We start from the raw sequence: 57,671 nt of genomic DNA, 5'->3' as shown, positions 1-57,671 counted from the left end.
ATAATGCTATTTTTAGTTATGAGTAAACTGTTATTATCGACTATCAATTCGAATGAAGCTCTTTCTACTATTCCATTTTTAGTAATTAATAATTCTCCATTATCTCTAAAAGTATAAATAATATTGTCTGAGGAGTCATTAACTAATAACCAATTATAATTTATAATATATGATTTAATAATACTTTGCTCGGCAATTTTTTTTACTTTGGTTAAATTGTTTCCAATAACACTTTTTGAAGTCTGTACTACTTCATTAAAATTATTATCTATGGAGTCTTTTCTTTTTTTATTAAAAAAAAGATATTTAACTAGTATAAATAACAAAATTAAAATAATGATTTGTGATAAACCTATAACGCCTAAAAAAAATAATTTAATCATATAATTTAGTTTTTGTAATATAGTTATTAAACGTCCATTCAACTTTAAATAGCTGCGGAAATTTTATTACTGTTGTATACAAATATATCAAAAAGATCAAAGAAAAAAATTAAAAGAGAGAAGAAAGTACATGTCCAAAACCATTCTTAAAAGCATTGAACGTGTCTTTATCATTATTTAAAATAATGTTAGAAACAGCTTTTTATTCTATTAGTTTCAATTTCCCTATTTGTGTAATTAGAGTTGTATCATTAATTCCATAATTATAAAATTCAGATTTTAATTTTATTAATGTTCTATTATATTTATTTTTTAGCCAGCCAAATTTCACTTTTATGTCTGGACTTTTATATCTTAATCCATCCGTAATGATTTTTCTTAATTTAGGAAGGTGACGAAATAAATATTCTTCTGAATTCATTATGTTTTTTACTCTAAATATATAATCAATGTAAAGCTTATCATCTAAATCCTCTTCAATAATATTTTCTAAAAAAGGATTTTGATAAAAAAAATCATCTTTTTTAAAATTAAGATTTCCTTCAAGAAGATATGCCAAGCTTTTGTCTAAAATAACTCTTGGATAAAAAGCAGCTTTTGATTCTGTTAAATATGCTTCATTCATAGCAGGACCAAAAACTATGCGATTATTGTGAATTAATTTGCCATAAGAAATTGCACCTCGACATAGTATACCTCTTTTCACGAGCATTGCAATTAAAGCTTGAATGTCTTCAAAAAATGGTGCTACTTCCTTAGAATCTTCAACCAAGAACGATAAAACAATTGAATCAGAAAATTGAGTAATTACACGAGAAGTCATTTTTTTTGAATTAGTCCAACTAACCTCATGATACATTTGATTTAATGTTTCAAATAAAGAACTTATACTTGTTTCATTATCAGTATCATCTTTATTGATTGTTTTATCAATTACAGATTTAAAACCTAAAATATCTAAAAAAAGTACTACTCGATTTTCATATTTCATAGAGTTATTAATAAAATTGTTGCAAAGTAATTAAAATGTTTCTCTTTCAAAAAGCTAATATATAAAAAAATCCTCACAATTTTTCTTGCGAGGATTTCAATATTGAGATAGAAAAGAATTACTCAGCGCTTTCTTGCATCGTATGATAAACGTTCATAACGTCATCATCTTCTTCAATTTTTTCTAATAGTTTTTCAACATCTGCTACTTGGTCTGGTGTTAATTCTTTAGTTACTTGTGGAATTCTTTCAAATCCAGAAGATAAGATTTCTAAACCACGAGATTCTAATTCTTTTTGGATTGCACCAAAGCTTTCAAAAGGAGCGTACATAACAATTCCGTCTTCGTCAGCAAAGATTTCTTCTACTCCAAAATCAATCATTTCTAATTCTAATTCTTCCACATCTTGTCCTTCAGCCGGAATTCTAAAATTACAGGTATGATCAAACATAAATTCAACCGAACCTTGAGTTCCTAATGTTCCATTACATTTGTTAAAGTAACTTCTAATGTTAGCAACGGTTCTGTTGTTGTTATCGGTAGCCGTTTCAATTAAAATGGCAATTCCGTGAGGTGCATATCCTTCAAATAATACTTCTTTATAGTTAGCCGTATCTTTATCAGACGCTTTTTTAATCGCACGCTCTACGTTTTCTTTTGGCATATTAGCTGCCTTAGCATTTTGTATAACCGCTCTCAAACGTGAGTTAGTTTCAGGATTTGGACCGCCTTCTTTAACGGCAATTACAATATCTTTTCCAATTCTTGTAAACGTTTTAGCCATGGCTGACCAACGCTTCATTTTACGGGCTTTTCTAAATTCAAACGCTCTTCCCATTTCTTTTTGGTTTAAAGTTTAAGGTTTCAAGTTTCAGGTTGCAAAAATAAGAAATTCAAGTTCAATTTCAAGAACAAGTTTAAATTTCAATTGTTTGGAACACAGATTAAATAAATTTCTGAAATCTATAAAATCTCAAATAAACTTGTATTTGCAATTTCAATCAACTTGAAAAATTTTATGACTTATATGTTTTAAAAAGTCTCGACTTCGCTAGACTTCACAAATTGTTCTTGTTCTGGAACTTGACTTTGTTCTTGTCCTTGCTCTTGACTATTTTTTATAAAATGGCATTTTAACCACTTTTGCTTTAATATCTTTATTTCTAATTCTGATGTAAATTTCAGAATCTGGTGTTGCTAGAGCCGTTGGAACATATCCCATTCCAATAGCAATTCCCATAGAAGGCGATTGCGTTCCAGAAGTAACAATTCCTACAATATTTCCGTTAGCATCAGCAATTTCGTAATCGTGACGAGGAATTCCTCTTTCAATCATTTCAAAACCAACTAATTTACGAGAAACGCCAACTTCTTTTTGTTTTTTCAAGTTTTCTGAATTGGTAAATTCTTTGTCGAATTTCGTAATCCATCCTAAACCAGCTTCTAATGGAGAAGTAGTGTCGTTGATATCGTTTCCATATAAACAGAATCCCATTTCTAAACGTAAGGTATCACGAGCTGCTAATCCAATTGGTTTGATTCCGAAAGCTGCTCCAGCTTCAAAAACTTTGTTCCAGATGTATTCTGCATCTTCGTTTTTGAAGTAAATTTCAAATCCTCCCGAACCAGTATAACCTGTAGCCGATACAATTACATCGCTTTTTCCAGCGAAATCACCAATTTGGAATGTGTAATATCCCATATTCGTTAAATCGATAGAAGTCAATGATTGCATCGCTTCAGCAGCTTTTGGTCCTTGAATCGCTAATAATGAATAGTCGTCTGAAAGGTTTTGCATATCCACACCTAAATCATTGTGAGATGCAATCCAATTCCAATCTTTTTCAATGTTAGAAGCATTTACAACTAACATATAATGATTGTCAGCGATTTTATAAACGATTAAGTCGTCAACAATTCCTCCTTCGTTATTTGGTAAACAAGAATATTGTGCTTTTCCATCAACTAATTTAGAAGCATCATTTGAAGTTACTTTCTGAATTAAAGCCAACGCATTTTCTCCTTTTAGGAAAAATTCTCCCATGTGAGAAACATCAAAAACACCAACGCCATTTCTAACGGTTTCGTGTTCAACATTTACTCCTTCATATTGTACTGGCATATTGTAACCTGCAAACGGAACCATTTTAGCTCCCAAGCTTTCGTGAATGTGCGTTAACGCTGTATTTTTCATGATTTATTGTTGTATAATTAGAGAGCGCTAATTTATTGAAAATTCTTAAAAAACTTATCTGGTTTGCCTTAAAATTTGTGAAGTATTTATTTTTTGTTAATAATGATAATAAATCTTGCATTTTAACAATTGTTTGCGGAATTTTGGACTTTTAAAATAAATGAAATGGAAACTACACATTATATAAGTTCAGATTTATTGTCTATCGATATGATTAACGAGATTGTTTTTCAAGGAAAGCAATTGGCACTATCAGAGGAAGCTATTGTAAACATTGAGAAATGTAGAAAATACTTAGATGATAAAATGAAATCAAACTCTGATCCAATTTACGGAATTAACACTGGTTTTGGTTCGTTGTGTAATGTGAAGATTTCGAATGAGAATTTATCAAAACTTCAAGAGAATTTAGTAAAATCTCACGCTTGCGGAACTGGAGAAGAAGTACCTCATGACATTGTAAAAATCATGTTGTTATTAAAAATCCAATCTTTAAGTTACGGACATTCAGGTGTTCAATTGGTTACGGTGCAACGCTTGATTGATTTTTACAACAATGATATTTTTCCAGTAATTTATACTCAAGGTTCGTTAGGTGCTTCGGGCGATTTAGCTCCTTTAGCGCATTTATCTTTACCCTTATTAGGAGAAGGCGAAGTATATTTGGATGGTTTCAGACAACCAGCTTCAAAAGTATTAGCGAAATTTGGTTGGGAACCAATCGTTTTACAATCGAAAGAAGGTTTAGCATTATTAAATGGAACCCAATTTATGAGTGCTTACGGTGTTTATTGCTTGATTAAAGCGGAGAAAATTTCGTATTTAGCTGATGTCATCGGAGCAGTTTCATTAGAAGGTTTTGATGGAAGAATTGAACCTTTTACAGATTTGATTCACTTAGTTCGTCCGCATAAAGGCCAAATTCAAACAGCAGAAAGAATGCGCGATTTGTTAGAAGACAGTGAAATCATAGCGCAACCAAAAGTTCATGTACAAGATCCATATTCTTTTAGATGTATTCCACAAGTTCATGGAGCTTCTAAAGATACAATTGAATATGTTAAGAAAGTATTTCGTACCGAAATTAACTCCGTTACCGATAATCCAAATATTTTTGTTGGCGAAGATATGATTATTTCGGGAGGAAATTTCCATGGTCAGCCTTTAGCTTTAGCGTTAGATTTCTTAGGAATAGCATTGTCTGAATTAGGAAGTATTTCAGAAAGAAGAACGTATCAATTAATTTCAGGATTGAGAAATTTACCTGCGTTTTTAGTAAACGATCCAGGATTGAATTCAGGTTTTATGATTCCACAATATACAGCAGCAAGTATAGCAAGTCAGAATAAACAATTAGCAACTCCATCAAGTATTGATAGTATAGTTTCGTCTAACGGACAAGAAGATCATGTGAGTATGGGAGCGAACGCAGCGACTAAAACTTTGCGTATTGTTGAAAATGTAGAACGCATTTTAGCAATCGAATTATTAAATGGTTCACAAGCTTTAGAGTTCAGACGACCATTAAAGTCAAGTGAGTTTATAGAAAGTTTTGTTAAATCTTACAGAGAAGAAGTTTCGTTTGTATCGGAAGATAGAATTTTACATTATGATATTGAAAAATCCGTTTCGTTTTTGAATAGTTTTCAAATTGAAATGGAAGATTAAAAAAAACGCTATTGATTTCAATAGCGTTTTTTTTTAATCAATCTTAACTATTTCCACTTCTTTAGAATAATCATCGATTCCTTTAATTGTGGATCTAGATATATATGATTTTTCTTTGGTTTCAAGTATTTCAACCTTAATAGTATAAGTGAAATCGGGTTTTATTTTCAAAGTTTCTTTTGTTGGCGTAATCAGATAAGTACATTCGTCCAACCATTCCACATTAAAAGTAAGTTTTTGATCGCTTCCTTTTATATGTTCTATTTGCAATTTTCCTTTACGTTCTATGATGTAAGTTGTTCCCGAATTTTCATCGACTAATTTGAAAGTCCCATTTTTAAATTTTTTACAATTATTTTTTTGTGCCAATCCCAATTCAAAAGAAAATAATGAACAGATTAATAAAAGCAGAGTAACGATTTTTTTCATAAGATAAAGATTAAAATGATTGTTATAATTGCTGGTAAAGCTTGTACGTAAAATATTTTTTTTGAAGCGGAATATGCTCCGAAAATTCCTGCAACCGTTACACAGCAAAGAAAAAATAACGCTATGTTTTTACTCCAATTTTCATCGGAAATAGCTAAAGACCAAAGTAATCCTGCAGATAAGAATCCGTTATATAATCCTTGATTTGCTGCTAAAGCTTTTGTTTTTTCAAATAATTCTTCTGGAAAAGTTCGGAATACTTTTTTAGCTGCTGTTGTCCAAGCAAACATTTCAAGCCAAAGAAAATACAAATGGAGTAGTGCAATGACAATAATGAGTATTTTACTGATGATGTGCATAATTTAGTTTTTTTCATTAAAAACACGTTCGATTCTTTTATCGGGAATTAACCAAACTAAAGCGACCAAAATATAAAGCGCTCCCGAAATTTCAACTGAATATTTAGTTAAAAAAACAGCAATTAAATATAAAACTACTGATAATTTTCCTTTGTAATCTTTACCAATAGCTTTTGCTAAAATGGAGTCTTTTCCATGGTCGATTAAAATTATCTTTTGCAAAATAAAATAAGCAATTGCATTCATTAATAATACTATACCATAAAGCATCATAGGAAACGAATTAAAATGATGTTCCCCAATCCATGCAGTAGTAAATGGAATTAACGACAACCAAAACAACAAATGTAAATTGGCCCAAAGAATTTTTCCATTCACTCTTTTAACAGTATGCATCATGTGATGGTGATTGTTCCAATAGATTCCCACATAAATAAAACTCAAAATATAGCTCAAAAACTTGTGTGATAATTTAATTACAGCTTCAAAAGTAGTATCATCTGGAACTTTAAATTCCAAAACCATAATAGTGATAATAATAGCTAAAACACCATCGCTAAAAGCTTCTAATCGGTTTTTGTTCATTTCGTGTTTTTAAGTAAAACTACAATTAGTGTAATAATAGCAGTAGCTTCGGTAAGCATTCCAATTGTAAGTGTAATTCCAGCTCCAGGCCAATGCATAAGTTTGAATAAAGAACCAATAATTGTTATTGCCATACCTAAAAGAAATAAAACCAATGGAATTACATATTGTTTTTTCATATTATTTCCACTTAAAGTTTTTCTCAATCGCTTTAATCATTTCACCTGCAATATCTTTTTGAGTTGCTCCTTCAATTCCTTCTAAACCAGGAGATGAATTTACTTCTAACAATAACGGACCTTTTGAAGAACGAATAATATCCACTCCGGCCACTTTTAAATTCATAGCTTTTGCTGCTTTAATTGCAATTTTCTTTTCTTCCGAAGTAATTTTTACTACTGAAGCTGTTCCTCCCATATGAATGTTGGCTCTGAATTCTCCTGGAGCAGCTTCACGTTGCATAGCTGCAACCACTTTTCCATCTACTACAAAGAGTCTCAAATCTTTACCATTGGCTTCTTTAATGAATTCTTGCACTAAAATATTTGCATTTAAACTTTTGAATGCATTAATAACTGATTCTGCTGCTTTTTTAGTTTCTGCCAAAACGACACCTTTTCCTTGTGTTCCTTCTAATAATTTTACAATTAAAGGCGATCCTCCAACCATTTTAATCAAATCATCTGTATCTAATGGTGAATTTGCAAAACCAGTTGTTGGAATATCAACTCCATTGTTTAATAATAATTGTAATGAAAATAATTTATCTCTTGATTGACTAATAGCCGCTGAGTTATTTAAAGCAAATACCTTTAAAGCTTCAAATTGTCGTGTTAAAGCACAACCATAATACGTCATGCTAGGTCGAATTCTTGGAATTACAGCATCAAAATCGTTTAAAACTTTTCCACCACGATAATGAATTTCGGGTTTTGTAGCGTCTAACTTCATGTAGCAGTATTTCAAGTTTAAGAAATGCATTTCATGGCCTCTTAATTCTCCTGCTTCTAAAATACGTTTGTTACTATACAACTCCGGATTACTCGCTAATAAACCAATTTTTAATCCTTTTTTATTTTCGCTTGATGCGTAATAATATTCCTTTAGTTTTTCTGTTGTAGGTTGCCCTAATAAATAACGTTTTTCAGGATCTACTAAAACTCGTCCCGACATAGCCTCTCGGCCTAATAACATTCGGAAACCCATTGAGTCTCGGTTGGTAAGTGTCACCTCTATTTCCCAAGTTTTTCCACCTATTTCGAGTTTGGTTTTGATTACATAACGTTGCTCTCTAAAGCCACTTGAGCTTTTTACAACTCTTTTATCAATTAATGGTGCTTCGCAATGAATTACCGCTTTTGCATTATTTTGAATGGGATTAATATCGAATTTAACCCAACTCTCACTGTTTTTTTCAAATGTAACAATATTAATAGCATGTAATGCTGATGTTTTGGCACCAGAATCAACACGGGCTTTTATTGTTGGAATTCCTAAAGTAGGGAAGGAACACCATTCTTCGCTACCTACGATAACTTTGTCTTGCATAAATGAATTGAAATTTAGAACTAATGTAATATTTTTTTTAATATAATTCTAAATTCAATAAATAAAAAAAACCAAGCTTAAGAGCTTGGTTCTTCTAATTTTTTAATTTCAATTTTGAGTTCTTGATTGGTTTCATCTAAATCCATAAAGATTTGGTCGCCTTCATGAATTTTGTGCGTAATGATTTCCTCTGCAAGAGCATCTTCAACATATTTTTGAATGGCTCTTTTTAAAGGACGCGCTCCAAATTGCTTATCAAAACCTTTTTCAGCAATAAAATCTTTTGCTTTTTCTGAAAGTATAAGTGTGTAGCCTAAATCTTTCACTCGAGCATACAATTTGTCCATTTCGATATCAATAATTTTATCAATATCATGTTTTTCTAATGCATTGAACACAATTACATCATCAATACGATTTAAGAATTCAGGAGCAAAAGCTTTTTTCAAGGCATTTTCTATAATTCCTTTCGAATGTTCTTCGGTTTGTGCTTGTTTAGCTGCAGTACCGAATCCAACTCCTGTTCCAAAATCTTTCAATTGACGTGCACCAACATTAGAAGTCATAATGATAATCGTATTTCTAAAATCGATTTTGCGACCTAAACTATCAGTCAAATGACCATCATCTAAAACTTGAAGCATCATGTTGAACACATCTGGATGCGCTTTTTCAATCTCGTCTAAAAGCACTACACAGTATGGTTTTCTTCTTACTTTTTCTGTTAATTGTCCACCTTCTTCGTAACCAACGTATCCTGGAGGCGCTCCAACTAATCTTGAAATCGCAAATTTTTCCATGTATTCGCTCATATCAATACGAACTAATGCATCTTCAGAATCGAATAATTCTTTCGCAATAACTTTTGCTAATTGTGTTTTTCCAACACCAGTTTGCCCTAAGAAAATAAACGAACCAATTGGCTTGTTTGGATCCTTTAAACCAGCACGATTTCTTTGGATAGATTTTGCAATTTTTAAAACCGCTTCGTCTTGTCCAATAACCTTACCTTTAATTAGTTCAGGCAAATGAGCTAATTTATTACTTTCAGTTTGAGCAATACGATTTACAGGAATTCCAGTCATCATAGAAACTACATCGGCAACGTTGTCTTCTGTAACGGTAACCTTGTTGTTTTTAGAATCTTCTTCCCATTGTTCTTGTGCAATAGCTAAATCTTTTTCGATGCGTTTTTCATCATCACGAAGTTTAGCGGCTTCTTCGTATTTCTGTTTTTTAACAACTGTATTTTTAAGTTCGCGAACTTCTTCTAATTTCTTTTCTAATTCCAAAATTTGTTTTGGAACATCAATATTAATGATATGAACACGAGAACCTGCTTCATCTAAAGCATCAATAGCCTTATCTGGAAGAAAACGATCGGTCATGTATCTATTCGTTAATTTAACACAAGCCTCAATAGCTTCTGGAGTGTAAATTACATTGTGATGGTCTTCATATTTTGGCTTAATGTTGTTCAAAATTGTAATCGTTTCTTCAACCGATGTTGGTTCTACAATTACTTTTTGGAAACGTCTTTCTAAAGCACCATCTTTTTCAATATATTGGCGATATTCATCTAAAGTTGTAGCTCCAACACATTGAATTTCACCTCTAGCTAAAGCTGGTTTGAACATGTTAGAAGCATCTAAAGAGCCCGTTGCACCACCTGCACCAACTATGGTGTGAATTTCGTCAATGAATAAGATGATATCATCATTTTTCTCTAATTCATTCATTACCGCTTTCATTCGTTCTTCAAATTGTCCGCGATATTTTGTTCCGGCTACTAAACTTGCTAAATCAAGCGTAACTACACGTTTGTTGAATAAATTACGTGATACTTTTTTCTTAATGATACGTAAAGCTAATCCTTCAGCAATAGCTGATTTTCCAACTCCAGGTTCACCAATTAAAAGCGGATTGTTTTTCTTTCTACGACTTAAGATTTGAGAAACACGTTCAATTTCTTTTTCGCGTCCTACAACAGGGTCTAATTTTCCTTCTTCAGCCATTTCAGTTAAATCGCGCCCAAAATTATCCAATACAGGAGTTTTTGATTTTTTATTGGTTTTACTTCCTGATGAAGGATTGTTAAATGAGCTTTCCTTTAAACTGTCATCTTGTCCGGAATCGTCATTAAACGACTCAGCTTTTGGCAAGTTTTCTAAATAATCGTCTTCGTTTGTCATCATGGCTGTGTATTGTTCTTTAACTGTTTCGTAATCAATTTTTATTTTATTCAACAACTTAGTTGTAGGGTCATTTTCGTTGCGTAAAATACATAACAATAGGTGAGCCGTACTTATTTCGGAATTGTTAAATAATTTAGCTTCTAAAAAAGTAGTCTTCAAGGCACGTTCAGCTTGACGTGTAAGATGAAGATTTTGCTTTTCAAGATTTTGAATGCCGTTAGGATTGGCAGGACTTAGTATTTCCACTTTTTTTCTTAAGTGTGTTAAGTCAACCGCCAAATTATTCAAGATGTTAATTGCTTTTCCATTGCCATCTCGAAGTATTCCCAGCATTAAGTGTTCGGTACCAATAAAGTCGTGGCCTAAACGTAAAGCTTCTTCTTTACTATAGGTAATTACGTCTTTAACTCGTGGTGAAAAATTATCGTCCATAGCATTTGTAATATAAGTAAAAGTACAAAATTCTATAAGGAAATACAAAAATCATACCTTAGAAATGTACAGTTGGGCTAAATGACAAAAAAAAAATGAAAAATGAAAGTTTATGGGAACTGAATTATAAGCAATTTGTAAACAAAATTGTTAATAAATAGTCGAAATAAGTGTTTTAAAATTTGTGCTAAAAGTTCAAAAAGCCGTATATTGGCACGTTTTAGTACTAATATATAATTTTAATATAAATACTTATGTCAGAAGGAGAAAAGTTAATTCCTATTAACATTGAGGATGAAATGAAATCAGCTTACATCGATTATTCGATGTCTGTTATTGTGTCACGTGCACTTCCTGATGTTAGAGATGGTTTAAAACCTGTACACCGTAGAGTTTTATACGGAATGTATGAATTAGGAGTTCTTTCGAACAGAGCCCACAAAAAGTCGGCAAGAATTGTTGGAGAAGTTTTAGGTAAATATCACCCACATGGTGATAGTTCAGTATATGATGCTATGGTGCGTATGGCTCAAGAATGGAGCTTACGTTATTTAATGGTCGATGGTCAAGGTAACTTTGGTTCAGTAGATGGTGATAGTCCAGCGGCTATGCGTTATACTGAAGCTAGAATGAAAAAAATATCAGAAGATATGTTGGCCGATATCGAAAAAGAAACAGTTGATTTCCAATTGAACTTTGACGATACTCTACAAGAGCCAACCGTTATGCCAACCCGTATTCCAAACTTACTAATTAATGGAGCTTCGGGTATTGCGGTAGGTATGGCTACGAATATGGCACCCCATAACTTAACAGAAGTTATTGATGGAACTTTGGCTTATATTGATAATAACGACATCGAAATAGATGAGTTAATTACACACGTTAAAGCGCCCGATTTCCCTACAGGTGGAATTATTTATGGATATGAAGGAGTAAGAGAAGCTTTTAAAACGGGTAGAGGTCGTATTGTTATTCGCGCTAAAGTAGGTTTTGAAGAAGTAAATGGTAGAGAAGCTATCATTGTAACTGAAATTCCTTACCAAGTGAATAAAGCCGAAATGATTAAGAAAACGGCTGATTTAGTTAACGAGAAAAAAATTGAAGGTATTTCAAACATCCGAGACGAATCGGATAGAAATGGAATGCGTATTGTTTATGAATTAAAACGAGATGCTGTTCCTAATGTTGTTTTAAATACACTTTATAAGTATACCCAATTACAATCTTCTTTCAGTGTAAATAACATTGCATTGGTAAAAGGTCGTCCGCAAATGTTGAATTTAAAAGATTTGATTCACCATTTTGTAGAACACCGTCATGATGTAGTAGTAAGAAGAGCTCAATTTGATTTGAGAAAAGCTGAAGAAAGAGCTCACATTTTGGAAGGTTTAATTATTGCTTCTGATAATATTGATGAAGTTATTGCTTTAATTCGTTCATCGAAAGATGGAGATGAAGCAAGAACGAAATTAATCGAACGTTTTAACTTATCTGAGATTCAAGCTCGTGCCATTGTAGAAATGCGTTTAAGACAATTAACAGGTCTTGAGCAAGATAAATTACGTGCAGAATATGAAGACATCATGAAATTGATTGCTTATTTGAAAGAATTATTAGCAAGCAAAGAAATGAGAATGCAAGTAATTAAAGATGAGTTAATAGAAGTAAAAGAGAAATATGGAGATGAGCGTCGTTCTCAAATTGAATATGCTGGAGGCGATGTAAGTATTGAAGATTTAATTGCAGATGAAAGTGTAGTAGTTACAATTTCACATGCTGGTTATATCAAGCGAACTTCTTTATCAGAATACAAAACGCAAAATAGAGGCGGAGTAGGACAAAAAGGTTCAGCTACCAGAGATCAAGACTTCTTAGAGCACTTATTTGTAGCTACCAACCATCAATATTTGATGTTCTTTACACAAAAAGGAAAATGTTTCTGGATGCGTGTTTACGAAATTCCAGAAGGAACAAAAGCAAGCAAAGGTCGTGCAATTCAGAACTTAATCAACATTGAACAAGACGATAAAGTAAAAGCGTTTATTTGTACTCAAGACTTAAAAGACCAAGATTACATCAACAGTCATTATGTAATTATGGCTACAAAACAAGGTCAGGTTAAGAAAACACCTTTAGAACAATATTCTCGTCCACGTCAAAACGGAATTAATGCTATCACAATTAAAGAAGATGATGAATTAATTGGAGCAAAATTAACTACTGGAAACAGTCAAGTATTAATTGCTGTGAAATCTGGTAAGTTAGTTCGTTTCGAAGAAGAGAAAACACGTCCAATGGGAAGAACAGCATCCGGAGTTAGAGGTATTACTTTAGCTGACGAGAAAGATGAAGTAATTGGATTGGTTTCTATTGACAAAGATCATGTAAACGATTCTCAGCTTTTAGTAGTTACTGAAAATGGTTACGGAAAACGTACTAAGTTAGTGGATGACGACGGAGAAGATGTTTACAGAATCACAAATCGAGGAGGGAAAGGAGTTAAAACCCTTAACATTACTGATAAAACTGGTCAGTTAATTTCTATTAATGATGTTACTGATGAAGATGATTTAATGATTATCAACAAATCAGGATTAACCATTAGAATGAAAATTTCTGATTTACGTGTAATGGGTAGAGCAACTCAAGGAGTTCGATTAATTAATATTAAAGGAAATGATTCAATTGCTGCCGTAACTAAAGTATTACGTGAGGACGAGTCTGAAAACGATGAGTTTGAAGGAGATATTGAAAATGGCACAGATATTGAAACAGAAAATAACGATTCGCAAGAATAATTTATAAGCCCAAATTTATTTTGGGCTTTTGTTTAACCAAGTTTACAAAAAAAATGAAAAAACTAGTTTTAAGTGCAACACTTTTATTGTCTGTTGCCACATTTGCACAAAAAGAAGAGCTAAAAACATTAAAGAAAATTTATGCTAAAGAAACTATTTCAGATAAAGATTTAGAAGCTTATAAAGCAGCAAGTACTGCTTTAGATGGATTAGCAACAGAGGAATCTGACAAAGTATATGCTAAATTTTATAAAACGATGTATCCTACAGTGGTTTTAGCATCTAAAGGAGCAAAAGCTACAATGCAGGATCAAATGAGTTTATACAAGCCAGAGTTTATAAAAGAATATGGTGAAGTTATAAATGAAACAATCGAGTTTGAAAAAAAATCAGGTAAAAAGATTTATACAGATGAATTGATAGAAGAAAAAAATCAGTTCAAACAAACGTTAACTACTTTAGCTTTAAACTTAAATAATGCTTCAAAGTTTAAAGAAGCTTCAGCTTTCTTTTATGGTATTTATCAATTTGATCCAAAATCTGAAGGGAAATCATTGAAAAATGCAGCTATTTTAGCGGTTCAAAGTCAAGATTATAAATTAGCTGAAAAAATGTATGAAGAATATGCAAAAAGCGATTATTTAAATAATGGAAGTACATTTTTTGCAATTAATAAAGCTAATGGAGCTGAAGAAGAATTTAATTCTAAAGAAGAAAGATCTAAGTTTATTGCTTTAGGTACTCATGAAAAACCTAAAGACATTAAAAACAATACTACAAAACCAGAAGTATACAAATTGTTAGCCATTTTATACACTCAAAACGGAGAAATGGATAAAGCAAAAGCTACTTATGCTGAAGCTAGAAAATTATCTCCTGATGATGAAGAAATAAAAAAGGGAGAATTTGATATTTATTTCAATGCAGGATATGCAGCTTTAGCAGAAGATGATAAGATAGTTACAGAAATTAACAATTCGAGAGCTGATAAAAAGAAATATGATGCATTAATGTTGAAGAGAAAAGAAATGTTTGCTAAATCATTACCAGATTTTGAAAAAGCTTACTCTATTAATCCTAATGATGCCAATACTAAAAGTATTTTAAAAATGACTTATGAAATTATAGGTCAACCTGAAAAAGCAAAAGCAATCAATTAAAAAAAAGAGTCCCGATATAATCGGGACTTTTTTATATTACTTTTTTTATAACTCTAAGTTTGTGCGTATGACGATTGGTTTCAGCATTGTAAATTCCTAAATGATCTAAACGATCAATACGAACTTTTCCAGAAGCATGAATAATATAGTTATTCTCCATCATAATTCCTACATGAATAATATTACCTTCTTCGTTATCAAAGAAAGCTAAATCTCCAGGTTCGCTTTCCTCAATAAAACTTAAAGCATCCCCTTGAGTAGCTTGTTGCGATGCATCTCTTAAAAGTTTATATCCATTTAATTTATAAACCATTTGTGTAAATCCTGAACAATCAATTCCGAATGGTGTTTTTCCTCCCCATAAATAGGGGGCATTTAAATACATGAAAGCGGTTTTAATTAATTCTGATTTTGGTTTTTTACCGCATACTTTAATGCCTTCAAAACTATATTTGCTTGTATTTATTTCTTCGTTATCCAAAAATGATAAAGAAGCACCTAAAGTGATAGAAGTCAATAGATTATTTGGAGTGGTAATATATTCCACTAAATCTGCATTTAAGACAATTGGAGTGTTGTTTAAAATATCATAATATTCTTCTGTGATGGGTTGATATTGTTTTACATCAATCCAACCAATATAGTTGTCATATGCCAATTCCACCTGCGCCCATTTGGCAGTCATTTCAATAATTTTAAAGTGCTCACCAAAAAGCAGTTGCGTTACTTGTTCGCTACGATCACTGGCTTCTGCTCTTACGGGTACTATGGCTAAATTACAAATTCCAAACATGTTGGTTCAAAATAAGAAATGATGAATTAAGAATTTAATTACAAATGTAACTAAATTTCAAAATTCACCATTCATAAAATTATAAATTATGCTTTTTCAATAACAATTGCAGAAGCACCACCACCACCATTACAGATAGCAGCCGCACCAATTTTAGCATTATTTTGGTTTAAAACATTGATTAATGTAACGATAATTCTAGCTCCAGAACATCCTAGAGGGTGGCCTAAAGAAACAGCTCCACCGTTAACATTTACTTTATTGTTATCTAATCCTAAGATTTTTGCGTTAGCTAATCCAACCACAGAGAAAGCTTCATTAAACTCAAAGAAATCAACATCAGAAATAGAAATTCCAGCTTTGTCCAATGCTTTTGGTAATGCTTTTGCTGGTGCAGTTGTAAACCATTTTGGTTCTTGGGCAGCATCAGCGTATGATTTGATATATGCTAACGGTTTTAAACCTAATGATTGTGCTTTTTCTTCACTCATTAATACTAAAGCTGCGGCACCGTCATTAATAGTTGAAGCATTAGCAGCTGTAACAGTTCCTTCTTTTGTGAAAACTGGTGCTAAAGATGGTATTTTATCTAATTTTACATTAGTATATTCTTCGTCTTTAGAAACAATAATAGCATCACCTCTTCTCTGAGGAACTTCAACTGGAACAATCTCTGCGTCAAACTTCCCAGCTTCCCATGCAGCAGCAGAACGCTCATACGATTGAATAGCGAAGTTATCTTGCTCTTCTCTTGTAATGTTGTATTCAGTAGCGCATAAGTCAGCACAAACTCCCATAGCATTGTTGTCGTATGCGTCAGTTAAACCATCTTTTTGCATTCCGTCAACTAAAGAAGTTGGTCCGAATTTTACACCATTTCTCAAATGTACGTAGTGTGGAATCAAGCTCATGTTTTCCATTCCACCCGCAACTACGATTTCAGCATCACCAGCCATAATAGCTTGAGCACCTTGCATAACGGCTTTCATACCACTAGCACAAACTTTATTTACAGTAGTGCAAGCTACACTTTCTGATAATCCAGCATATAAAGCGGCTTGTCTTGCAGGAGCTTGGCCGTTTCCAGCTTGAACTACGTTACCCATTAAAACTTCGTCAACTAATTTAGGGTCTAAATTGATTTTATTTAAAGCGCCTTTGATGGCAGCAGCACCTAATTTTGTAGCAGGTACACTAGATAAAGCTCCCATGAAACTTCCAATTGGAGTTCTTACGGCAGAAACAATAACTACTTTTTTAGTCATGATAGAAAGGTTTTTTATTTGAATTGCGAATTTACTATTTTTATTCGAAATGAGGCAAGGTTTTTATTGATATTCTAAGTTGAAATAGAATTTTATTTTGATATTACGAATTTGTTTTCATTTTTATTGTAAAGCTATTGTATTGATTGTAAGCGTTTTTTTAGGAATAAGAAAAATATATTGAAAAAAACTCCCTAAAATGTTGTATAATTAAGAATGAAAATATACATTTGCAACCGCAAAAAAGATAAGTTCTTACAACAATAATAGGAGAGGTGCCGGAGTGGTAACGGAGCAGATTGCTAATCTGTCGACGGGTAACCGTCGCCAGGGTTCGAGTCCCTGTCTCTCCGCTTTTTTGTTTTTTTGCGGGGTGTAGCGTAGCCCGGTTATCGCGCCTGCTTTGGGAGCAGGAGGCCGCAGGTTCGAATCCTGCCACCCCGACGATAACAATTTTAGGTCTCGTAGCTCAGCTGGATAGAGCAACTGCCTTCTAAGCAGTAGGTCTCAGGTTCGAATCCTGACGAGATCACAAAAAGCCTTGCAAATGCAAGGCTTTTTTGTTTTTATATCTTTTTTGTTTTTTCTTTTACAGCTACATTTTACCACTTTTTAAAACATTTTTGCGGATTTTTTACGGATTATAGAAATTATTAATTTTACATACAATAGCCGTGTAAAATTCCTACTCCACACACTTCAAAAATTCCATTAAATAACGATCTGGATTTGATTTAGTTTTTAAAGTTTCGGAGTTTAATACGCTTTTTAATACATAATCTATAGTTTCTCCTGCAAATTGAATTCGCATTAAACTAATTGGACTGTTTTTTAATTCTTCGTAATTGGTTTTGGTGAAGTAAAAATAGCCGGTTAAAATTCTAATGTTATTTTTTTCTTTAGCATCGTAGGTTAAAACACTACAAGCTTCTTCATCGGAACTTAAAAGCGTGATAATTTTTCCATTTAATAATTGGATGACTATTTTTGAATTTTTAGCAATACAATTGGTCTTAATGAAATCTTTACTTTTTTGCAATTGTTGGATACTTAACATAGGAGTTCCATCATTATTTAACAATGCAAAGAACAAGTATTCACTAGTGTTTCCAAATATTTTTTCGTGCATTAATACATTGGGTAAGACTTTTAACGAGGTAGAATCGGTTTTTTCTTCGACGTCGTAAATGCAGTCTTTCTTTTGTGCGTTTACACTTAACGTTAGTAATAATAACAGCGATAAAAGGTTTTTCATTTGGATTATAATTTGGTGCAAAGTAAAACTATTTTTTCATTATTTATATTTGTGGTGAAAAAAGCAAAAACCGTTCCACCATCGGAAATTTTGTATTTTTTCTTAATTTCTTCAGGTTTTATAGGGAAATTTCTTGTAGAAACATTCATTTTTTTGCCTTGAATATGTTGTGAAATTTCTTTTTTCTGAAACGGAACAATCGCATCAATTTGAAATTTTCTACCAGGAAAATCAATAAGTTCATCCGAAGTGTATAAATGTGAATGTTGGTGCAATTTTCCAACAGCAAACAATTCAGAAACAGCATCAAATCCGCCTGATTTCATTAAAGAAGCATTAGGTTCGTACAGATATTTTTTTGGCAAACAATACGAAGCAAAATACGATTTTGAACTTTCAATTTTGGTAATCGTTTGTCTGTCTTTTTCAATATTAACCGCAATAATTTCCGGTGATTCATTAAAATTTTTCTCAATTTTCCATAACAATTCTTTTACTTCGTTATCCACTGCAACTATATGAATTTCGGAAACATTTTTTAATTCCAATAATCCAGCATGTAAATCTAGGATTGGAGCTGTTTTGATTAAAATGGTATTCGTAAATTGATAATAAAAATCTTGTAAATCAACTACATTTGGCAAACAATCAGCCAGCATAAACACTTTACCTTTAGCGTCATTTCTTCTAGAAGGATCAATGTAAATGCAATCGAATTTTCGATTCAATCGTTCTAAAATTTCTGTACTATCACCATGAATACATTCGATATTTTTAACTTTTAATACTTCGAAATTATGTTTTACGATGTGAGATAAATCAGCATTCAATTCGCAATGAATAATAGATTTAAATTGTTTTGAAAAGTAATAATCGTCAATCCCAAATCCACCTGTACAATCGATTAACTTTTCACCTGAAACTAAGGAAGCTTTATATTTTGCTGTAGTTTCAGAAGACGTTTGCTCAATTGAAATTTTCTCAGGATAAATGATTTCTTCGGATGAAAACCAAGTAGGCAATTTATCTTTAGCTTTCTTTTTTGCAATAATTTGATTGATGATAATCGAATAATTCACTTCGGGAAACGGATTTTTCTTCAAAGCTAATTTTGTGCTATCTTCATTCAGATTTTGGTTAATAAAATCTTGTATTTCAGGTTGTAAAAGCGATTCTAAATTCAAAACTATAAGTTTTTAGTAAGGGCTTTGATAATTTTGTTTTCGGGTAAAAATTCTTTTCCAATTACCTTTAATGAAGTGTAAAATGGAACAGCGATAATCATTCCAGTTATACCAAATAAAATACCAGCAATTAATATTACTAAAAAGATTTCTAACGGATGTGAATTAGTACTTTTTGAAAAAATTAAAGGCGAACTTATATTATTATCAATCAATTGTACTACAAACATTCCTATCAAAACATAAAGGGTCGTAGGTAAGGTTTCTGTAGCAAAATCGGCACCAGTTCCAATGCTGCTAATCATAATTAGAATACTGGCTACAAAAGTGGCGATAATTGGACCAACATAAGGTACAATATTAAAAACAGCACATAATAGCGCAATGATTACTGCATTTTGAACTCCAAAGATTAGAAATACAATTAGATATAGAATGAAAATAATGAATAATTGTAATAATAACCCCAAGAAGTACTTGGAAAGCATTTCATTAATTTTTTCAACCGAATTTAGAACTTTTTCTTTTTGCTCAAGAGGCAAAATCTTTTTAAAAGCTGTTGCAAAAGCTATTCTTTCTTTGAGTAAGAAAAAGGAAATAAATAATACTGAGGCAAATCCCATTCCAATGTTTCCAATAGTACTTACGATATTATTTAAAAAATTAGGTATAAATTCAAAATTGGAAAAAGAAGTTAGATTTGAATTTTTTGCTATTTGCTGTAAATCAATGTTATGCGAACTCAAATAAAGAGTTACGTCATTTAATAATCGGTTATAATTGTTTTCGAGAGATTTAATATCTAAAAGCGATAAGTTTTCTCCTTGTGAAATAATCAACGGAACAAAAAGTAAAATGATTCCTGTGATTAAAAGAATTACCAATATTAATGTAGTAACAACAGCTAATGTATTTCTGAATTTTAGTTTTCTTTTTAAAAATAAAACGAATGGATATAATAAAAGGGTAAAAACAATAGAGACAATACAATAGACTATTACAGTTGAAATTTTATAAAAGAAAAATAACAAAAGTAAAATAGCAGTAATAATCCCTACAGCTCTTACAATTCCTAAACTTAATTCTTTTGAAGTCATTTGTTTTTCTTTTTGCTAAAATAAAAAAAACTCACCACATAATGGTGAGTTTTAGAAATTAACTCAAATGTTTCATTTGATTATGGCTGGGCAAATGAAAATCTAGCGCCACCAGAAGCAAAAATGGCTAACATTCTGCTTTTTTGACCGTTTGAGAACATGTACATTCCTGCATCGTCTGTATAGTCCATGTAATTCATTGTCATTTCTATTGGTGTTCCTGTACAAGTAGAGTAGTGTGGGAATACAGGCATTCCGTAATTAGCTGTATTGTGAGTAGGAGTATCGCTTACTAAATCGCTTCCGCAAGTAGTATCACCCCAAATATGTCTTAAGTTCATCCAATGTCCCACTTCATGAGTTGCTGTTCTTCCTTTATTAAAAGGAGCTGTAGCAGTACCAGTTGTTCCTAAATATCTAGAATCAATAACAACTCCATCAGTAGCAGATGAACCACCTGGAAATTGTGCATAACCTAAAATTCCACCACCTATAGTACAAACCCATAAGTTTAATTTAGTTGTTGGAGAAGTAGGGTTAATTCCACCTTGAGTTGATTTTTTCATGGCATCACGAGTTCCCCAAGATGTTTTAGTTGTTGATTTTCTGTAAACAGCATCTAACACAAAGGAAATTCCTACATTAGCTTTTACTCCTGAGAAAATAGTTGGAACTTGATTAAAATCACTATTTAATGCGTTAAAATCTTTGTTTAACACATCAATTTGAGATTGAATTTGTGTAAGTGAAATATTCTCAGCAGCTGTTCTGTACAGTACATTTACCACTACAGGAATTTCAATTTTTCCATTTACTAATCTTCCGTTTGTAATTGCATTTTGGGTAAATCTCTCAATTTCTTGCATTTTAGATGCTAATTCTGGATTTTCTCGAAGTTGTTGTTCAAGAACTTCATGAGAAGCACAACCTCTGTGATGTTTATGTGCTGTTGTTGCTGAATTTGTAGGTGTACTTGTTTCATCATTACTACATGAAACCAATAACAGTAAAGAAACTGCTGACAAAAGGATTTTTTTCATAATTAATACATTTTAGTTAGTTGATTTGGTTAAAAATGAAACGAAAAACTAAATGATTTAGTATAATGCTATTATTTCCTTACAGTAAATCAAAGTTTCTGTAAAAAGTGTTTAACATCTTTTATCGTTTCGAATGTGAACAAATCAAAATTAAAGCGTATGAAAAAATAAATTGCTGTAGATTTTCTGCAGTTTATGTTAAAATTTGAAAAAAAATCGAAAAAAATTAATGTTTAAAAGCGTAATTTAGAATATTAGCTCCCATTTTTAGCGCTTTTTCACGAACTGGAAAAGGATTGTTGTGAACTTCAGCATCTTCCCAACCATCACCTAAGTCGGTTTCATAAGTGTAAAGTAATACAATTCTACCTTCAATAAAAATTCCGAAAGCTTGAGGTTTTTGATTGTCGTGCTCGTGAATTTTAGGTAATCCGTTTGGGAAATTATAAGGTTCTTGGAATATAATATGATTAGAAGGTATTTCGGTTAACGGATTGTTTGGAAATATTTTTTTTATTTCTTTTCGAATGAATTCGTCCATTCCATAGTTGTCATCAATATGCAAAAAACCGCCAGAGGTAAGGTAGTTGCGAAGATTGATAACGTCATTTGGGCTAAAAACAACGTTTCCATGTCCAGTCATGTGTACAAACGGGTAGTTGAATATTTCGCTACTTCCTACATCAACCGTTGCTATTTTGGTATTGATTTTAGTGTTGATGTTTTGATTGCAAAATTTAGCCAAATTAGGTAAAGAAGTCGGATTTGCATACCAATCGCCACCGCCAGAATATTTGGCAACAGCAATTTCTTGGGTAAATCCCAAATTCCAAACAAATAATATAAAGACTAAAAATTTATTCATTTATTAATGCAATTGTATGACAAGCTATCAAAGCAGCGGTTTCTGTTCGCAATCTTGTGTTTCCCAAAGTTACAGGAATAAAATGATTTTCAATAGCTAAATTGATTTCTTTTGTAGAAAAATCGCCTTCAGGTCCAATTAAAATTGTGACTTTTTCGTCTTTCTTGACTTCATTTTTAAACGATTTTTTATCAGTTTCTTCGCAATGTGCTATGAATTTTTGCCCGTCAATATTTGATTTTATAAATTGTGAGAACGAAATGGGTTCGTTAATCTTTGGAATATAATAATGAAGCGATTGTTTCATAGCAGCCTGAATAATTTTTTCTGCTCTATCAATCTTATATATTTTTCTTTCAGAATGATCGCAAATGATTGGTGTTATTTCATGAATACCAATTTCAGTCGCTTTTTCTAAAAACCATTCCAATCGGTCGTTCATTTTAGTAGGAGCAATGGCAATATGTGTGTAAAATTTATCAGGTTCTTGAAAGGTTTCTTTTGTGATTTTAACTTCGCATTTTTTTTCAGAAGCTAAAATAATTTCAGATTCAAATAAAAATCCTAATCCATTAGTAATAAATATTTTATCACTTTCTTTTTTACGTAAAACTTTAACTATGTGTTTGCTTTCTTCTTTATCGAAAAAGAAAGTAATATCGCCTTGTTTAATATCGGAATTATAGAATAGTTGCATAAGATTTAAAATTCAATTCGTGCTTTAGAAGTTACACTAGCTTGACTGAAATTTTCTTCTAAGAAATTATAGTAACCTACAATTCCAATCATAGCCGCATTATCAGTTGTGTATTCGAATTTTGGAATGTAAGATTTCCAACCATATTTTTTTTCTGCTTCTTTCAATGTAGTTCGAATTCCAGAATTTGCAGAAACACCACCACCAATTGCAATTTGATTAATTCCAGTTTCAGCAACCGCTAATTTCAGTTTATCCATCAAAATATTAATAATAGTATGTTGGATGGAAGCACAAATATCGGTTTTGTTTTCTTCAATGAAATTTGGATTTTCTGCTACATTTTTTTGGATGAAATATAAAATTTGGGTTTTTAAGCCGCTGAAACTAAAATTCAAGCCATCTACTTTTGGTTTTGTAAATGGAAACGCTTTCGGATTTCCTTCTTGTGCAAATTTATCAATCAAAGGTCCGCCAGGATAGGGAAGTCCTAAAATCTTAGCCGATTTATCAAAAGCTTCGCCTACCGCATCATCAGTAGTTTCGCCAATAATTTCCAAATCAAAAAAACTATTCACTTTCACAATTTGGGTATGTCCGCCAGAAATCGTTAATGCCAAAAATGGGAAAGTTGGTTTATTGTAACCTTCTTCCTCAATAAAATGTGCTAAAATATGCGCTTTCATATGGTTCACTGCAACCAATGGAATATTTAAAGCCATACTCATTGATTTTGCAAAAGAACCACCTACTAAAAGCGAACCCATTAATCCAGGGCCTTGTGTAAAAGCAATGCAATTCAGGTCATTTTTGGTAATTCCTGCTTTTTTAATGGCAACATCAACTACTGGTACTATGTTTTGTTGGTGTGCTCTCGAAGCTAATTCGGGAACAACTCCACCATATTCTTCATGAATAGCTTGACGAGCTACAATATTTGATAAAACAACGTCGTTACAAAGTATGGCAGCCGAGGTATCATCGCATGAACTTTCGATTGCTAAAGTATATATTTTTCTTTCTGACATTTTAGGCATGAAATTTGAAATACGGATATTGTAATTATCTTACAAATTTCCTTATTTTTGTTGGGTTTAACACCAATTAGTTATTTTGAAGCAAATTTAAAACAAAAGAACGTATCAAAAAATTTAAAAAAATACTATTTCGCACCCTACTTGCAATTTTATTGCTATTCCTATTATTGGGGATTCTTTTGTCGTTGCCTTTCGTGCAAACTGCTTTAGGAAAATATGCTACCGATGAGCTCAATAGTTCATACAAAACAAATATTTCAATCGGAAAAATTGCAATTACTCCTTTTGGAAGTGTAAAACTTGGCGATGTTTTAGTTTTAGACCATCATAAAGATACGTTGTTTTATATTAAAAAGTTAAATACATCTATTTTAAGTTTCAAAAAAATTTATGATCCCGGACATCCTTATTTGAAAAATGTTGTGTTACATGGTATGGATGTTCGAATAATAAATTACAAAAATGAAGATTATACTAATTTAGATAAATTCATTGAAGCTTTTGATGATGGTTCGCCATCTTCAGGTAAATTTAGAATGAAAGCAAATAAAATGACGGTTTATAATAGTCGTTTTCGTTACATCGATCATAATTTGCAAACGCCAAAAATGTTAGATTTCACTCAGTTGAATGGTCAAATAGAAGATTTTTTTATAAAAGGAGCAAATGTTACTACTTACATAGACAGGTTATCTTTCAAAGATCACAGAGGATTAAAAGTTGATAATATAACAGCAGATTTTACCTATACCAAAAAGAACATTCTTTTAGAAGGCTTAGCCATGAAAACACCAGAGTCAGAAATGGTTGGAAGGGTTGAACTAAAATATAATCGAAAAGATTTTTCAGATTTTAACAATAAAGTAATTTTTGATGTTCAGTTTGATAAAGCGTCAATTGCGTCAAATGATTTGAATTATTTTTACAATGAGTTTGGTAAAAACAATGTTTTTTATGTAGATACGCATTTGATTGGAACACTTAATAATTTTACTACTCACAATTTAAAATTAGTCGATAAAAATCAATCGGAAATTATTGGATCAATTAATTTTAGAAATCTTTTTGGTAAAAACAATCAGGCTTTTTACATGAAAGGTAATTTCGACAGATTGACTTCTAGCTATCAAAGATTAAATGCTATTTTGCCTCGAATTTTAGGAAAAAACCTACCTTCAACTTTAGATAAATTAGGAACGGTAAATATCGTTGGTGGTGTTGAACTTACTCAAAAATATATCAATGCCGATGTTTATTTAGTTTCACAACTTGGAGAACTTGAAAGTAATCTTTCTATGCAAAATATTGATTTTATTGACAATGCTTTGTATAAAGGAACATTATCATTGAATAATTTTGATTTAGGAGCTTTATTAGGAAAAAAAGAAATAGGAAAAGCAACTGTTAATTTAGATGTTGATGGTAGAGGTTTTACACAAAAGTTATTAAACACTGCAATCAAAGGTAAAATTGATAAATTTTATTATAATGGATATAACTATCAAAACATCACGGTTGATGGTAGTATGAAAATGCCATATTATAAAGGATATTTTAATAGTAATGATCCTAATTTAAAAATGGATTTTGATGGTACAATTGATTTGAGTTTGAAAGCAAAAAATTACGATTTTAAAGCTCAAATTGACTACGCCGATTTGTATTTGCTAAAATTAGTAAAAACTGATTCCATCTCTATTTTTAAAGGGAATATTGACTTTAAAGCTTCTGGAAATACCATAGATGATTTGGCCGGAATATTACAAATCAATGATGTCTCATATCAAAACAGTAAAGATTTTTATTTCTTTGATGATTTTGAAGTTACATCTTCTTTTGATAATGAAAACGTCAGAACTATTGCTATTAATTCTCCTGATATCATCACGGGACAAATCGTAGGGAAATACAAAGTTAATCAGGTGCAAAAAATGGTAGAAAACGCTTTAGGAAGTTTGTATGCCAATTATTCGCCAAATAAATTAGAAAAAGGACAATTTCTAAATTTTGATTTCACTATTCACGATAAAATTGTAGAAGTTTTTCTTCCTCATATTAAGATTTCAGAAAATACATTTGCTAAAGGAAAAATTAATGGTGATGAAGGGAAATTCGTTTTTGATTTCAATTCACCAAATATCGTTGCGTATGAAAACACGATTGAGAATGTAAAAATTGATATTGATAATAAAAATCCTTTATACAACGCTTATATTACCGTAGATTCTATCAAGAATAACCAATACAAAATTGCTGATTTTAATTTAATCAATGTAACCTTAAATGATACTTTATTCGTTCGCTCAGAGTTTAAAGGCGGACCAAAGAGTGAAGATAGTTACGACTTGAACTTATATCATACTATCAATCAAGACAAACAATCTATTGTTGGATTTAAAAAATCAGAGATTAAATTTAAAGATTATGTTTGGTTTATTAATGAAGAAGAAACATTTGATAATAAAATTGTTTTTGATAAATATTTAAAAAACTTCAATTTTGAAAAGTTAACATTATCACATAACAATCAAAAGATTGACTTCTTTGGGACGATGCGCGATTCTACTTACAAAGACTTCAAACTTTCTTTCAACGATGTTGATTTAAATAAAGTAACTCCATCTATAGATAGCTTAACTTTTGGAGGTAAAGTAAATGGAAATATTACGTATAAGCAAGATAAGAATCGTTACGAACCTATATCAAACTTAACAATTGATAGTCTTAAAGTAAATAAATTTTTATTAGGTGATTTGAATTTTGAAATTGTAGGAAATGAAAATTTCAATCAGTTTAAAGTCAATTCACGATTAAAACAAGATGGACAAGATCATTTTTTCCTCAATGGAAATATAAATTTCGTTGGGGATCAATCTAGCTTAGATTTAGAAGCCGGTTTTGAAAAATTTAATCTAGCACCTTTTGGTTCTTTATTAGGAAGTGTTTTATCAGATGTAAGAGGAAATGCAACAGGCCGAACTACTATTGGAGGTTCGTTTACTAATCCCGAAATCGATGGGCGACTTTATCTAAATGATGCAGGAATGCGAGTTCCTTATTTGAATGTGGATTATGCTTTTGAGAAGAATGCAATTGTAGATTTAACAGAACATCAATTTAGTTTGCGAAAAATAGAGGTAACCGATACAAAATATAAAACTAAAGGAGTAATTGATGGAACTATCAGGCATCAAAATTTAGGAGATTGGCAACTCGATTTACATTTAATTTCGGATAATATTTTAGCATTAGATACTAAAGATTCAGATGAAGCCTATTATTACGGAACCGCTTTTATGAAAGGAAAAGCTAGTATTACGGGTTCAGTAGATGCCTTAAACATTGTAGTTTCGGGTGAATCTGAAAAAGGAACATCGATAAAAATACCTGTAAATGATGATGAAGATATAGGAAATAACTCTTTTATTAACTTTATGACGGTTGATGAATATAAAAAATCATTAACTGAAAAAATTGTCAGACAAAATCGCTATCAAGGAATAGAATTGGATTTCAATTTTGATATTGATACCGACGCCGAAATTGAAATTATCCTTGATAGAGAAACCGGTCATGCCATGAAAGGTAAAGGATATGGTTCCATGCAAATGAACATTAATACATTGGGAAGATTTGAAATGTATGGTGACTTCCAAATTCAAGAAGGGGAATACAATTTCAAATATGGAGGTATTATTGATAAAAAATTCCGTGTAGAAAAAGGCGGAACTATACGTTGGGATGGAGATCCATTAAATGCTGTATTAGATTTAAAAGCAACCTATAGAACTTTAGCAAATCCTGCTGTTTTAGTAGAAAGTGCTTCGTTTAATAAGAAAGTTGACACCAATGTTACCATTTTACTTAATGGAAATTTAAGTAATCCTCAACCTGATTTTAATATCGATTTCCCTACTGTAAGCTCAGTTTTAAAAAGTGAAATAGATTATAAGTTGCAAGATAAAGATGCTCGTCAAACACAAGCATTTGCTTTAATGGCTACAGGTTCTTTTGTAACAGCTGAATCTTCTGGAAATGCCGCTTATGGTTCATTAATTGAAGGAGCAAGTTCTATTATCAATAGTATATTTGCTGATGCAGATAGTAATGTACAATTTGGTGTGGGATATGATCAAGGAGATCGTATTAATGAAATTTCTGATAGGGTTGGGGTTACTATGAATACCCGAATAAACGACAGAATTTCTATAAATGGTAAAGTGGGAGTTCCTGTTGGAGGTGTAACGGAGTCGGTTATTGTGGGTAACCTAGAAGTTTTAATTCAAATTAATGAAGATGGTACGCTAAATGCTCATGTATTTAATCGTGAAAATGACATTAATTATGTAGGAGAAGGAATTGGATATACACAAGGTCTTGGGTTAACTTACAACGTTGAGTTCAATACCTTCAAAGAAATGATGCAAAAAATATTCAATACAAATAAAAAGAAAAAAGGCGCATCTAAATCTCAAGATGAGTTACCTGATTCTGAATTTCCACCAGAATTCATAGAGTTTATTAATCAGAGAAAGGCTAAATCTACAGAAGCTGTAAAAGAAGACCCAGTAAAAGTCCCAGAAATCGATTAATTATTGTTTTTTTAAAAGAAAAATCAAAAAGTTATTAACGAAAACGTTTGAATTTGCAGTTATTCTTAAATAGTTTGCAACAAATGCTGTTTTTTTATTTTTCGTTTTATAACTTTACATAAACAAACAAAAAATATGACTGTTACGATTAAAAAAATAGGTGTTTTAACTTCTGGAGGTGATTCTCCTGGTATGAATGCTGCCATTCGTTCTGTAGTTCGTACTTGTGCTTATTACAATATAGAATGTATTGGAATTTACCGTGGCTACCAAGGAATGATTGAAGGAGATTTTAAAGAAATGGGAGCACGTTCAGTTCACAATATAGTAAATAAAGGAGGAACTATTTTAAAATCGGCTCGTTCTAAAGATTTTATGACAGTTGAAGGAAGAAAACGAGCTTATGAAAACCTTAAAGAAGCTAAAGTTGATGCTTTAGTAGTAATTGGTGGTGATGGTTCATTTACTGGAGCCGAAGTTTTCAACAAAGAATATGGTTTTCCAGTTATGGGAATACCAGGAACCATTGATAATGATATTTTTGGAACAAGTCATACCTTAGGATATGATACGGCTTTAAATACTGTAGTGGAGGCAATAGATAAAATTAGAGATACAGCAAGTTCGCATAACCGATTATTCTTCGTAGAGGTAATGGGAAGAGATGCAGGTCATATCGCATTAAATACAGGAATAGGAGCAGGAGCAGAAGAAATATTAATTCCTGAAGAAGATTTAGGTTTAGACCGATTGTTAGAATCTTTGAGAAGAAGTAAACTTTCTGGAAAATCTTCTAGTATTGTGGTAATTGCAGAAGGGGATAAAATAGGTAAAAATGTATTTGAATTAAAAGACTACGTTGAAGAAAATATGCCCGAATATGATGTTCGTGTTTCGGTCTTAGGTCATATGCAACGTGGCGGTTCTCCTTCTTGCTTTGATCGCGTATTAGCTTCTAGATTAGGAGTAAAAGCAGTGGAATCATTACTTGAAGGTAAATCTAATTTTATGGTTGGACTTCTTAATGATAAAGTACATTTAACACCTTTAGAACAAGCAATAAAAGGACATTCAGAAATAGATAAAGAGTTACTTCGTGTTTCTGATATAATGTCCATATAATCAGAATTTTAATAATTTTTTTCATGGCTTTCAAATAAGAGCCAAAGGGAATCTTGTCTTAAAATCAAAAATAAAAACGATTTACAACAATAAAAAAATAAAGAAAATGTCAAAAGTAAAATTAGGAATTAACGGTTTTGGAAGAATAGGAAGAATCGTATTCAGAGAAACTTTCAATAGAGATAATGTAGAAGTAGTTGCTATCAACGATTTATTGGATGTTGAACATTTAGCTTACTTATTAAAATATGATTCAGTACATGGTCGTTTTAACGGTAAAGTAGAAGTTAAAGAAGGTAAATTATTTGTAAATGACAAGTTTATTCGTGTAACAGCAGAAAGAGATCCCAAATTAATTAAATGGGATGATGCAACTGTTGATGTAGATGTTGTAGCAGAATGTACGGGAATTTTTACCACTTTAGAAACTGCTCAAGCACATATTGATGGTGGTGCAAAAAAAGTAGTTATTTCGGCTCCTTCTGCTGATGCACCTATGTTTGTAATGGGTGTAAATCATACCGAAGTGAAAGCAACTGATACTATCGTTTCTAATGCTTCATGTACAACAAACTGTTTAGCGCCATTAGCTAAAGTAATTCACGATAATTTCGGAATTGTTGAAGGATTAATGACAACCGTTCACGCTTCAACGGCAACGCAAATGGTAGCTGACGGACCTTCTAAAAAAGATTGGAGAGGCGGACGTGCTGCTAGTGTAAACATTATTCCATCATCAACGGGTGCTGCAAAAGCAGTAGGAAAAGTAATACCATCATTAAACGGTAAACTTACTGGAATGTCATTCCGTGTCCCTACAGTTGATGTTTCGGTAGTAGATTTAACTGTTAAATTAGCCAAAGAAACTACTTACGAGGAAATTATGAAAGTTTTAAAAGCGGCTTCTGAAAACGAAATGAAAGGGATTTTAGGTTTTACAGAAGACGATGTAGTATCTCAAGATTTTGTAGGCGATTCAAGAACTTCAGTTGTAGATGCTAAAGCGGGTATAGGATTGAATTCTACTTTCTTTAAATTAGTCTCTTGGTACGATAATGAGTATGGATATTCGAGTAAATTAATTGATTTATCTGTTCATATTGCAAAATTATAATTCTTTAAAAAGAATATAGAATTCAGACAAAGAATATAGATTTATTCGTTATTTTCGTCTTTTTTCTATATTCTATTTTTTATATTCTAAAAATTATGAAATTATTAGTTGACAGTGGTTCTACTAAAGCCGATTGGATTGCAATTGACGATAACGGAAAAGTAATTTTCACTACTCAAACCTTAGGATTAAATCCTGAAGTACTGGATAAAGAAGAAATCATCAATCGTTTAGATGATAAGTTTGATATTTCTCACAATAAAGACAAAGCTACTCATTTGTTTTTCTACGGAGCCGGTTGTGGAACCGATAGAATGAAAGACTTTTTAACATTAGTATTTCAAAATTATTTTAAAAATGCTGCCGTAGTTGTTCATGAAGATACTTATGCAGCGGTGTATGCCACTACTCCAAAAGATGAAGAAGCAATTGTTTGTATATTAGGAACAGGTTCTAACTGTAGTTATTTTGATGGAAAAGTATTGCACCAAAAAGTGCAATCGTTAGGATATATTGCAATGGATGATTGTTCTGGAAATCGTTTTGGACGTCATTTAATTAGAGGATATTACTTTAATAAAATGCCAAAAGAACTAGCATTAGAATTTGAAGAAGAATATAATGTTGATGCCGATTATATCAAACACAATTTATACAAAGAGCCTAATCCTAATGCTTATTTAGCGACTTTTGCTAAATTTTTAATTAAACATAAAGATACAGCATTTTGTCAAAAGTTCATCAATAGAGAAATGGAAGCTTTTGTAGAGAACTACATTGAACAATTTGAAAATTGCAAAGAAGTTCCTGTTCATTTTGTAGGGTCTATAGCTTTTTACTTGAAAGAGGAATTAACCGAAGTGCTAAAAAAGCATGGAATTACAATAGGAAATGTGTTGCGAAGACCGATTGATGGATTAATTGCGTATCACATTTTAAACAAATAATAAAAAATAAATTTAAAGTGGAGAAAATCTCAAATCGTTCTAAATGTATTTGGGATTTTTTCTTTTTATCTTTGTAAGGAAATCATTTAGTTATGGAAATAGCCATTATAGCACACGACGGTAAAAAAGCTGATATGGTGCAGTTTTTAAATAAGAACAAAACCATTTTATCGAAAGAAAAAATAAAAATTATAGCCACTGGAACTACCGGCGGAAGGGCAGAAGCCGCGGGTTTTAAAGTAAAGAAAATGCTTTCCGGTCCACTAGGTGGCGATGCTCAAATTGCAGCACGTGTAGCCGAAGGAAAAACAAAAATGGTAATCTTCTTCAAAGATCCAAATTCAAGTCACGCACATGAAGCAGATATCAATATGCTTATTCGTATTTGCGATGTACACAATATACCGTTAGCCACTAATGAAGCTACTGCTCAGTTGTTGTTATTGGGGTTGGATGAAGTTTAATGTTTTAAGACCATACAACGGTTAGCATAAAGACTAATCTATAACAGATAGGCTAATTATGATTTTTTCAAAGGATAACCAATCACAAGACATTGAGATAAATTCGGTTATAAAACGTTTTCTATTTTCCGTTTTAATTTTTTGTTGCATGACATCACAATTATCCCACAAACGCCTTCATTTCCAAATAAAACAACACTTTTATAATCATCAAGTTTTTTTATTTCAGTTATATTGTCTTCTTTGATATATTTCATTATTTGCGTTAATTTTGGGTTTTGAAGTAAGTCGATTTCATAATATTTATCATTATGCTCTATCAAAAATAAAATTTTACAGATATGTTTTTCTGGATCCCTTGGATTATCTAGAATTATTCTTTTCTTATAATTATAAAAAAGAGTATCTGATATAATTTTATTTTTAATTTGAATAATTTTTTCAGAGTTTGATTTTAAATTATTAAACTTTTCTATCCATATTTTGCTATCAATTTGTTTTGGATAAGGTTTCTCAATTTTTTGAGCACATAAATTTATTGAAATAAAAAGAAGGATTATAGTTGTTTTCATAAAGTTTTTTGAATGTTTCAACTTGTTTATATTGTACTACAAATGTTCTCTTAAACACAAATAATGTTATGTCTGTACTATAAATTATCTTTCTCAAAATAAGGAAGAATGACTCAATTTGAAATTTATTTAATAAAATAATCCCCACAAAATTGTGAGGATTCAAATTATAAAGTCTAACAAACTTATTTTACTGCTATCATTGAAATTTCGATATTTACATTTTTTGGCAAACAAGCTACTTCTACTGTTTCTCTTGCTGGAGCTGTGGCTTCGTCGAAATAGCTTCCATAAACTGCGTTAATTCTAGCAAAATCACCCATATTCATAATGAAGATGGTGGTTTTAATTACATTCTCGAATGTCATATCGGCCGCTGCTAAAACAGCTTTCATATTTTCCATTACCTGTTTGGTTTCGGTTTCAATATCGTCTAAAACCAATTCCATTGTAGCTGGATTTAGTGCAATTTGTCCAGAAGTGTATAAAGTGTTGCCTACTAAAACTGCTTGGTTGTAAGGACCAATAGGAGCAGGTGCTTTGTCGGTATAAATGATTTTTTTCATAATGAATAATTACTATTATCTAAAAACACGATCAGGTAGCTGACGTTTTTCGTATTTAATATCACTAAATATAGATGATGAAATTCCGATAAAGAATCCCCAGTAGGTATTAGTACCAAATGGCACCCAGTTAAAACTCATTCTCCAGCTTTCTAAATCACGTTCAAATCGCAACTGTGTGAAAGTAACTCCTTTTTGTTTAAAATCGTATCCCGAAGAAAATCCAACTTTCCATCTTGGAGCTAATTCAATATTACCTGAAGCCATTAAAGAATGCGATTGGATTTCATTTTGTCTGTTAGTGTTGTTGTAGGTAACAGAGTAAGCCAATCGTAAATCCCAAGGAATTTTATAACTATACCATTCTAAATTTTTATTATTCTCTTCTTTATCTTTATCAAATAAACTTTGTCTAGAATCACTCAAGTCAACAGATCTTCCAAATAAATCATCGCCAGTTCCTCCATTTTGTAAGTTTTGTTGCGATTCTCTAGACTTTTTCTCGGTGTCTTTACTAGAAAAATTATAGTTAATTGTCATGTTAGCTCTCGGCATACGTAACAGACTTCCACCATTATCAATATTTAATTTATCTATTCTTCTTCCAGCATTATCAATAGCAAATGCATCTAGAGTAGCTGCAAAGTTAATATTCATCTTCTGTTTCAAAAGTTGTGTACCTCCCGAAACTGAAATATCAGACCATTTTAGTGAATCAGCAGCAATGTCATATCCAATAGCAAAATTCAAATTGTTTAATAGCATTACTTTTTTAGTTTCCCCTTTTTTACTTTCTTCATCTCTAACTTTTGCTTCAAAAGTATTACTCAATGAAAAACTCATTCTGTTTGAAAAACTTTTAGAAGGTGAACCAAAAAGTCCATTTTCAAATTTGGTATAGTCGCCAAAATTAATTCCTGTAGCATCTAATGCATATTTTTCAAAATATTGATCAAAACTAGGAGTATAGCCATAACCAATATTTGGACGCATTACATGACGAATTGCTTGAATTTTTTTGTCTTCTCCAAAATTAAAAGTTCCATAGATAGTGGTTCCAATACCAGCAGTGAAATTATAAGTTCTAAAAGCTTCAAAACCATTAACATCTTTTGTGATCACTCTATTTTCAATTGGGCTATATCTTTTTTCAATGGTGTTCATTACCCATGTTTCATTGAATGCAGTACCAGCACTTACGCTAAAATATTTGAATATTTTAAAATTAGTATTAATAGGAATAGAGTGTTGAAAACCAGTTCGTGCATCTCTGAACATCTGAGAAGTAAAAAATAAAGAATCATTTGTTTTAATTCTATTTTCACCTCTTAAATTATATTGCAAATTGATATTTTTTATCAAACCTTTTTTTACTCCATCTTTTGGCGCAAAAGGGAAAATACGATCAACACTTGCTTGAAATGTTGGTAATGTCATATCAATTTGTCTCGTATTCGTATTTTGAGAATGAGTAGCCGAAACCGACATGTTTACTTGTGGCACACTTCTAAAAGTTTTGGAATAAGAAACAGATGAACTTAAGTTGTTATTTAAACTTGAACCCACATTATTCATATTAACTGATTGCCTAAAATATTGGCTACTACCTAAGTTTACAGAAGCTGAAAATCTCGAATCTACAGCCGCTTTTGGATCTTGTGCGTGCGACCATTGGATGTTATATTGTTTCGATCTTATATAATCAGGAAATCCTTTTTCACTTTGAATGTTGTTTTCAAAACGGAAATTCATTCTTCCATTAAACTTATATCTTTTTGAATAACTACTTTCAGCCCTTAATCCATAACTACCATTAGTGTAATAATCACCTAAAACAGCTAAATCATAATAATCACTCAGAGCAAAATAATAACCTCCATTTTGTAGAAAATATCCTTGTCTATTATTTTGCCCAGGAGTTGGCATAATGAATCCCGAAACACTTTTTTCTGACATTGGAAAATAAGCAAATGGTAAACCAATAGGCGTTGGAACATCCATAATCACCATATTTGTTAAGCCAGCAACTACTTTTTTCTTAGGAACAAATTTTACTTTTCTAACTAAAAAGTAATATTCGGGGTCATCAATATTTTTTGAAGTTGTCATACGGGCATTCTTCATAAAATAAACCGAATCATTCTCCTTTTTTGAAATTTCAGCTTTTATATAAAGTTCTCCCTGGGTCGTTCTGGAGTTCCAAACTTTTGCTCGTTTGGATTTGGTATGAAAGATAATTGAATCTGGTTCAATTACATTTTGTCCTTGTTTGAAGACTGGGCGTTGGATATAGTTTCCAGCAGTATCTTTTAATCTACCTGCATAAACTAAGTTTTTTTCGTAGTCTAAAATTATTTTACCAGCTTTTAGTTCAAAGTCAGTGTAGTATATTTCAGCTTCGTCATAAAGGGTAACCGTTTTTTTCTTTTGGTCTAGTTTTTCATACTGCTTGGCTTTCATATTAACAACGCCTTCAAGAAATGGTTTTTTCTTTTTGGTGGTATCAATTTTAGTAGAATCTTTAACTTTTTCAATATCAGATTTAGTTAAAGTTATAGTATTTGGAATGGGATTTTCTTGTGAAAAAGTAGAAGTGGTTCCTAATGTTAGAAAAATTACTGAAAAAACGATATGAAATAACTTTGTATGCAATGCTTTTAATAGTATTTTTGTAAAAATTTGGCTCACTTTTTGAAGTGTCAAACTTACATATATTTTTTTGCAAAAATAATGTTTTAATAAAATTATAACTTATAATAATGACCAATTGTTTTATGCCATCTAAAAAAAATACTAAAAAGCTGTTTTTAATGCTTTTACTTTTCACTTTCACCTTTGGATTTACTCAAAGTAATACCAAATTTAAAGTAGTTTTAGATGCAGGTCACGGTGGAAATGATCCAGGAGCTGTAAAAAATGGTGTTCAAGAGAAAGATGTGGCGCTTGATGTTGTGCTAAATGTTGGTAAAATATTAGAAAAAAATAAAGATATTGAAGTAATTTATACCCGAAAAACAGATGTTTTTATAGAACTAAGAGAACGAGCAAATATTGCGAATAAAGCGAAGGCAAATTTGTTTATTTCTGTTCATTGCAACTCGGTTAAAACTGGAAATCCTATAGGTGCAATGACGCTTGTTATGGGAATGTCAAGAACTGGAACCAATTTAGAAATAGCAAAAACGGAAAATGCTGTAATCTTTCAAGAAACCGACTATAAAACAAAATATAAAGGTTTTGATCCTAATAATCCAGAAACCTTAATCGGTTTAAAAATTATGCAAGAAGAGTCGTTGTTGCAAAGTATAGAATTAGCCACTTTAATACAAAATCAATTTCGCGATGAATTAAAAAGAAAAGATAAAGGTGTACATCAGCAACCCCTTTGGGTTTTAGATGCTACAGTAATGCCAGGAGTTTTAATTGAGTTAGGTTTTCTTTCCCATCCTGATGAAGCTAAATATCTTAGTTCAGATAAAGGAAAAGAAGAAATGTCACAATCCATTTCAGAGGCAATTATTACTTACAAGAATAATTTTTTTAGTGTTAACGATGTAGTTGAAGTAGAAACTATTGTGTCAACTAAAACATCAAATACATCAAAATCGAATTCTACTTCAAATAAAAATAGTTACGAAAAAAACACTTCCAAATCAAACAAAACATATTATAAGGTGCAAATTTCTGCTGGAAGTAAAAAGTTAGACACTAAGCCTTCCAATTTTAAAGGTTTAAAAGGAATAACTTTTGAAAAGGAAAAAAACATCTATAAGTATTTTTATGGAGAAGAAACCGATTATGATGCTTGTAAGAAAAAATTAGAAGAAGCAAAGAAAAAAGGATATACTTCGGCTTATATAGTAACATTTACTAATTAATAAAAATGGCATATGTTTAAGAAAATTGTTTTAGTTGCTATTGTAATGCACTTTTTTTCGGGATACAGTCAAAATCAAAAATTCAAAGTAGTTTTAGATGCGGGTCATGGTGGAAAAGATTATGGTGCTGTATATCATGGAAATATTGAAAAAAATATTGCTTTAAAAACGGTTTTAAAAGTGGGGGCTATTTTAGAAAAAGACCCACAAATTGATGTAATTTACACTCGTAAATCGGATGTGTTTATCGAATTACAACAACGGGCAAATATTGCCAACAAGTCTAAAGGAAGCATATTTGTTTCCATGCATTGTAATGCAAATAAAAATCAAGCTGCCTCGGGTAATGAAACTTATGTAATGGGTATTACGCGTAACGCATCTAACTTAGAAGTAGCAAAAAACGAAAATGAGGTAGTTACTTTAGAAACCGATTATAAGATTAAATATGATGGTTTTGATCCTAATTCACCTGAATCTGTCATTGGAATTTCCATTCTTCAAGAAGAACACTTAGATCAAAGTATTGAGTTAGCAGGAAGAGTTCAAGAATTTTTCACCAAAAAAACCGATAATAAAAATAGAGGTGTAAAACAAGCTGGATTCCTAGTATTACGTCAAATTACCATGCCCAGAGTCTTAATTGAAATGGGATTTGTTTCAAATAAAGAAGAAGGAGAGTTTTTAAATTCAGAAGAAGGGCAAGACAAATTAGCTGAGGCTATAGCTGGAGCCATAATGGATTATAAAAATGAATTTTTTAATCCTTCTAACAATGGTAATGATAAAATCGACTCTAAAGTTATTGATAAAAAAGAAGATGTAATTGTAAAAGATATTCCAAAAAAAGAATCACCAAATAAACCAATTGAAAAGTCTAATGATAAAGTTTCAGATAAAGGAATTGTATTTAAAATCCAAATTTCTGCAAGCACAAAAGAATTAGCCACAACACCATCTAATTTTAAAGGTTTAAGTCCAATATCAATGGAAGCTAATGGAAGTTTGTACAAATATTTTTATGCATCAGAAAAAAATTATGACACAGCTAAACAAAAATTAGAAGAAGCAAAGCAAAAAGGATATAACACAGCATTCATTGTTGCTTATAAAGATGGAATAAAAATAAGGATTACCGATGCCATAAAATAAAATAAAAGTTTATTTTTGTTAAAAATTATTACGCTTTGAAACTAACTAGAGAAATCAAAACCGCAATCCTTGTTATTACATCAATATTCTTATTTATTTGGGGATATAATTTTTTAAAAGGGAAAGACTTATTCGATAACGGAACAAGAGTTTATGTTATTTACGATAATGTAGCAGGACTTGTAAATTCAGCTCCTGTTACCTTAAACGGATTAGCGATTGGTAAAGTAAACTCTATTACTATCCAACCTGATGGTAAACTTTTAGTAGAAATGCAAATTACTACTGATTTTCCAATTGCAAAATCGAGTATTGCTGAAATCTATGATTCTGGTTTAGTGGGAGGAAGACAAATTGCTATTAAACCTAATTTTCAAGATAAAGATTATATTAAAGATGGTGATTATTTAAAAGCAAGTAGTAAATTAGGAATTACAGATGCTTTAGCGCAACAATTAGAACCGCTTCAATATAAAGTTCAAAAATTGTTAGATAATGCTGACGTTTTATTTACAAATGTCAATGATATTTTAGATGAAAAAACGAAACAAAATCTAAAAAATAGTATTTCTGAACTTAATGAAACTCTTGCTGAATTTAGTGAAATATCAAAAAACATCAACGGTTTAGTTGCAGATAATAAATCAAAATTAAATTCAACATTAACAAATCTTGATAAAACCTCTGCAAATTTTTCTAAAATGTCAGATTCACTTGCAAAGGCTAATTTGGGTCAAACGGTTAAAAATTTAGAAAAAACATTAGCTAGTGTTGATAAAATAATGGTTGACATTGAAAAAGGGAAAGGAACAATGGGTAAATTAATGAAAGATGATGCCATGTACAATAATTTTACTAAAACGTCAAAAGAGTTAGAGTTGTTATTGCAAGATTTACGCTTACATCCTACACGCTATGTAAATGTTTCCCTTTTTGGTAAGAAGAACAAACCTTATGTAGCGCCAGTTAACGATACAATTAAAAAGTAAATTTTATACAATGAGTTTTTTAGATAATATTTTATTCGCATTGCTTTTAGCAGCTGGTATAGGTTATTTTACTATCAATGTAAAAAAACTAATCCGCAATATAAAATTAGGACATGATGTAAATCGTAGTGATAATGCTTCAGAACGATGGAAGAATATGACTATGGTTGCTTTAGGTCAATCTAAAATGGTAAAGCGTCCAATTGCTGGATTTTTACACATTATAGTTTATGTTGGATTCGTAATTATCAATATCGAAGTAATTGAAATTATTATTGATGGACTTTTCGGAACACACCGTGTTTTATCATTCATGGGCGGATTTTACGATGCATTAATAGGTTCTTTTGAAATATTAGCATTTTTAGTTCTTATCACTGTAATTATCTTTTGGATAAGAAGAAATGTAACTAAGTTACGTCGTTTTGCTAGTTCAGACTTAGATGGAAAACCAAGAAATGACGCTAATTACATTTTATATTTTGAAATGATATTGATGACGTTGTTTTTAGTAATGAATGCAGCGGATTTACATTTACAAAATTTAGGAATTGGACATTATAATCAAGCTGGAAGTTTTCCAATTTCTCAATTTATAGCACCTATGTTTAATGGGATGAATGAAGGTTCAGTTGTAATTATTGAAAGAGCTGCTTGGTGGTTACATATTGCAGGAATTTTAGTTTTCTTAAACTATTTATACTTCTCTAAACACTTACATATTTTACTTGCTTTTCCTAATACTTATTTTGCCGATTTAAACCCAAAAGGAAAATTTGATAATTTACAAAGCGTTACTAATGAAGTAAAACTAATGATGGATCCAAATGCAGATCCGTTTGCTGCCCCAGCAAATCCTGATGCTGTTCCGGCTAAGTTTGGAGCTTCAGATGTTCAAGATTTAAATTGGGTACAATTATTAAATGCTTATAGTTGTACAGAATGTGGTCGTTGTACTTCTGCTTGTCCGGCTAACCAAACAGGTAAAAAATTATCACCTCGTAAGATTATGATGGATACTCGTGATCGTTTAGAGGAAGTAGGAAGAAATATCGATTTAAATAAAGGTGTTTTTGTTGATGATGGTAAATCTCTATTAAACGATTACATCACACCAGAAGAACTATGGGCTTGTACCACTTGTAATGCATGTGTAGAAGAATGTCCTATTAATATCAGTCCGTTGTCTATTATTATCGATATGCGTCGTTATTTAGTTATGGAGCAAAGTGCGGCTCCAATGGAATTAAACAATATGATGAGTAATATTGAGAACAATGGTGCACCTTGGCCTTATAATCAAATGGATCGTTTAAATTGGGTTAACGAATAATTATACATTAACTATCTTAAATAGTATATAATATGTCAGAAAATTTAATTGTACCAACAATGGCCCAAATGATGGCCGAAGGAAAACAACCTGAAATTTTATTTTGGGTAGGTTCTGCTGGTAGTTTCGATGACAGAGCAAAAAAAATCACAAGAGCTTTCGTTAAAATTTTAAATAAAGCAAATGTAAATTTCGCTGTTTTAGGAACAGAAGAAAGTTGTACTGGAGATGTAGCAAAAAGAGCTGGAAATGAATTTTTATTTCAAATGCAAGCCTTAATGAATATTGAATTACTTAATGCTTACGAAGTAAAAAAGATTGTTACCTGTGATCCTCATTCGTTTAATTGTTTAAAAAATGAGTATCCAAGTTTGGGTGGAAATTATGAAGTTGTACATCACACACAATTTATTCAACAGCTTTTAAAAGAAGGTCGAATTGATTTTAATAAAGATACATATAAAGGAAGTCGTATTACATTTCACGACCCATGTTATTTAGGTAGAGCTAATAATGAATATCAAGCTCCAAGAGAAATACTATCTCAAACAAATGCTGATGTTGTTGAAATGAAAAGAAGTAAAAGTTCAGCTTTATGTTGCGGAGCGGGTGGAGCTCAAATGTTTAAAGAGCCTGAAAAAGGTAATATGGATATTAATGTTTTACGAACACAAGATGCTCTTGAAACTACTCCAAATATAATTGCAACTGGATGTCCATATTGTAATACAATGATGACTGATGGAATAAAATTTGCACACAAAGAAAATGAAGTAAAAGTGTTAGATATTGCTGAAATAATTGCTAACGCTCAAAATTTATAAAATGAAAAAAATCCTAATACTATTAGTTCTTGTTGGAAACATAACTTTTGCACAAAAACTAACTAAAGAACAATTGGCAGATAAATTAGCAGATAAAGCTTGTGCTTGTGCCACAAAACAAGAAATTACAAAAGATAATTTTGAGCTAACCATAGGAATTTGTTTACTTGAAGGTATTAATGCCTACGAGAAAGATGTTGAGAAACATTATGGTAAAGATGTAATTTCTAACGACAAGAAAATGGAAGAATTAGGTTATGATGTGGGTAAAAAAATGGGAATGAAATGTCCAACCGTTTTTAAATTCATGTTAGAAGAGGAAGACCAATCGGTAACTAATGAACTTACCCTTTCAGGAAAAGTTTATGATATCAAATTTGAACAATTTTTAACTTTTATAGTAAAAGAAGAATCAGGTAAAATCAATCAATTTATTTTATTAAGTTATTTTGATAATGCATTCTTATTGACAGATAAAGTTTTAAAAACAGCTGACAATATTGAAGTTACTTATTATGAAATGGAATTGTTTGATGCCAAATTAGGTAAATTTGTATCGTATAAAATTGTTACGGATATTATAAAAAAATAATCATGTTTGTACCCTTTGATACCTTACCAGAAGAATCTAAAATTTGGATTTATCAATCTAATAGAAAATTTTCAGATGAAGAAATTCATGAAATTGAAAATGAATTGACTTCTTTTTTAGAGAATTGGACTTCGCACGGACAACATTTAGAAGCTTCTTTTGTTACTCGCTATAATCGCTTTATTATAATTGCTGTAAATCAAGAAGTTCAAGCTGCTACAGGGTGTTCTATTGACGCTTCGGTTCAGTTTATTCAAAACTTAGAGCAAAAATATAATGTAGATTTATTAGATAAAATGAACGTTACTTTTAAAGTTGGCGATCATGTTGCTTTTAAACCACTTATCGAATTTAAAAAAATGGCCAAGGAAAAAGCGGTTTCAGAAAATACAATCGTATTTAATAATCTACTAAATACAGTTGGTGAATGGCAAGATTTCTGGGAAGTTCCAGCAAGTGAAAGTTGGCATAGTAGATTTTTTTAAAATTACTTTTCAAAATATCCTATGGATAGCGATATATTTTTATTAAACATTTCTGGGCAAGATAAACCTGGATTAACTTCATCTTTAACTGCAGTTTTAGCTGAATATGATGCTAATGTTCTCGATATTGGTCAGGCTAATATTCATGATACACTTTCTTTAGGAATTTTGTTCCAAATTAAATCGGGTAAAAAATCAGCTGCCGTTTTAAAAGATATTTTATTCAAATCTTATGAATTAGGTATTAAAGCAAAATTTAAACCAATTGCTCTCGAGGATTACGAAAAATGGGTAAAACTTCAAGGTAAAGATCGCTACATTGTAACCCTTTTAGGAGAAAAATTAACAGCCGAACAAATTTCTCAAGTTACCAAAGTTATTTCTGAAAAGAATTTAAATATTGATGCTATCAAACGTTTAACGGGTAGAGTTTCATTGGTAAAAGAAGATGATTATCCTAGATCATCTATTCAATTATCAATTCGAGGTGCTATACATAATAAATCTGAATTTACTGAAAAATTCATGGCCATATCATCTGAGTTAAATCTAGATATTGCTTTCCAAGAAGATAATATTTTTAGAAGAAACAGACGTTTAGTTTGTTTTGATATGGATTCTACTTTAATTCAAACTGAAGTAATTGATGAATTGGCTGAATTGGCTGGTGTTGGCGAACAAGTTAAAGCTATAACCGAATCTGCCATGCAAGGTGAGATTGATTTTCAGGAAAGCTTTAAACAAAGAATGCAACTTTTGAAAGGATTAAAAGAAGAAGTTTTGGAAGAAGTTGCAATAAATTTACCAATTACAAAAGGTGCAAAAAGATTAATTGACACTTTAAAATCATATGGTTTTAAAACAGCAATTCTATCGGGTGGATTTACTTATTTTGGAAAATATCTGCAAAAGGAATTGGGAATCGATTATGTTTATGCTAATGAACTTGAAATCAAAGATGGTGTTCTAACTGGAGGTTATATCGGTGAAATTGTAGATGGTAATAAAAAAGCCGAATATCTAAAGGAAATTGCACTTAAAGAAAGTATTGATATTAATCAAACTATCGCTGTAGGTGATGGTGCTAATGATTTACCGATGTTGAACTTAGCAGGTTTAGGTATTGCTTTTCACGCAAAACCCAAAGTAAAAGACAATGCTCAAAGTTCAATTTCAAGTATTGGTTTAGATGGAATTTTGTATTTATTGGGTTATCATGATCGCCACATCGATTTGATAGATTAATTTTTTCAAATTTCGTTTATAAAAACATTTTTTTAGTTAACAACTTTCTTCATAAAATAAATATAAATTGCTTTATTATAATCATAAGTTATAGTAATTTGGCACAGATTTAGTACGTTGTTAAAAAATCAAAAATTATTTTATGCAAAGAGTTCTCGCCCTACTGTTTTCGGTAGTTTTCATACATATATCATATTCACAAAATAAAACTAAACCTGTTTTAACAGCTAAAAAAGTTGTGTCACAACAGGTTTGGGTTGATAGTATTTATAATCAATTTACCTTCGAGGAAAAAGTAGGGCAGTTGTTTATGGTTGCTGCATACTCAAACAAAGACGAAGCGCACAATAAATCTATTGATAAATTAGTTGAAGAATATAAAATTGGAGGATTAATTTTCTTTCAAGGCGGACCAGTACGTCAGGCAAAATTGACAAATCGATATCAAGCAAAAGCAAAAGTACCATTGTTCATAGGTATTGATGCTGAATGGGGTTTAAGTATGCGATTAGATTCTACTTATCGTTATCCTTGGAACATGACATTAGGAGCTGTTCAGGATATGAAATTGATTGAAAAAGCCGGAAATCAAATGGCAAAACAATCAAAAAGAATGGGAATTCATTTCAATTTTGCCCCTGTTGTTGATATCAATACAAATCCTAAAAATCCAATCATAGGTAATCGTTCTTTTGGTGAAACAAAAGAAAATGTAACTGCTCGAGCCATTGCTTTAATGAAAGGGTTACAAGACGAAGGCGTTTACGCTACCGCTAAACATTTTCCAGGTCATGGTGATACTTCAACCGATTCGCATCATACGTTGCCCGTAGTTAATTTTGACAAAAATCGTTTGAATGAGGTTGAATTATTTCCTTATAAAGAATTGATTAAAAATGGTCTAGCTAGTGTAATGGTAGCTCATTTGAATGTGCCAAGTATTGAACCAAGAGCGAATTATCCAACGTCGATTTCCTATCCAGTTGTTACTGATATCTTAAAAAAAGAGTTGCAATTTGAAGGATTAATTTTTACCGATGCCTTAAATATGAAGGGCGCAAGTAATTTCAAAAAACCTGGCGATATTGATTTAGAAGCTTTTTTGGCTGGAAATGATGTGTTACTATTTGCTGAAAATGTTCCTGTTGCTATTAAAAAATTCAAAGAAGCTTATGATGCAGGAATCATTACAGAAGAACGTTTGATGTATTCGGTAAAAAAGATTTTAGCCTTTAAATTCAAAGCAAACCTGAACAACTATCAACCTATTGTTTTAGATAATTTATATAAAGATTTGAATGCGGTTGAATTTGAAGCTTTAAATTATAAATTATATGAAAATGCGGTAACAGTAGTTAAAAACAATAACAAATTAGTTCCGGTTCGTGATATAGAAAAAGAGAAAATTGCTTATATTAAATTAGGAAACGATAAATCAGAAACCTTTTTGGCTAATTTAAGAAATTATGCCACTATTAGCGAGATAACATCAACTAATTTAGACTCGGTTTTAGTGCAATTACAAGATTTTACAAAAGTAATTATAGGTTATCATAAGCAAGATGGTGCTTGGAGAAATCACAATTTGAATTTCAAAGAAATGCTTTGGATTAATCAAATTGCCAAACAAAATGAGGTGATTTTAACTTGTTTTACAAAACCGTATTCGTTGACAAATTTAAAAAACTTTGAAGATATTGAAACGATTGTAGTTGCTTATCAAAACAATGATATTTCTCAAACTATTGCACCTCAAATCATTTTTGGAGCCATGGGGTCTAAAGGGAAATTACCTGTTTCAATTGATGACGAATTCAAAGTAAATGAAGGAATTGAAACTTTAGAAATTAAACGCTTAGGATTTACAATTCCCGAAAATGTTGGGATGAATTCTAAAGTGTTAACCAAAATTGATTCCATTGCCAATTATGCTATTTCAAAAAAAATGACTCCTGGACTTCAAGTTGTAGTCGCGAGAAAAGGAAAAGTGATTTACCAAAAATCATTTGGAAATCACACATATGAATCAACACAAAAGGTAAGTAATACAGATGTTTATGACATTGCATCTTTAACAAAAATTGTTGCTACTTTACCAAATATAATGCAAGAGTTTGATAAAGGTCACTTAACATTAGATACCAAATTGAAATCTATGTTGCCAGCTGCAAGAAACTCTAATAAAGCTAATGCGACAGTAATGGATATGTTAACGCATCAAGCGCGTTTTCAACCTTGGATTCCATTTTATAAAGCAACATTAGATAGTTTAAAACGACCAAGTACTCAATTTTATAGAACTGAATTTTCACAAGAATTTCCTATACCTGTAGCCGATAAGTTGTATTTGGTAAAAGATTATAATGACATCATCATTAAAACTATATTAGATAGTGAATTGTTGCCCAAAAAACAATACAAATACAGTGATTTTTCCTTTATTTTATTTAAAGAATATTTAGAATACCATAACAAAAAATCACTTGAAGATTTGGCACATTTCAATTTCTATGAGCCTTTAGGAGCAAATTCTATCATGTATAATCCGTTACGTAAAATAAATGTTAACAGAGTTATTCCCACAGAAAACGACAATTATTTTAGATACCAAGTAGTTCAAGGTTATGTTCATGATATGGCTGCTGCAATGCAAGGCGGAATTTCTGGTCATGCAGGTTTATTTGCCAATGCTTTGGACGTTGCTAAAGTAATGCAAATGTATCTTCAAAAAGGAAGTTATGGAGGTCGCACATATATTTCAGAAAAAACTTTTAATACCTTTAATACCTGTTATTTCTGTAAAGATGGAAATAGAAGGGGAGTTGGCTTTGATAAACCGCAATTAGGAAATGAAGGACCAACATGTGGTTGTGTTTCATTAACAAGTTTTGGACATACTGGTTTTACTGGAACTATGACTTGGGCTGATCCAGAGAAAGAGATAGTGTATGTTTTCTTATCTAATAGAACGTATCCAGATTCTAACGCTGCTAATAAATTATCAAAAGAAAATATTAGAGAGAATATACAGAAAGTAATTTACGAAGCAATTGTTGAGTAATTTTTGTAAATTTAATATTCTAATTTCAAAAGACTAACCATGACATCAGAAGCAACAACAGTAGATCAATATATCAATGAAGCTCCAGAAGATAGAAGAGAAGCATTGCGAAAATTAAGAAATATTATCTTAGAAAATCTTCCAGAAGGTTTTCAAGAAGGAATGGGTTATGGTATGGCAGGTTATGTAGTACCACATTCAATTTATCCACAAGGTTACCATTGTAATCCAAAGCAAGCTTTGCCATTTATGGGATTTGCAAGTCAAAAAAACAGTATTAATTTTTACCATATGGGAATTTATGCCAAACCAGAATTGTATGATTGGTTTGTTACAGAATATCCAAAACATTCGAAACAAAAATTAGATATTGGTAAAAGTTGTTTGCGTATCAAAAAGCCAGAAAATATTCCATTTGAATTGATAGGTGAATTAGTGAAAAAAGTAACTGTTGCCGATTGGATAGCTACTTATGAAGCTGCATTCAAAAAATAATTTAACAAATGTTTTATAATTGCCAACTCGAGAAGTGGTACTTTTATTTCAAAATTTAAGTAAATGAAAATTGCTATAGTTTGTTATCCTACATTTGGAGGAAGTGGTGTTGTGGCTACCGAATTAGGTTTAGAATTAGCCAAAAGAGGTCACGAAATTCACTTTATAACCTACAGTCAACCAGTGCGTTTGGCTTTGTTGAATCCGAATGTTCATTATCATGAAGTTCACGTTCCCGAATATCCATTGTTTCATTATCAGCCTTATGAGTTAGCACTTTCGAGTAAATTGGTGGATATGGTAAAATTGTACAAAATTGATGTTTTACACGTGCATTATGCAATTCCTCACGCTTATGCTGGTTACATGGCAAAGCAAATTCTAGCAGATGAAGGTATTCATATTCCCATGGTTACAACTCTTCACGGAACCGATATTACATTAGTAGGAAATCATCCATTTTACAAGCCGGCGGTTAGCTTTAGTATCAATAAGTCAGATGTCGTTACAAGTGTATCTCAAAGTCTGAAAGACGATACATATCGTTTGTTTGATATCAAAAATGAAATTGAAGTTATCCCAAATTTTATTGAATTAAATAAGGATAAATTAAAAGAAAATATACCTTGTCATCGTTCTTTAATGGCTCCAGATAATGAAAAAATTATTACGCATATTTCTAACTTCAGAAAAGTAAAACGAATTGAAGATATTATACGAATCTTCAATGAAATTCAAAAAGAAGTTCCTTCTAAATTAATGATGGTAGGAGAAGGACCAGAGAAGGAAGGAGCAGAGCAATTATGTGAACAATTAGGAATCCAAAATAAAGTAATTTTCTTTGGGAATAGTAATGAAATTGATAAAATCTTATGTTTTTCAGATTTGTTTTTGTTACCATCAGAAACCGAAAGTTTTGGTTTGGCAGCTTTAGAAGCTATGGCTTGTGGAGTACCCGTGATTTCAAGCAATTCAGGTGGCTTGCCAGAAGTTAATAAAGATGGATTTTCAGGATTTTTAAGTGATGTAGGTGATATTTCAAAAATGAGTCGTGATGCAATTGCGTTGCTAAAAGATGAAAATAAATTAGCTCAATTTAAAATCAATGCCTTAGAAACCGCTAAATTATTTGATATTCAAAATATTCTTCCTTTGTACGAACAAGTTTATTTTAAAGCTTTAAATTCCAAATAATGATTAAATTTTTTCCTCTATTATTTTTTATTTTTTCCTGTAGTTCTTCAAAAGAAGTTACAGATAATTCTTTTTCTGTAATTTATAAAAGTGAAATGGGCGGAACTGAAAATGCAGGTTATACTTTGATTCAAAATAATGAATCCTATATTCGATTTATTGAATCATTAAAGCTTGACGAATCACAATATGCTAATTTCTTAGCCGTTGATTTCAAGAAAAAAGATGTTTTAGTTTTGTATCAAGGTCAAAAAAACTCGGGAGGTTATGCAATTGATATTGAATCCTTGAAAAATGAGAATCAAACTATCATTATAAAAAAGAAAGAAATAATGCCAAAGAAGGGTGAAATAACAACATCTGTAATTACTTCACCATATTGTATAGCATTAATTCCGAAAGGCAAAAGAGTAGTTGTAGAATAAAAAAAGTCCCAATTTAATTGGGACTTTTTTGTTATTAATTGAATCGGTATCTAATTCCTAATGCGATGTCTGGTCCAAATCCATCTCTAAAATCAGAATAATCACCACCAAAATAAATCTCTGGTCTAAAATCTAATGACAATTGAATTGGAGCTTCTTTAAAATTGTATTCAATTCCGATATCTCCAGCAGCTAAAACAAAAGAACCGCTACCGTCGCCATATTTTTTATCAATACTCCAAGAACCTATACCAGCACCTACACCTGCATACCAATTGAAACCACCGTCAATGTTCCAAACCCATTGATATAAACCAACTAATTTAAAAGCATCAACATGTTCGCTATTTCTCCATCCTAAATCAAATTCTAATCTGTTATTGGATCCCATTCCTCTTTGATAAGAAATTTCTCCACCAAAACCATCATTGTCACCTAAACGCAAACCTAGAGCGTTTTTTGAAATGTCCTGAGCCTGAGTGCTAAATGCTAAACCTAGTAGCATAAAAGCTGATAAAATTAGTTTCTTCATATAAAATGTTTTTACAAATATAGCTAATTTTTTACAAAAGGCATGCCATTTTTAGTCAACCACGTAGATATCTAGGTATTCTTTTTGATTTTGTGACCCAGTTGCTGGTATTCCTAATTGCGATGCAACAGTAGAATTTATTGTATAAGCTGTGTCAGTATTTACATATACAACACCAATTCCTTTTGCTAAATATAATTTAGAAATAATTAAATCTTGTGGTGCTAAAACAGTAATGGGAATTGTAAATCCACCAACCGTTTGAACAGAAGTTACCGATACATTAAGTTTAATTTTTGTTGATATTACATTACTATAACTATCCCCATTAGGAGAAGTAAAAGTTGTAAGATTTTCACCGCCATAACTTTGTAATGAATAACTTATAGTTAGTGGATAACCATTGTAAGTTTCTTGAATTGTTCCAGTAACAGGACCACTGTTTAAGGCTTGATCTAATGAAGCATTACTATTGAAAATAACAAAATCATCTAAATTTAAATTGAAATTGATAGGTAAATTCTGATCAGCAGCTAAAGATAAGTTTCCAGATAATAACAATCTAGAGTCTTGTTTTCTAACTCCATTATTTCGAAGAGATGATGAATAAAATCCTGTTGCCATGTCATCTCTGGTTTGGAATTTTTTGTAGGTCTTAGAATTTAAAACTACATCACCAGAAATATAAAGAGAATCTCTAGTTGATGCACCTTCGCTATCAACATCATAAGTCCAATAATTATTATTGTTTAATGGTATGGTGAAATTATCGTCTCCATTCCCATTTTCATTTCCATCATCATTAGAACAAGATGTAAACAAAGATGTTGATATTAAAAATGTTAAAAGAATTAATTTTTTCATGTTAATTTAAATTTATTTATTATGCTAATATACTATTTTAACTTAATTAATTGAGAAAATTTTGTTTAATGTTTTAAATAGTATTTATTTCTATGGTTTTTTAAATATTCATTACTTTTGTTAACAATAAATAATATTTATTAAAATCAAAATTTAATTATGGCAGGGAATACTTTTGGAAAATTATTAAAACTAACTACTTTCGGAGAATCACATGGTGAGGCTTTAGGAGGAATTTTAGATGGATGTCCTGCTGGAATTTCTTTAGATTTCGATTTTATACAATCAGAAATGCAAAGAAGAAAACCTGGTCAGTCTTCAATTGTAACCCAAAGAAAAGAAGAAGATGAAGTACAATTTTTATCGGGAATTTTTGAAGGTAAAACAACAGGAACCCCTATAGGCTTTATTATTCCTAATACTAATCAAAAATCTGATGATTATTCTCACATAAAAGATACTTATCGTCCAAGCCACGCAGATTATGTTTATGAAAAAAAATATGGTATTCGTGACTATCGTGGTGGCGGAAGAAGTTCGGCTCGTGAAACGGCTTGTAGAGTAGTAGGTGGAGCTATTGCCAAACAAATTATTCCTGATGTAAAAATAAATGCTTTTGTTTCTTCTGTAGGTGAAATTTTTATTGATAAACCTTATCAAGATTTAGATTTCTCTAAAATAGAAAGTAATGCAGTTCGTTGCCCAGATAGTGTAACGGCAGAAAAAATGGAGCAATATATTAAAGAAATCAAAAAGCAAGGTGACACTGTGGGAGGCACAATTACTTGTGTAATTCAAAATGTGCCCATAGGATTAGGTGAACCTGTTTTTGATAAATTACATGCTGAATTAGGAAAAGCAATGTTATCAATAAACGCAGTAAAAGGATTTGAATTTGGAAGTGGATTTTGTGGAGCTAAGATGAAAGGAAGTGAGCATAACGATTTATTCAACTCCGATGGAACCACTAAAAGTAATCTTTCTGGAGGAATTCAAGGTGGAATTTCCAATGGAATGGATATTTATTTTCGAGTAGCTTTTAAACCTGTTGCTACATTATTACAAAAACAAGAAGTATTAAATAATCAAGGAGAAATAATAGAACAACAAGGAAAAGGACGTCATGATCCTTGTGTTGTGCCGAGAGCTGTTCCTATTGTAGAAGCCATGGCGGCATTGGTTATAGCGGATTATTTATTACTTTCTAAAGTATTTAAATCAATTGATTAAAAAATGATAAAGTTTGTTTTTTCTTAGATAAATTGTTATAAATTTGATAAATTTTAAACTATGTCATATGAAAAAAACACTACTTTTTATTTTTCTAGGAGCAATTAATTTTGTTTCTTCTCAGGTTTTACAATCTGATAATTTTGATGCTTTAACATTAGGTAACATTGGGACTGATGTTACAGGTGTAACTCCAGGTCAAGGAGGATGGCTTACAGCTAACGGTTTAAATACTGATTATCAAATAGTCTCTGAAACTTCTGGCAAATCTTTTCAGCTTACAGGTTCTAATACAGCCTCGGGTACACGTTTTATGTGGAAAAGTGGTTTGCCTACAGCATGGGCTGGTAGAACTTCTGGAAATAATATTATTAATGTTGAATTTGATATGTTTACTGGAGGTGCAACTACAAGTAAAAACACAGCTAGAGTTTACATTTATAATAGTGATGGAAGTACTCCTTTAGCTGGCTTATTATTTAATTTAGAAACCAAAGCCATTTCAGGAATTGCTTATTATGATCCTAATAATGGAGGTGTGAATCCTGTTGGAACTTATTCTTTCAACTTAGGAGCTTCAAATGCAGTAATTAATTTAGCTTCAAATACATGGGTTAGAGTAGGTATTTCTTATAACACTACAACCAGACAAGTTATATGGAAGGGGCCAGGATTTTATGCAGGTGTAACTGGTGCTGTACCAGCTACAGGAACAGTACAACCAGGTGAAGTCGATTTTATTAAAGCAGCAGGAACTTCTAATACTGTTTCAGGGGTAACTAAATTTGACAATTTTGTAGTTTATGCTAGCAATACTGAGAATTTATTAGGAGTAGAAAACTTTCAAAATAATTTATTAGAATTTATTTCTATTTATCCTAACCCAACAAAAGATTTATTAAACATTTCAAATCCAAACAACTACGCAATCAACAATATTTCAGTTATTGATATTAATGGAAGAGTTGTTAAAAACCAAGCAGGTTCTTTAACTCAAATTAATGTTTCTGATTTGAATGTTGGGGTTTATTTTATAACTATCGAAGCTGCAGAAGGAAAAACTACTAAGAAATTTATTAAACAATAGTTTTTTATAATACTTTAAACTAAAAACGACCAGCTAATTACTGGTCGTTTTTTTTCTTTTTATCACTATTCATCATTAGCATTATAGCTCCTACTAAGCCCAAGATTACCAATAAAAAAACGATAATCATTATAAAAGCCCCATTGCTATGAGAATAAAGAGGTAATAATAAGTTTGTCATAGTTACAAAGGTTAGAATTTACACAAACTTACTATATGTAGTTCATTTAATTTATGATAATTATCATATCGTTTATTCTAAAAATTTTGCCTTTAATTCGGGTGTTGGAATCATACAGGATTCCTTTTTACCATACCATTTGTATCGATTTTTAGCCACATAATCGTAAACAAAATCTCTTATTCCTCTGGGTAATATAGTAAAAATAGTTGCTAAAGTAAAAACCCCACTCAATCCCTTTGCAATTTCTAAAGCAGCAGTTGATTTATAATAGTACGAAATTCCAGGTTCATACAAAACAATACTATCGGTATGGGTAGGATTGATTCCAATGTGCTTTAATATTTTTAGACCTAATTCTGATTGAAGCGAAACAAATCTAAAGACATCTTTTTTATCATGTTTAATCACATATTGTATTGATGAATCGCATAAATTGCACACTCCATCAAACAATATGATTTTTTTGTCTTTAGGTAAATCTTGTATTTCCATATATCAAATTCAAGTTCAATGTTAATTTCAAGTTCCAATTCAAGTTCCAAGATTTAAGGAATACAGATTTAAATAATTAAATGAATATTCAAAATCTTTCCGAATTATCGTTAAGCAAAAAAATCAAAGAAAATCTAACTTCTAATCTCTATATTCTTAAATAGGTTGAACATATTCCAATTGATCTAAACTTACTTTTGAAGTGAAAATTCCATAATTCACTGTTGCTTTTGTTTTTTCAATAGCGTCAATAGTTCCAATTGCTTTTCCATCTTTCATTCGTACTCGATCTCCGACTTTTAAAATAACTTTTGGCTTATTTTCTTCTTCAATTTTAGCTTTAATTTTCTTTTCTTTTTTAACCGTGCGAATTTCTTCTACCTTAACTTTTACTTCTTCTTCCACTTTTTTCTGAATCACTTCCTTGACTTTCTTTTCTTTAGCCGAAAGTTTTTTTCGTTTTGAATTTTCGATTTCCACCATTTTCAAAAATTCACCAATTAAAGTTTTTTTGTCTTTATTATTGAAATAACTTTCGGAAATATCATCAATTTTTTGCCCAATGTAAATCAAACGTTGGTTGGCATCATACAATTCCTGATAACGTTCTAGTTTATCTTGAATTTTTGCATTGATGGTTTCCATTTTCTTGCTTTCTTCACGCGCTTTAGCTTCTTCTTCTTTTAAGGTTAAAGACGTTTTCTCTAATTTAGATCGCTCTTTTTGAAGGGTTGCAATGGTTTTGTCGAATCGAACTTTTCCACCTTCAATTTTCTTTTTGGCACGATTGATTAATCCGTAAGGAATACCGTTTTTCTGAGCTACTTCAAAAGTGAACGAACTTCCGGCTTGACCCAAAATCAATTTGTACATAGGTTCTAATGATTTTTCATCAAACATCATGTTTGCATTTGTAGCATAGGGTAATTCGTTAGCTAATATTTTTAAATTACTGTAATGTGTCGTAATAATTCCGAAAGCTTCGCGAGCATAGAATTCTTCCAAAAATGTTTCTGCTAAAGCACCTCCTAATTCGGGGTCAGAGCCTGTTCCAAATTCATCGATTAAAAATAAGGTTTTTGCATTACATTTCTTCAAGAAGTAATTCATATTCTTCAATCGGTAGCTGTAAGTACTTAAGTGATTTTCAATAGATTGGTTGTCGCCGATATCTGTTAAAATTCTATCGAATAAAAACGTTTCACTACGCTCATGAACCGGAATTAATATCCCGCTTTGTAACATTAATTGAAGTAATCCAACGGTTTTTAATGAAATCGTTTTTCCTCCAGCATTTGGTCCCGAAATCACTATAATACGACTTTTATTATGTAATTCGATGGTTTGCGGATAGGTAACCGCTTTCTTTTCTTTATTGTTTAAATACAAAATAGGATGGAAGGCTTCTCTAAAAAATAATCGTTTTTCTTCGATGATATTGGGAAGGATTCCATTGATTTTGTTAGCATATTTGGCTTTCGCAGCAATAACATCAATATCACTTAAAAAGTCTTGATAAGCTGCTATTGTTTCTGTAAACGGACGGATTTCATTAGTCAAACGCTTTAAAATTCGCATGATTTCTTCACGCTCTTCATATTCTAAATTGTTTAATTCACGCGAATAACGTTGGGCTGCTTCTGGTTCAATATAGGCAATACTTCCTGTTTTAGAACTTCCTAAAATAGCACCTTTTACTTTTCTTCGATACATCGCTAAAACAGCTAAAACTCTACGATTTTCAACTACTGTTTCTTTAATGTCATCTAAATAACCTAACGAATTATATTGGCTCAATGCCATACCAAAACTTTGGTTGATTTTACCTCGTACCACATTAATACTTCGTCGAATATCCACTAAATCAGGCGAAGCATTGTCTTTGATGATTCCAAATTTATCAACCACTTCATCAATGCGTTGGATAATGAGTTTTACAACATCAATTTTCGATGCTTTTTGATATAGATTGGGATAATAATCTTCAAATTTCTTTAAAAATTGAATCATTGTTATCGCCGTTTCCGAAAGGTTCGCAATTTTTTTGAAACTACCCACTTCAAGAAAACTATCTTCGATAGCTAAGAATTTTAATTCGTAGTTGATATTCTCAAATCCGTGATTTGGAATGGCGTTATTATTGGAAAATGAGGATAAATATTCGGAAGTTTGCTTTAAGTTAATTAGCAATTCTTCTTTATTTTTAAACGGAGTTATTTCCATTGCTTTAGCTTCTCCAATATCGGTGTTGCAGCGACTAGCAATGGTTTCTAAAACCGTATTAAATTCTAAATCTTGTAGCGTTTTTTCTGTAATCGAAATCATTTTTCTTTTTCTCTTAGGTCAAAGTTACAAAGTAATAAATCCATATTGCAACAGAAATTTATATTTTTGGTAAAAATTATAAAATGTTTTTCAAAAACCTTACTTGGCAAGCCTTATTAGCTACTGAGTTTCAGAAGCCATATTTTGTTGAACTCATGCATCAAGTGGAGCAAGAATATGCTAATAGCACTTGTTATCCGCCAAAAGAATTGATTTTTTCTGCTTTTGAACAGTTTGATTTTCAAGATACGAAAGTGGTAATTATAGGTCAAGATCCGTATCATGGAACTGGAGAGGCGAATGGTTTATGTTTTTCGGTGAATGATGGTGTAGCGATTCCACCTTCGTTGAAAAATATTTTTACTGAAATTAATAACGAATATGATAGAATTCTTTTTCCAACTTCGGGTAATTTAGAACGTTGGGCAAAGCAAGGAGTATTGTTGCTAAATGCTGGTTTAACGGTAAGAAAAGATCAGGCTAATAGCCACAAGCACTTGAAATGGAATGTTTTTACCGATGCTGTAATTAATTTGATTAATCAGAAATCTGAAAATGTGGTTTTTCTTCTTTGGGGCAGTTTTGCTCAGAAAAAAGGTAAACTTATCGATCGAAATAAACATTTGGTATTAGAAAGTGGACATCCATCACCCTTAAGTGCTAACCGAGGTATGTGGTTTGGAAATAACCATTTTAAATTAACGAATGCATATTTGAGAGAAAATGGGAAAGGTGAGATTGAGTGGTAACGTTTTGTGTCTTAAAAATGTAGTGTAAATGCAACACCAAGCCATTACGAATATAACAAAACATTCCATTCAGCAGCGGATTTTCCGTAGTGAAATCCGGAAGTAGCCATTGAAGTAAAACGGTGTTGTGTAAAGTTTTATTCCGCAACTTGTTTTAATAGTTCCGCAATTTTTGGTTCGATTTCTCCGTTAAATTTTAATTCATAAGCTTTTTTGTTTGTTAACATTTGATAAAAGACACAAGCGTTTAAAAAAGCTCCATATTTGTTAGGATGACTATTATCTTCATAAAGTTCAATTTCGGGATAATTTGTCAAAACCTCGTAAAATTTGTTTCCATTTTCAGATTTTAACAAGTTGTTTTTCCGTGCAACTGAATCGTAAGATTCATTAATTAAATTGATTTCTTGTTCTAAATTCTCAAGAATAGGCGAACAACATCTTTCTTTTAATATTGATTTGTCTATCATTCTTGATGGATAGCAATATTGTTGAGGATATTCGTTTTTGGATGGCCAAGTGTTAAATAGTATGAATTTACAATTCGGATTAGAAACCAATTTTTTGATTTCAGAAATTGCTTTGTTTGTAATAAGTTCACGGTTTTCAGGAATTAAAATACTTATAGTTCCAGTTTGTAAAATAACTATATCCCATTTTTTCTCCGCAATCTTAATTTCCGTTTCTGTTTTTTCGCCTTCTTCTTTTTTCCTTGTATTAATTCCGTTTTCCGTTCTCGATGTTATTATATCAGATAAATGTCCATCTAATGATTGTCCAGGAAAAGTGCTTTGTTCAATTCTTATATTGGGGTTTGTTTCATTCAGCATTTTTTGTAAAGTCTGTGGCATATCGTAGAAATATGTTAAGCTGTTCCCAATAAATAATACATTTATTTCTTTCACCGTTTTTTTATGTTGCGACTTGCAGCTAATTGTAGTTAGTGTTATTAAAATCAGCAGAATTTTTTTCATAAATCATGGTTTTTCTCTAATTACTAGCAACGTTTTGCAGCTTGTTTTCAGGTGGCAATTTCAGCACCAAGTCATTACAAAAACACACTAATTATTAAATTTTACAACTTCGTTTTGGGATTATCGCATACTTTCCACTTGAAACAAACCACTGTGCTTGTTGCACAACTCAAATATACAAATACTTGCATAAAAAAGAGATAATT

Annotated in this window: 50 protein-coding genes and 3 tRNA genes (1 of these 53 running past the window's edge); 26 read left to right on the top strand and 27 right to left on the bottom strand. The window is 31.3% G+C overall.

The window, feature by feature from the left end; genetic code table 11:
* The 4 genes from V7P59_RS04950 to gcvT form a co-directional block, all read right to left on the bottom strand.
* Window positions 1–383: the 5' portion of a hypothetical protein gene (locus V7P59_RS04950; protein WP_333809048.1), read on the bottom strand. It extends 148 nt beyond the left edge of the window; 383 of the gene's 531 nt are visible here — the first part of the coding sequence; its start codon is at window positions 381–383; its stop codon lies beyond the left edge, outside the window.
* Between the two features lie 202 nt (window positions 384–585).
* Window positions 586–1,374: a hypothetical protein gene (locus tag V7P59_RS04945; RefSeq protein ID WP_333809047.1), complete on the bottom strand. Its 789-nt coding sequence runs from the start codon at window positions 1,372–1,374 to the stop codon at window positions 586–588.
* 118 nt (window positions 1,375–1,492) lie between these two features.
* Window positions 1,493–2,212 carry a YebC/PmpR family DNA-binding transcriptional regulator gene (locus tag V7P59_RS04940; RefSeq protein WP_333809046.1) on the bottom strand — a complete coding sequence of 240 codons (720 nt, stop codon included), beginning with the start codon at window positions 2,210–2,212 and terminating at the stop codon, window positions 1,493–1,495.
* A 273-nt stretch (window positions 2,213–2,485) separates the two neighbouring features.
* Complete coding sequence (gcvT, locus tag V7P59_RS04935; protein ID WP_333809045.1) at window positions 2,486–3,568, bottom strand: glycine cleavage system aminomethyltransferase GcvT; 1,083 nt, start codon at window positions 3,566–3,568, stop codon at window positions 2,486–2,488.
* Window positions 3,569–3,733: 165 nt separating this feature from the next.
* On the opposite strand from gcvT, the gene hutH reads away from it, so the two are divergent.
* Window positions 3,734–5,236, top strand: coding sequence for a histidine ammonia-lyase (gene hutH / locus V7P59_RS04930; protein WP_333809044.1), 1,503 nt, complete (start codon window positions 3,734–3,736; stop codon window positions 5,234–5,236).
* A gap of 33 nt (window positions 5,237–5,269) precedes the next feature.
* Here hutH and V7P59_RS04925 read toward each other — a convergent pair whose 3' ends face one another.
* From V7P59_RS04925 to V7P59_RS04900, 6 genes are all read right to left on the bottom strand, one after another.
* Window positions 5,270–5,665: a hypothetical protein gene (locus V7P59_RS04925; protein WP_333809043.1), complete on the bottom strand. Its 396-nt coding sequence runs from the start codon at window positions 5,663–5,665 to the stop codon at window positions 5,270–5,272.
* The gene (locus V7P59_RS04920; RefSeq protein WP_333809042.1) at window positions 5,662–6,024 is read right to left on the bottom strand and encodes a DUF1304 domain-containing protein; all 363 of its coding nucleotides are present in this window, start codon (window positions 6,022–6,024) and stop codon (window positions 5,662–5,664) included. The genes V7P59_RS04925 and V7P59_RS04920 overlap by 4 nt, the downstream gene beginning before the upstream one ends.
* A 3-nt stretch (window positions 6,025–6,027) precedes the next feature.
* Entirely contained in the window at window positions 6,028–6,609 is a 582-nt protein-coding gene (locus tag V7P59_RS04915) for a TMEM175 family protein (RefSeq protein ID WP_333809041.1), read from the bottom strand.
* Window positions 6,606–6,788: a GldL-related protein gene (locus tag V7P59_RS04910; protein WP_333809040.1), complete on the bottom strand. Its 183-nt coding sequence runs from the start codon at window positions 6,786–6,788 to the stop codon at window positions 6,606–6,608. The genes V7P59_RS04915 and V7P59_RS04910 overlap by 4 nt, the downstream gene beginning before the upstream one ends.
* A 1-nt stretch (window position 6,789) precedes the next feature.
* On the bottom strand, window positions 6,790–8,157 hold the full coding sequence (rimK, locus tag V7P59_RS04905) for a 30S ribosomal protein S6--L-glutamate ligase (protein ID WP_333809039.1): 1,368 nt from the start codon (window positions 8,155–8,157) through the stop codon (window positions 6,790–6,792).
* A gap of 77 nt (window positions 8,158–8,234) precedes the next feature.
* Entirely contained in the window at window positions 8,235–10,784 is a 2,550-nt protein-coding gene (locus tag V7P59_RS04900; protein ID WP_333809038.1) for an ATP-dependent Clp protease ATP-binding subunit, read from the bottom strand.
* Between the two features lie 254 nt (window positions 10,785–11,038).
* On the opposite strand from V7P59_RS04900, the gene gyrA reads away from it, so the two are divergent.
* Both gyrA and V7P59_RS04890 read left to right on the top strand, forming a co-directional pair.
* A complete protein-coding gene (gene gyrA / locus V7P59_RS04895; RefSeq protein WP_333809037.1) occupies window positions 11,039–13,585 on the top strand; it encodes a DNA gyrase subunit A in 2,547 nt (848 codons plus the stop codon).
* Between the two features lie 53 nt (window positions 13,586–13,638).
* Entirely contained in the window at window positions 13,639–14,745 is a 1,107-nt protein-coding gene (locus V7P59_RS04890) for a tetratricopeptide repeat protein (RefSeq protein ID WP_333809036.1), read from the top strand.
* A gap of 31 nt (window positions 14,746–14,776) precedes the next feature.
* Here the strand turns inward: V7P59_RS04890 and V7P59_RS04885 are convergent, their stop codons facing one another.
* Both V7P59_RS04885 and V7P59_RS04880 read right to left on the bottom strand, forming a co-directional pair.
* Window positions 14,777–15,538 carry a C40 family peptidase gene (locus V7P59_RS04885; RefSeq protein WP_333809035.1) on the bottom strand — a complete coding sequence of 254 codons (762 nt, stop codon included), beginning with the start codon at window positions 15,536–15,538 and terminating at the stop codon, window positions 14,777–14,779.
* 86 nt (window positions 15,539–15,624) lie between these two features.
* Window positions 15,625–16,803, bottom strand: coding sequence for an acetyl-CoA C-acyltransferase (locus V7P59_RS04880; RefSeq protein ID WP_333809034.1), 1,179 nt, complete (start codon window positions 16,801–16,803; stop codon window positions 15,625–15,627).
* 269 nt (window positions 16,804–17,072) lie between these two features.
* On the opposite strand from V7P59_RS04880, the gene V7P59_RS04875 reads away from it, so the two are divergent.
* The 3 genes from V7P59_RS04875 to V7P59_RS04865 all read left to right on the top strand — a co-directional run bounded on the left by V7P59_RS04875 (window position 17,073) and on the right by V7P59_RS04865 (window position 17,335).
* Window positions 17,073–17,156 (top strand) — tRNA-Ser (locus V7P59_RS04875).
* Window positions 17,157–17,172: 16 nt separating this feature from the next.
* A tRNA-Pro gene (locus V7P59_RS04870) sits at window positions 17,173–17,247 on the top strand.
* 14 nt (window positions 17,248–17,261) lie between these two features.
* A tRNA-Arg gene (locus V7P59_RS04865) sits at window positions 17,262–17,335 on the top strand.
* A gap of 153 nt (window positions 17,336–17,488) precedes the next feature.
* On the opposite strand, the gene V7P59_RS04860 is transcribed toward V7P59_RS04865, so the two are convergent.
* From V7P59_RS04860 to tsaD, 7 genes are all read right to left on the bottom strand, one after another.
* Window positions 17,489–18,058, bottom strand: a complete 570-nt coding sequence (locus V7P59_RS04860; RefSeq protein WP_333809033.1) for a hypothetical protein — start codon at window positions 18,056–18,058, stop codon at window positions 17,489–17,491.
* A gap of 5 nt (window positions 18,059–18,063) precedes the next feature.
* Window positions 18,064–19,242, bottom strand: a complete 1,179-nt coding sequence (locus V7P59_RS04855; protein ID WP_333809032.1) for a class I SAM-dependent methyltransferase — start codon at window positions 19,240–19,242, stop codon at window positions 18,064–18,066.
* A gap of 2 nt (window positions 19,243–19,244) precedes the next feature.
* Window positions 19,245–20,339 carry an AI-2E family transporter gene (locus V7P59_RS04850; protein ID WP_333809031.1) on the bottom strand — a complete coding sequence of 365 codons (1,095 nt, stop codon included), beginning with the start codon at window positions 20,337–20,339 and terminating at the stop codon, window positions 19,245–19,247.
* 80 nt (window positions 20,340–20,419) lie between these two features.
* Window positions 20,420–21,379 (bottom strand): zinc metalloprotease, encoded by a 960-nt coding sequence (locus V7P59_RS04845; RefSeq protein WP_333809030.1) that lies wholly within the window; start codon window positions 21,377–21,379, stop codon window positions 20,420–20,422.
* 226 nt (window positions 21,380–21,605) lie between these two features.
* The gene (locus V7P59_RS04840; RefSeq protein WP_333809029.1) at window positions 21,606–22,244 is read right to left on the bottom strand and encodes a DUF4159 domain-containing protein; all 639 of its coding nucleotides are present in this window, start codon (window positions 22,242–22,244) and stop codon (window positions 21,606–21,608) included.
* Window positions 22,237–22,941 (bottom strand): 16S rRNA (uracil(1498)-N(3))-methyltransferase, encoded by a 705-nt coding sequence (locus tag V7P59_RS04835; protein ID WP_333809028.1) that lies wholly within the window; start codon window positions 22,939–22,941, stop codon window positions 22,237–22,239. Before V7P59_RS04835 ends, V7P59_RS04840 begins: the two co-directional genes overlap by 8 nt.
* 5 nt (window positions 22,942–22,946) lie before the next feature.
* Window positions 22,947–23,969 (bottom strand): tRNA (adenosine(37)-N6)-threonylcarbamoyltransferase complex transferase subunit TsaD, encoded by a 1,023-nt coding sequence (gene tsaD, locus V7P59_RS04830; RefSeq protein WP_333809027.1) that lies wholly within the window; start codon window positions 23,967–23,969, stop codon window positions 22,947–22,949.
* A 161-nt stretch (window positions 23,970–24,130) separates the two neighbouring features.
* Here tsaD and V7P59_RS04825 point away from each other — a divergent pair, with 161 nt between their 5' ends.
* From V7P59_RS04825 to V7P59_RS04805, 5 genes are all read left to right on the top strand, one after another.
* The gene (locus V7P59_RS04825) at window positions 24,131–28,570 is read left to right on the top strand and encodes a translocation/assembly module TamB domain-containing protein (protein WP_333809026.1); all 4,440 of its coding nucleotides are present in this window, start codon (window positions 24,131–24,133) and stop codon (window positions 28,568–28,570) included.
* A 135-nt stretch (window positions 28,571–28,705) separates the two neighbouring features.
* Window positions 28,706–29,692: a 6-phosphofructokinase gene (gene pfkA, locus V7P59_RS04820; protein WP_333809025.1), complete on the top strand. Its 987-nt coding sequence runs from the start codon at window positions 28,706–28,708 to the stop codon at window positions 29,690–29,692.
* A gap of 106 nt (window positions 29,693–29,798) precedes the next feature.
* Window positions 29,799–30,806 (top strand): type I glyceraldehyde-3-phosphate dehydrogenase, encoded by a 1,008-nt coding sequence (gene gap / locus V7P59_RS04815; RefSeq protein WP_333809024.1) that lies wholly within the window; start codon window positions 29,799–29,801, stop codon window positions 30,804–30,806.
* Window positions 30,807–30,901: 95 nt separating this feature from the next.
* Window positions 30,902–31,753 carry an N-acetylglucosamine kinase gene (locus V7P59_RS04810; protein ID WP_333809023.1) on the top strand — a complete coding sequence of 284 codons (852 nt, stop codon included), beginning with the start codon at window positions 30,902–30,904 and terminating at the stop codon, window positions 31,751–31,753.
* A 92-nt stretch (window positions 31,754–31,845) separates the two neighbouring features.
* On the top strand, window positions 31,846–32,217 hold the full coding sequence (locus V7P59_RS04805) for a methylglyoxal synthase (RefSeq protein ID WP_333809022.1): 372 nt from the start codon (window positions 31,846–31,848) through the stop codon (window positions 32,215–32,217).
* A gap of 107 nt (window positions 32,218–32,324) precedes the next feature.
* Here the strand turns inward: V7P59_RS04805 and V7P59_RS04800 are convergent, their stop codons facing one another.
* The 3 genes from V7P59_RS04800 to V7P59_RS04790 all read right to left on the bottom strand — a co-directional run bounded on the left by V7P59_RS04800 (window position 32,325) and on the right by V7P59_RS04790 (window position 36,058).
* Window positions 32,325–32,789: a hypothetical protein gene (locus V7P59_RS04800; protein WP_333809021.1), complete on the bottom strand. Its 465-nt coding sequence runs from the start codon at window positions 32,787–32,789 to the stop codon at window positions 32,325–32,327.
* 185 nt (window positions 32,790–32,974) lie between these two features.
* On the bottom strand, window positions 32,975–33,355 hold the full coding sequence (locus tag V7P59_RS04795) for a RidA family protein (RefSeq protein WP_333809020.1): 381 nt from the start codon (window positions 33,353–33,355) through the stop codon (window positions 32,975–32,977).
* A 15-nt stretch (window positions 33,356–33,370) separates the two neighbouring features.
* A complete protein-coding gene (locus V7P59_RS04790) occupies window positions 33,371–36,058 on the bottom strand; it encodes a putative LPS assembly protein LptD (RefSeq protein ID WP_333809019.1) in 2,688 nt (895 codons plus the stop codon).
* A 107-nt stretch (window positions 36,059–36,165) separates the two neighbouring features.
* Between V7P59_RS04790 and V7P59_RS04785 the strand changes: the two genes are divergently transcribed.
* The 12 genes from V7P59_RS04785 to V7P59_RS04730 all read left to right on the top strand — a co-directional run bounded on the left by V7P59_RS04785 (window position 36,166) and on the right by V7P59_RS04730 (window position 49,028).
* Entirely contained in the window at window positions 36,166–37,233 is a 1,068-nt protein-coding gene (locus V7P59_RS04785; RefSeq protein ID WP_333809018.1) for an N-acetylmuramoyl-L-alanine amidase family protein, read from the top strand.
* A 12-nt stretch (window positions 37,234–37,245) separates the two neighbouring features.
* Window positions 37,246–38,385, top strand: a complete 1,140-nt coding sequence (locus tag V7P59_RS04780) for an N-acetylmuramoyl-L-alanine amidase family protein (RefSeq protein WP_333809017.1) — start codon at window positions 37,246–37,248, stop codon at window positions 38,383–38,385.
* Window positions 38,386–38,420: 35 nt separating this feature from the next.
* The gene (locus tag V7P59_RS04775; protein WP_333809016.1) at window positions 38,421–39,374 is read left to right on the top strand and encodes an MlaD family protein; all 954 of its coding nucleotides are present in this window, start codon (window positions 38,421–38,423) and stop codon (window positions 39,372–39,374) included.
* A gap of 10 nt (window positions 39,375–39,384) precedes the next feature.
* Complete coding sequence (locus V7P59_RS04770; protein ID WP_333809015.1) at window positions 39,385–40,707, top strand: (Fe-S)-binding protein; 1,323 nt, start codon at window positions 39,385–39,387, stop codon at window positions 40,705–40,707.
* Window positions 40,708–40,739: 32 nt separating this feature from the next.
* The gene (locus V7P59_RS04765) at window positions 40,740–41,531 is read left to right on the top strand and encodes a (Fe-S)-binding protein (protein ID WP_333809014.1); all 792 of its coding nucleotides are present in this window, start codon (window positions 40,740–40,742) and stop codon (window positions 41,529–41,531) included.
* A 1-nt stretch (window position 41,532) separates the two neighbouring features.
* Window positions 41,533–42,123: a hypothetical protein gene (locus V7P59_RS04760; protein ID WP_333809013.1), complete on the top strand. Its 591-nt coding sequence runs from the start codon at window positions 41,533–41,535 to the stop codon at window positions 42,121–42,123.
* 2 nt (window positions 42,124–42,125) lie between these two features.
* Complete coding sequence (locus V7P59_RS04755) at window positions 42,126–42,608, top strand: ABC transporter ATPase (protein WP_333809012.1); 483 nt, start codon at window positions 42,126–42,128, stop codon at window positions 42,606–42,608.
* 21 nt (window positions 42,609–42,629) lie between these two features.
* Window positions 42,630–43,853, top strand: a complete 1,224-nt coding sequence (gene serB / locus V7P59_RS04750; protein ID WP_333809011.1) for a phosphoserine phosphatase SerB — start codon at window positions 42,630–42,632, stop codon at window positions 43,851–43,853.
* A 142-nt stretch (window positions 43,854–43,995) separates the two neighbouring features.
* Window positions 43,996–46,914 (top strand): glycoside hydrolase family 3 N-terminal domain-containing protein, encoded by a 2,919-nt coding sequence (locus tag V7P59_RS04745; protein WP_333809010.1) that lies wholly within the window; start codon window positions 43,996–43,998, stop codon window positions 46,912–46,914.
* A 39-nt stretch (window positions 46,915–46,953) separates the two neighbouring features.
* Entirely contained in the window at window positions 46,954–47,409 is a 456-nt protein-coding gene (locus V7P59_RS04740) for a DUF1801 domain-containing protein (protein ID WP_333809009.1), read from the top strand.
* A gap of 63 nt (window positions 47,410–47,472) precedes the next feature.
* On the top strand, window positions 47,473–48,603 hold the full coding sequence (gene bshA, locus V7P59_RS04735; protein ID WP_333809008.1) for an N-acetyl-alpha-D-glucosaminyl L-malate synthase BshA: 1,131 nt from the start codon (window positions 47,473–47,475) through the stop codon (window positions 48,601–48,603).
* Complete coding sequence (locus V7P59_RS04730) at window positions 48,603–49,028, top strand: protease complex subunit PrcB family protein (protein WP_333809007.1); 426 nt, start codon at window positions 48,603–48,605, stop codon at window positions 49,026–49,028. The genes bshA and V7P59_RS04730 overlap by 1 nt, the downstream gene beginning before the upstream one ends.
* A 34-nt stretch (window positions 49,029–49,062) precedes the next feature.
* Here V7P59_RS04730 and V7P59_RS04725 read toward each other — a convergent pair whose 3' ends face one another.
* On the bottom strand, window positions 49,063–49,560 hold the full coding sequence (locus tag V7P59_RS04725) for a hypothetical protein (protein WP_333809006.1): 498 nt from the start codon (window positions 49,558–49,560) through the stop codon (window positions 49,063–49,065).
* A gap of 51 nt (window positions 49,561–49,611) precedes the next feature.
* Window positions 49,612–50,424 carry a hypothetical protein gene (locus V7P59_RS04720; RefSeq protein WP_333809005.1) on the bottom strand — a complete coding sequence of 271 codons (813 nt, stop codon included), beginning with the start codon at window positions 50,422–50,424 and terminating at the stop codon, window positions 49,612–49,614.
* A gap of 159 nt (window positions 50,425–50,583) precedes the next feature.
* Between V7P59_RS04720 and aroC the strand changes: the two genes are divergently transcribed.
* Together aroC and V7P59_RS04710 are read left to right on the top strand one after the other, a co-directional pair.
* Window positions 50,584–51,654, top strand: a complete 1,071-nt coding sequence (gene aroC / locus V7P59_RS04715; protein WP_333809004.1) for a chorismate synthase — start codon at window positions 50,584–50,586, stop codon at window positions 51,652–51,654.
* A 67-nt stretch (window positions 51,655–51,721) separates the two neighbouring features.
* On the top strand, window positions 51,722–52,741 hold the full coding sequence (locus V7P59_RS04710; RefSeq protein ID WP_333809003.1) for a T9SS type A sorting domain-containing protein: 1,020 nt from the start codon (window positions 51,722–51,724) through the stop codon (window positions 52,739–52,741).
* 253 nt (window positions 52,742–52,994) lie between these two features.
* On the opposite strand, the gene V7P59_RS04705 is transcribed toward V7P59_RS04710, so the two are convergent.
* Entirely contained in the window at window positions 52,995–53,417 is a 423-nt protein-coding gene (locus V7P59_RS04705; RefSeq protein WP_333809002.1) for a thiol-disulfide oxidoreductase DCC family protein, read from the bottom strand.
* A 156-nt stretch (window positions 53,418–53,573) separates the two neighbouring features.
* Window positions 53,574–55,742: an endonuclease MutS2 gene (locus V7P59_RS04700; RefSeq protein ID WP_333809001.1), complete on the bottom strand. Its 2,169-nt coding sequence runs from the start codon at window positions 55,740–55,742 to the stop codon at window positions 53,574–53,576.
* A gap of 83 nt (window positions 55,743–55,825) precedes the next feature.
* On the opposite strand from V7P59_RS04700, the gene ung reads away from it, so the two are divergent.
* A complete protein-coding gene (gene ung / locus V7P59_RS04695) occupies window positions 55,826–56,491 on the top strand; it encodes a uracil-DNA glycosylase (RefSeq protein ID WP_333809000.1) in 666 nt (221 codons plus the stop codon).
* 137 nt (window positions 56,492–56,628) lie between these two features.
* Here the strand turns inward: ung and V7P59_RS04690 are convergent, their stop codons facing one another.
* A complete protein-coding gene (locus V7P59_RS04690; protein ID WP_333808999.1) occupies window positions 56,629–57,465 on the bottom strand; it encodes a DUF4886 domain-containing protein in 837 nt (278 codons plus the stop codon).
* Window positions 57,466–57,671 lie beyond the last annotated feature (206 nt).

Origin of the sequence: Flavobacterium sp., from assembly GCF_036782315.1 — a bacterium.
Lineage (GTDB): Bacteria > Bacteroidota > Bacteroidia > Flavobacteriales > Flavobacteriaceae > Flavobacterium.
The sequence above is the reverse complement of the archived record's forward strand: the minus strand, read 5'-3'. Positions and strand labels throughout refer to the sequence as shown.

Bases quoted from the DNA above. Each gene is read 5' to 3' on its own strand.
- V7P59_RS04945 (WP_333809047.1), bottom strand. From the start codon at position 1,374: ATGAAATATGAAAATCGAGTAGTACTTTTTTTAGATATTTTAGGTTTT.
- V7P59_RS04940 (WP_333809046.1), bottom strand. From the start codon at position 2,212: ATGGGAAGAGCGTTTGAATTTAGAAAAGCCCGTAAAATGAAGCGTTGG.
- gcvT (WP_333809045.1), bottom strand. From the start codon at position 3,568: ATGAAAAATACAGCGTTAACGCACATTCACGAAAGCTTGGGAGCTAAA.
- hutH (WP_333809044.1), top strand. From the start codon at position 3,734: ATGGAAACTACACATTATATAAGTTCAGATTTATTGTCTATCGATATG.
- V7P59_RS04925 (WP_333809043.1), bottom strand. From the start codon at position 5,665: ATGAAAAAAATCGTTACTCTGCTTTTATTAATCTGTTCATTATTTTCT.
- V7P59_RS04920 (WP_333809042.1), bottom strand. From the start codon at position 6,024: ATGCACATCATCAGTAAAATACTCATTATTGTCATTGCACTACTCCAT.
- V7P59_RS04915 (WP_333809041.1), bottom strand. From the start codon at position 6,609: ATGAACAAAAACCGATTAGAAGCTTTTAGCGATGGTGTTTTAGCTATT.
- V7P59_RS04910 (WP_333809040.1), bottom strand. From the start codon at position 6,788: ATGAAAAAACAATATGTAATTCCATTGGTTTTATTTCTTTTAGGTATG.
- rimK (WP_333809039.1), bottom strand. From the start codon at position 8,157: ATGCAAGACAAAGTTATCGTAGGTAGCGAAGAATGGTGTTCCTTCCCT.
- V7P59_RS04900 (WP_333809038.1), bottom strand. From the start codon at position 10,784: ATGGACGATAATTTTTCACCACGAGTTAAAGACGTAATTACCTATAGT.
- gyrA (WP_333809037.1), top strand. From the start codon at position 11,039: ATGTCAGAAGGAGAAAAGTTAATTCCTATTAACATTGAGGATGAAATG.
- V7P59_RS04890 (WP_333809036.1), top strand. From the start codon at position 13,639: ATGAAAAAACTAGTTTTAAGTGCAACACTTTTATTGTCTGTTGCCACA.
- V7P59_RS04885 (WP_333809035.1), bottom strand. From the start codon at position 15,538: ATGTTTGGAATTTGTAATTTAGCCATAGTACCCGTAAGAGCAGAAGCC.
- V7P59_RS04880 (WP_333809034.1), bottom strand. From the start codon at position 16,803: ATGACTAAAAAAGTAGTTATTGTTTCTGCCGTAAGAACTCCAATTGGA.
- V7P59_RS04860 (WP_333809033.1), bottom strand. From the start codon at position 18,058: ATGAAAAACCTTTTATCGCTGTTATTATTACTAACGTTAAGTGTAAAC.
- V7P59_RS04850 (WP_333809031.1), bottom strand. From the start codon at position 20,339: ATGACTTCAAAAGAATTAAGTTTAGGAATTGTAAGAGCTGTAGGGATT.
- V7P59_RS04845 (WP_333809030.1), bottom strand. From the start codon at position 21,379: ATGAAAAAAATCCTTTTGTCAGCAGTTTCTTTACTGTTATTGGTTTCA.
- V7P59_RS04840 (WP_333809029.1), bottom strand. From the start codon at position 22,244: ATGAATAAATTTTTAGTCTTTATATTATTTGTTTGGAATTTGGGATTT.
- V7P59_RS04835 (WP_333809028.1), bottom strand. From the start codon at position 22,941: ATGCAACTATTCTATAATTCCGATATTAAACAAGGCGATATTACTTTC.
- tsaD (WP_333809027.1), bottom strand. From the start codon at position 23,969: ATGTCAGAAAGAAAAATATATACTTTAGCAATCGAAAGTTCATGCGAT.
- pfkA (WP_333809025.1), top strand. From the start codon at position 28,706: ATGACTGTTACGATTAAAAAAATAGGTGTTTTAACTTCTGGAGGTGAT.
- gap (WP_333809024.1), top strand. From the start codon at position 29,799: ATGTCAAAAGTAAAATTAGGAATTAACGGTTTTGGAAGAATAGGAAGA.
- V7P59_RS04810 (WP_333809023.1), top strand. From the start codon at position 30,902: ATGAAATTATTAGTTGACAGTGGTTCTACTAAAGCCGATTGGATTGCA.
- V7P59_RS04805 (WP_333809022.1), top strand. From the start codon at position 31,846: ATGGAAATAGCCATTATAGCACACGACGGTAAAAAAGCTGATATGGTG.
- V7P59_RS04800 (WP_333809021.1), bottom strand. From the start codon at position 32,789: ATGAAAACAACTATAATCCTTCTTTTTATTTCAATAAATTTATGTGCT.
- V7P59_RS04795 (WP_333809020.1), bottom strand. From the start codon at position 33,355: ATGAAAAAAATCATTTATACCGACAAAGCACCTGCTCCTATTGGTCCT.
- V7P59_RS04785 (WP_333809018.1), top strand. From the start codon at position 36,166: ATGCTTTTACTTTTCACTTTCACCTTTGGATTTACTCAAAGTAATACC.
- V7P59_RS04780 (WP_333809017.1), top strand. From the start codon at position 37,246: ATGTTTAAGAAAATTGTTTTAGTTGCTATTGTAATGCACTTTTTTTCG.
- V7P59_RS04770 (WP_333809015.1), top strand. From the start codon at position 39,385: ATGAGTTTTTTAGATAATATTTTATTCGCATTGCTTTTAGCAGCTGGT.
- V7P59_RS04765 (WP_333809014.1), top strand. From the start codon at position 40,740: ATGTCAGAAAATTTAATTGTACCAACAATGGCCCAAATGATGGCCGAA.
- V7P59_RS04760 (WP_333809013.1), top strand. From the start codon at position 41,533: ATGAAAAAAATCCTAATACTATTAGTTCTTGTTGGAAACATAACTTTT.
- V7P59_RS04755 (WP_333809012.1), top strand. From the start codon at position 42,126: ATGTTTGTACCCTTTGATACCTTACCAGAAGAATCTAAAATTTGGATT.
- serB (WP_333809011.1), top strand. From the start codon at position 42,630: ATGGATAGCGATATATTTTTATTAAACATTTCTGGGCAAGATAAACCT.
- V7P59_RS04745 (WP_333809010.1), top strand. From the start codon at position 43,996: ATGCAAAGAGTTCTCGCCCTACTGTTTTCGGTAGTTTTCATACATATA.
- V7P59_RS04740 (WP_333809009.1), top strand. From the start codon at position 46,954: ATGACATCAGAAGCAACAACAGTAGATCAATATATCAATGAAGCTCCA.
- bshA (WP_333809008.1), top strand. From the start codon at position 47,473: ATGAAAATTGCTATAGTTTGTTATCCTACATTTGGAGGAAGTGGTGTT.
- V7P59_RS04730 (WP_333809007.1), top strand. From the start codon at position 48,603: ATGATTAAATTTTTTCCTCTATTATTTTTTATTTTTTCCTGTAGTTCT.
- V7P59_RS04725 (WP_333809006.1), bottom strand. From the start codon at position 49,560: ATGAAGAAACTAATTTTATCAGCTTTTATGCTACTAGGTTTAGCATTT.
- V7P59_RS04720 (WP_333809005.1), bottom strand. From the start codon at position 50,424: ATGAAAAAATTAATTCTTTTAACATTTTTAATATCAACATCTTTGTTT.
- aroC (WP_333809004.1), top strand. From the start codon at position 50,584: ATGGCAGGGAATACTTTTGGAAAATTATTAAAACTAACTACTTTCGGA.
- V7P59_RS04710 (WP_333809003.1), top strand. From the start codon at position 51,722: ATGAAAAAAACACTACTTTTTATTTTTCTAGGAGCAATTAATTTTGTT.
- V7P59_RS04705 (WP_333809002.1), bottom strand. From the start codon at position 53,417: ATGGAAATACAAGATTTACCTAAAGACAAAAAAATCATATTGTTTGAT.
- V7P59_RS04700 (WP_333809001.1), bottom strand. From the start codon at position 55,742: ATGATTTCGATTACAGAAAAAACGCTACAAGATTTAGAATTTAATACG.
- ung (WP_333809000.1), top strand. From the start codon at position 55,826: ATGTTTTTCAAAAACCTTACTTGGCAAGCCTTATTAGCTACTGAGTTT.
- V7P59_RS04690 (WP_333808999.1), bottom strand. From the start codon at position 57,465: ATGAAAAAAATTCTGCTGATTTTAATAACACTAACTACAATTAGCTGC.